Annotated in this window: 54 protein-coding genes, 1 tRNA gene and 1 pseudogene (2 of these 56 only partly in view); 37 read left to right on the forward strand and 19 right to left on the reverse strand. The window is 58.8% G+C overall.

Annotated features, from left to right (window positions below; genetic code table 11):
• A protein-coding gene (locus KO536_RS17635; protein ID WP_219262601.1) for an alpha/beta fold hydrolase crosses the window boundary here: on the forward strand, window positions 1-504 show its 3' portion. It extends 357 nt beyond the left edge of the window; 504 of the gene's 861 nt are visible here — the last part of the coding sequence; its start codon lies beyond the left edge, outside the window; its stop codon occupies window positions 502-504.
• Between the two features lie 71 nt (window positions 505-575).
• Here the strand turns inward: KO536_RS17635 and KO536_RS17640 are convergent, their stop codons facing one another.
• Window positions 576-821 (reverse strand): DUF1272 domain-containing protein, encoded by a 246-nt coding sequence (locus KO536_RS17640; RefSeq protein WP_133079111.1) that lies wholly within the window; start codon window positions 819-821, stop codon window positions 576-578.
• A 116-nt stretch (window positions 822-937) separates the two neighbouring features.
• Between KO536_RS17640 and KO536_RS17645 the strand changes: the two are divergent.
• The 3 genes and pseudogenes from KO536_RS17645 to KO536_RS17655 all read left to right on the forward strand — a co-directional run.
• Window positions 938-1,192, forward strand: a pseudogene (locus KO536_RS17645) (DUF1016 N-terminal domain-containing protein); the annotation flags it as partial.
• A gap of 93 nt (window positions 1,193-1,285) precedes the next feature.
• On the forward strand, window positions 1,286-1,891 hold the full coding sequence (locus KO536_RS17650; protein WP_219262602.1) for a biliverdin-producing heme oxygenase: 606 nt from the start codon (window positions 1,286-1,288) through the stop codon (window positions 1,889-1,891).
• Window positions 1,888-4,125 (forward strand): ATP-binding protein, encoded by a 2,238-nt coding sequence (locus tag KO536_RS17655; RefSeq protein WP_219262556.1) that lies wholly within the window; start codon window positions 1,888-1,890, stop codon window positions 4,123-4,125. The genes KO536_RS17650 and KO536_RS17655 overlap by 4 nt, the downstream gene beginning before the upstream one ends.
• 92 nt (window positions 4,126-4,217) lie before the next feature.
• On the opposite strand, the gene gabP is transcribed toward KO536_RS17655, so the two are convergent.
• Window positions 4,218-5,609 carry a GABA permease gene (gene gabP / locus KO536_RS17660; RefSeq protein WP_133079109.1) on the reverse strand — a complete coding sequence of 464 codons (1,392 nt, stop codon included), beginning with the start codon at window positions 5,607-5,609 and terminating at the stop codon, window positions 4,218-4,220.
• Between the two features lie 543 nt (window positions 5,610-6,152).
• Between gabP and KO536_RS17665 the strand changes: the two genes are divergently transcribed.
• The 5 genes from KO536_RS17665 to KO536_RS17685 are packed head-to-tail and all read left to right on the forward strand — an operon-like array spanning window position 6,153 to window position 10,338.
• Window positions 6,153-6,926 carry an ABC transporter ATP-binding protein gene (locus KO536_RS17665; protein WP_133079108.1) on the forward strand — a complete coding sequence of 258 codons (774 nt, stop codon included), beginning with the start codon at window positions 6,153-6,155 and terminating at the stop codon, window positions 6,924-6,926.
• Between the two features lie 13 nt (window positions 6,927-6,939).
• Window positions 6,940-7,695 (forward strand): ABC transporter substrate-binding protein, encoded by a 756-nt coding sequence (locus KO536_RS17670; RefSeq protein ID WP_019824783.1) that lies wholly within the window; start codon window positions 6,940-6,942, stop codon window positions 7,693-7,695.
• 57 nt (window positions 7,696-7,752) lie between these two features.
• Entirely contained in the window at window positions 7,753-8,445 is a 693-nt protein-coding gene (locus KO536_RS17675) for an ABC transporter permease (protein WP_133079107.1), read from the forward strand.
• On the forward strand, window positions 8,445-9,134 hold the full coding sequence (locus KO536_RS17680; RefSeq protein ID WP_046810328.1) for an ABC transporter permease: 690 nt from the start codon (window positions 8,445-8,447) through the stop codon (window positions 9,132-9,134). Before KO536_RS17675 ends, KO536_RS17680 begins: the two co-directional genes overlap by 1 nt.
• Window positions 9,115-10,338 carry a methyltransferase gene (locus KO536_RS17685; RefSeq protein WP_219262557.1) on the forward strand — a complete coding sequence of 408 codons (1,224 nt, stop codon included), beginning with the start codon at window positions 9,115-9,117 and terminating at the stop codon, window positions 10,336-10,338. Before KO536_RS17680 ends, KO536_RS17685 begins: the two co-directional genes overlap by 20 nt.
• Window positions 10,339-10,443: 105 nt before the next feature.
• Here KO536_RS17685 and uraH read toward each other — a convergent pair whose 3' ends face one another.
• Both uraH and KO536_RS17695 read right to left on the reverse strand, forming a co-directional pair.
• Complete coding sequence (uraH, locus tag KO536_RS17690) at window positions 10,444-10,854, reverse strand: hydroxyisourate hydrolase (RefSeq protein WP_219262558.1); 411 nt, start codon at window positions 10,852-10,854, stop codon at window positions 10,444-10,446.
• Window positions 10,855-10,890: 36 nt separating this feature from the next.
• On the reverse strand, window positions 10,891-11,370 hold the full coding sequence (locus tag KO536_RS17695; protein ID WP_219262559.1) for a heme-binding protein: 480 nt from the start codon (window positions 11,368-11,370) through the stop codon (window positions 10,891-10,893).
• A 135-nt stretch (window positions 11,371-11,505) separates the two neighbouring features.
• On the opposite strand from KO536_RS17695, the gene KO536_RS17700 reads away from it, so the two are divergent.
• Both KO536_RS17700 and KO536_RS17705 read left to right on the forward strand, forming a co-directional pair.
• Window positions 11,506-12,180: a heavy metal response regulator transcription factor gene (locus KO536_RS17700; protein ID WP_133079103.1), complete on the forward strand. Its 675-nt coding sequence runs from the start codon at window positions 11,506-11,508 to the stop codon at window positions 12,178-12,180.
• On the forward strand, window positions 12,173-13,537 hold the full coding sequence (locus KO536_RS17705) for a heavy metal sensor histidine kinase (protein WP_219262560.1): 1,365 nt from the start codon (window positions 12,173-12,175) through the stop codon (window positions 13,535-13,537). Before KO536_RS17700 ends, KO536_RS17705 begins: the two co-directional genes overlap by 8 nt.
• A 57-nt stretch (window positions 13,538-13,594) precedes the next feature.
• On the opposite strand, the gene KO536_RS17710 is transcribed toward KO536_RS17705, so the two are convergent.
• Window positions 13,595-14,680, reverse strand: coding sequence for a tartrate dehydrogenase (locus tag KO536_RS17710; protein WP_219262561.1), 1,086 nt, complete (start codon window positions 14,678-14,680; stop codon window positions 13,595-13,597).
• A gap of 75 nt (window positions 14,681-14,755) precedes the next feature.
• On the opposite strand from KO536_RS17710, the gene KO536_RS17715 reads away from it, so the two are divergent.
• Both KO536_RS17715 and KO536_RS17720 read left to right on the forward strand, forming a co-directional pair.
• Window positions 14,756-15,682, forward strand: a complete 927-nt coding sequence (locus KO536_RS17715) for a LysR substrate-binding domain-containing protein (protein ID WP_257622988.1) — start codon at window positions 14,756-14,758, stop codon at window positions 15,680-15,682.
• Window positions 15,683-15,743: 61 nt separating this feature from the next.
• A tRNA-Thr gene (locus KO536_RS17720) sits at window positions 15,744-15,819 on the forward strand.
• An 86-nt stretch (window positions 15,820-15,905) separates the two neighbouring features.
• Here KO536_RS17720 and KO536_RS17725 read toward each other — a convergent pair.
• Together KO536_RS17725 and KO536_RS17730 are read right to left on the reverse strand one after the other, a co-directional pair.
• Window positions 15,906-16,316: a type II toxin-antitoxin system HicB family antitoxin gene (locus tag KO536_RS17725; protein WP_219262562.1), complete on the reverse strand. Its 411-nt coding sequence runs from the start codon at window positions 16,314-16,316 to the stop codon at window positions 15,906-15,908.
• Entirely contained in the window at window positions 16,313-16,510 is a 198-nt protein-coding gene (locus KO536_RS17730) for a type II toxin-antitoxin system HicA family toxin (protein WP_219262563.1), read from the reverse strand. The genes KO536_RS17725 and KO536_RS17730 overlap by 4 nt, the downstream gene beginning before the upstream one ends.
• Window positions 16,511-16,787: 277 nt before the next feature.
• Between KO536_RS17730 and KO536_RS17735 the strand changes: the two genes are divergently transcribed.
• The 6 genes from KO536_RS17735 to dsdC all read left to right on the forward strand — a co-directional run bounded on the left by KO536_RS17735 (window position 16,788) and on the right by dsdC (window position 24,739).
• Window positions 16,788-17,288 carry a sigma-70 family RNA polymerase sigma factor gene (locus KO536_RS17735; RefSeq protein WP_219262564.1) on the forward strand — a complete coding sequence of 167 codons (501 nt, stop codon included), beginning with the start codon at window positions 16,788-16,790 and terminating at the stop codon, window positions 17,286-17,288.
• On the forward strand, window positions 17,288-18,235 hold the full coding sequence (locus KO536_RS17740; protein ID WP_219262565.1) for a FecR domain-containing protein: 948 nt from the start codon (window positions 17,288-17,290) through the stop codon (window positions 18,233-18,235). Before KO536_RS17735 ends, KO536_RS17740 begins: the two co-directional genes overlap by 1 nt.
• A gap of 112 nt (window positions 18,236-18,347) precedes the next feature.
• Entirely contained in the window at window positions 18,348-20,786 is a 2,439-nt protein-coding gene (locus KO536_RS17745; RefSeq protein WP_219262566.1) for a TonB-dependent siderophore receptor, read from the forward strand.
• A gap of 188 nt (window positions 20,787-20,974) precedes the next feature.
• Window positions 20,975-22,318 carry a gluconate:H+ symporter gene (locus KO536_RS17750; protein ID WP_219262567.1) on the forward strand — a complete coding sequence of 448 codons (1,344 nt, stop codon included), beginning with the start codon at window positions 20,975-20,977 and terminating at the stop codon, window positions 22,316-22,318.
• Window positions 22,319-22,361: 43 nt separating this feature from the next.
• On the forward strand, window positions 22,362-23,708 hold the full coding sequence (gene dsdA / locus KO536_RS17755) for a D-serine ammonia-lyase (protein ID WP_219262568.1): 1,347 nt from the start codon (window positions 22,362-22,364) through the stop codon (window positions 23,706-23,708).
• An 83-nt stretch (window positions 23,709-23,791) separates the two neighbouring features.
• Window positions 23,792-24,739: a DNA-binding transcriptional regulator DsdC gene (gene dsdC / locus KO536_RS17760; RefSeq protein ID WP_133079043.1), complete on the forward strand. Its 948-nt coding sequence runs from the start codon at window positions 23,792-23,794 to the stop codon at window positions 24,737-24,739.
• A gap of 190 nt (window positions 24,740-24,929) precedes the next feature.
• Here the strand turns inward: dsdC and KO536_RS17765 are convergent, their stop codons facing one another.
• Window positions 24,930-26,213: an OprD family porin gene (locus tag KO536_RS17765; protein ID WP_133079044.1), complete on the reverse strand. Its 1,284-nt coding sequence runs from the start codon at window positions 26,211-26,213 to the stop codon at window positions 24,930-24,932.
• Window positions 26,214-26,463: 250 nt separating this feature from the next.
• Complete coding sequence (locus tag KO536_RS17770) at window positions 26,464-27,159, reverse strand: DsbA family protein (protein ID WP_219262569.1); 696 nt, start codon at window positions 27,157-27,159, stop codon at window positions 26,464-26,466.
• 257 nt (window positions 27,160-27,416) lie between these two features.
• On the opposite strand from KO536_RS17770, the gene KO536_RS17775 reads away from it, so the two are divergent.
• Window positions 27,417-29,495, forward strand: coding sequence for a TonB-dependent siderophore receptor (locus KO536_RS17775; protein ID WP_219262570.1), 2,079 nt, complete (start codon window positions 27,417-27,419; stop codon window positions 29,493-29,495).
• A 149-nt stretch (window positions 29,496-29,644) separates the two neighbouring features.
• Here KO536_RS17775 and aguA read toward each other — a convergent pair whose 3' ends face one another.
• Entirely contained in the window at window positions 29,645-30,751 is a 1,107-nt protein-coding gene (gene aguA, locus KO536_RS17780) for an agmatine deiminase (protein ID WP_219262571.1), read from the reverse strand.
• 283 nt (window positions 30,752-31,034) lie between these two features.
• Here aguA and rfbB point away from each other — a divergent pair, with 283 nt between their 5' ends.
• The 5 genes from rfbB (at window position 31,035) to KO536_RS17805 (ending at window position 36,825) form a co-directional block, all read left to right on the forward strand.
• A complete protein-coding gene (gene rfbB, locus KO536_RS17785; protein WP_133079048.1) occupies window positions 31,035-32,117 on the forward strand; it encodes a dTDP-glucose 4,6-dehydratase in 1,083 nt (360 codons plus the stop codon).
• 17 nt (window positions 32,118-32,134) lie between these two features.
• Window positions 32,135-33,007: a dTDP-4-dehydrorhamnose reductase gene (gene rfbD, locus KO536_RS17790; RefSeq protein WP_219262572.1), complete on the forward strand. Its 873-nt coding sequence runs from the start codon at window positions 32,135-32,137 to the stop codon at window positions 33,005-33,007.
• 147 nt (window positions 33,008-33,154) lie between these two features.
• Window positions 33,155-34,969 (forward strand): cache domain-containing protein, encoded by a 1,815-nt coding sequence (locus KO536_RS17795; protein WP_133079050.1) that lies wholly within the window; start codon window positions 33,155-33,157, stop codon window positions 34,967-34,969.
• Entirely contained in the window at window positions 34,966-36,357 is a 1,392-nt protein-coding gene (locus tag KO536_RS17800) for a sigma-54 dependent transcriptional regulator (protein WP_133079051.1), read from the forward strand. Before KO536_RS17795 ends, KO536_RS17800 begins: the two co-directional genes overlap by 4 nt.
• Window positions 36,358-36,369: 12 nt before the next feature.
• A complete protein-coding gene (locus tag KO536_RS17805; RefSeq protein WP_133079052.1) occupies window positions 36,370-36,825 on the forward strand; it encodes a thioesterase domain-containing protein in 456 nt (151 codons plus the stop codon).
• 104 nt (window positions 36,826-36,929) lie between these two features.
• On the opposite strand, the gene cysQ is transcribed toward KO536_RS17805, so the two are convergent.
• Together cysQ and nudE are read right to left on the reverse strand one after the other, a co-directional pair.
• Entirely contained in the window at window positions 36,930-37,757 is an 828-nt protein-coding gene (gene cysQ, locus KO536_RS17810; RefSeq protein ID WP_219262573.1) for a 3'(2'),5'-bisphosphate nucleotidase CysQ, read from the reverse strand.
• Window positions 37,754-38,320, reverse strand: coding sequence for an ADP compounds hydrolase NudE (nudE, locus tag KO536_RS17815; RefSeq protein WP_133079054.1), 567 nt, complete (start codon window positions 38,318-38,320; stop codon window positions 37,754-37,756). The genes cysQ and nudE overlap by 4 nt, the downstream gene beginning before the upstream one ends.
• Window positions 38,321-38,407: 87 nt before the next feature.
• Between nudE and yrfG the strand changes: the two genes are divergently transcribed.
• On the forward strand, window positions 38,408-39,070 hold the full coding sequence (gene yrfG, locus KO536_RS17820; protein WP_219262574.1) for a GMP/IMP nucleotidase: 663 nt from the start codon (window positions 38,408-38,410) through the stop codon (window positions 39,068-39,070).
• Between the two features lie 111 nt (window positions 39,071-39,181).
• On the opposite strand, the gene lysM is transcribed toward yrfG, so the two are convergent.
• Window positions 39,182-39,622 (reverse strand): peptidoglycan-binding protein LysM, encoded by a 441-nt coding sequence (gene lysM / locus KO536_RS17825; RefSeq protein WP_133079056.1) that lies wholly within the window; start codon window positions 39,620-39,622, stop codon window positions 39,182-39,184.
• A 104-nt stretch (window positions 39,623-39,726) separates the two neighbouring features.
• On the opposite strand from lysM, the gene KO536_RS17830 reads away from it, so the two are divergent.
• The 5 genes from KO536_RS17830 (at window position 39,727) to KO536_RS17850 (ending at window position 45,776) form a co-directional block, all read left to right on the forward strand.
• Entirely contained in the window at window positions 39,727-40,614 is an 888-nt protein-coding gene (locus KO536_RS17830) for a LysR family transcriptional regulator (RefSeq protein WP_133079057.1), read from the forward strand.
• A gap of 94 nt (window positions 40,615-40,708) precedes the next feature.
• Entirely contained in the window at window positions 40,709-41,548 is an 840-nt protein-coding gene (fdhD, locus tag KO536_RS17835) for a formate dehydrogenase accessory sulfurtransferase FdhD (protein WP_133079058.1), read from the forward strand.
• Entirely contained in the window at window positions 41,545-43,893 is a 2,349-nt protein-coding gene (locus KO536_RS17840; protein WP_219262575.1) for an FdhF/YdeP family oxidoreductase, read from the forward strand. The genes fdhD and KO536_RS17840 overlap by 4 nt, the downstream gene beginning before the upstream one ends.
• A 238-nt stretch (window positions 43,894-44,131) precedes the next feature.
• Window positions 44,132-44,608, forward strand: coding sequence for a glycine zipper domain-containing protein (locus KO536_RS17845; RefSeq protein ID WP_019824518.1), 477 nt, complete (start codon window positions 44,132-44,134; stop codon window positions 44,606-44,608).
• 244 nt (window positions 44,609-44,852) lie between these two features.
• Window positions 44,853-45,776 carry a hypothetical protein gene (locus tag KO536_RS17850; RefSeq protein WP_219262576.1) on the forward strand — a complete coding sequence of 308 codons (924 nt, stop codon included), beginning with the start codon at window positions 44,853-44,855 and terminating at the stop codon, window positions 45,774-45,776.
• A gap of 153 nt (window positions 45,777-45,929) precedes the next feature.
• Here KO536_RS17850 and KO536_RS17855 read toward each other — a convergent pair whose 3' ends face one another.
• Window positions 45,930-46,394, reverse strand: a complete 465-nt coding sequence (locus tag KO536_RS17855; protein WP_019824516.1) for an Lrp/AsnC family transcriptional regulator — start codon at window positions 46,392-46,394, stop codon at window positions 45,930-45,932.
• A gap of 127 nt (window positions 46,395-46,521) precedes the next feature.
• Between KO536_RS17855 and KO536_RS17860 the strand changes: the two genes are divergently transcribed.
• From KO536_RS17860 to KO536_RS17885, 6 genes are all read left to right on the forward strand, one after another.
• On the forward strand, window positions 46,522-46,860 hold the full coding sequence (locus KO536_RS17860) for a hypothetical protein (RefSeq protein ID WP_133079061.1): 339 nt from the start codon (window positions 46,522-46,524) through the stop codon (window positions 46,858-46,860).
• A gap of 101 nt (window positions 46,861-46,961) precedes the next feature.
• The gene (locus KO536_RS17865) at window positions 46,962-48,728 is read left to right on the forward strand and encodes a GspE/PulE family protein (RefSeq protein ID WP_219262577.1); all 1,767 of its coding nucleotides are present in this window, start codon (window positions 46,962-46,964) and stop codon (window positions 48,726-48,728) included.
• Window positions 48,729-48,826: 98 nt separating this feature from the next.
• Window positions 48,827-49,747, forward strand: coding sequence for an SPFH domain-containing protein (locus KO536_RS17870; RefSeq protein WP_133079063.1), 921 nt, complete (start codon window positions 48,827-48,829; stop codon window positions 49,745-49,747).
• Window positions 49,748-49,750: 3 nt separating this feature from the next.
• Window positions 49,751-50,200, forward strand: coding sequence for an NfeD family protein (locus KO536_RS17875; protein WP_133079064.1), 450 nt, complete (start codon window positions 49,751-49,753; stop codon window positions 50,198-50,200).
• 66 nt (window positions 50,201-50,266) lie between these two features.
• On the forward strand, window positions 50,267-50,581 hold the full coding sequence (locus tag KO536_RS17880; RefSeq protein ID WP_133079065.1) for a DUF2388 domain-containing protein: 315 nt from the start codon (window positions 50,267-50,269) through the stop codon (window positions 50,579-50,581).
• 263 nt (window positions 50,582-50,844) lie between these two features.
• Window positions 50,845-51,987 carry a DegT/DnrJ/EryC1/StrS aminotransferase family protein gene (locus KO536_RS17885; RefSeq protein WP_219262578.1) on the forward strand — a complete coding sequence of 381 codons (1,143 nt, stop codon included), beginning with the start codon at window positions 50,845-50,847 and terminating at the stop codon, window positions 51,985-51,987.
• A gap of 85 nt (window positions 51,988-52,072) precedes the next feature.
• On the opposite strand, the gene gcvH is transcribed toward KO536_RS17885, so the two are convergent.
• From gcvH to KO536_RS17910, 5 genes are all read right to left on the reverse strand, one after another.
• Window positions 52,073-52,456, reverse strand: a complete 384-nt coding sequence (gene gcvH, locus KO536_RS17890; RefSeq protein ID WP_019824507.1) for a glycine cleavage system protein GcvH — start codon at window positions 52,454-52,456, stop codon at window positions 52,073-52,075.
• Between the two features lie 62 nt (window positions 52,457-52,518).
• Window positions 52,519-53,601 (reverse strand): glycine cleavage system aminomethyltransferase GcvT, encoded by a 1,083-nt coding sequence (gcvT, locus tag KO536_RS17895; RefSeq protein WP_133079067.1) that lies wholly within the window; start codon window positions 53,599-53,601, stop codon window positions 52,519-52,521.
• Window positions 53,602-53,754: 153 nt separating this feature from the next.
• A complete protein-coding gene (locus tag KO536_RS17900) occupies window positions 53,755-55,371 on the reverse strand; it encodes an iron ABC transporter permease (protein WP_133079068.1) in 1,617 nt (538 codons plus the stop codon).
• 148 nt (window positions 55,372-55,519) lie between these two features.
• Window positions 55,520-56,521: an extracellular solute-binding protein gene (locus KO536_RS17905; RefSeq protein WP_133079069.1), complete on the reverse strand. Its 1,002-nt coding sequence runs from the start codon at window positions 56,519-56,521 to the stop codon at window positions 55,520-55,522.
• 94 nt (window positions 56,522-56,615) lie between these two features.
• Window positions 56,616-57,250, reverse strand: the 3' portion of a protein-coding gene (locus KO536_RS17910; RefSeq protein ID WP_219262604.1) for a 2-octaprenyl-3-methyl-6-methoxy-1,4-benzoquinol hydroxylase. Its footprint extends 583 nt past the window's final position; the window shows 635 of its 1,218 coding nt (coding positions 584-1,218); its start codon lies beyond the right edge, outside the window — the gene reads right to left on this strand; the stop codon is at window positions 56,616-56,618.

Below are 57,250 nucleotides of genomic sequence, written 5' to 3' on the forward strand. Positions count from 1 at the left end.
GTGGGCGCGCAATTTGCTCACTGGCGCGACTACGCGCCGGCACAGCGCTGGCAGATGCTTGCCAAGTGGCACGGGGTCATGCCATTGCTGACCCGCGTGTGCGGTTATTTCCCTGGCAAGCGCCTGGGCTGGCTCGAAGACACCCCGTCGGGCGTGGTCAAGGACTGGAGCGCCTTGAGCACACGCTACGAAAACCTTCCCAGCGCGCGCAACTTCGCAGCCCTGCCTTTTGACTCCGTTACCGCCAAAACCCTCGCCATCAGCCTGAGTGACGATCCCTTCGGCACCGTAGCCGCCATCGAGCGCTTGCTGGGTTACTTCAGAGCCAGCTCGCGTACGCATCTGCGCATCCAGCCGCAAGACATCGGCGAAGCAGCCATCGGCCATTTCGCGTTTTTTCACAGCCGCTTTCAAAGCAGCTTATGGCCGATTGCCTTGCAGTGGTTGCAACGAGGGGAATTGGCGACGGATGTGCCGGGAAAGGTGATCAGTAACACCCCCTGAAAGACCGCACTGCCTGTATCGCGAGCAAGCCCACAATCTGCCTGTCCGATACAGTCGGTGATTTCAGACAATCAACGCGCAGCACAGCCTTCAGGCTTGAACACACGCTCGCTGGACGGCGGATTGTTTGCCAGCTTGTTGGCCGGCCTGCGCGGACGCACCATCAACTCCCCGCCGCAATTGGGGCAAAGCCCTCCCAAATGCTGCTCCGTGCACGTTGCACAAAAGGTGCACTCAAATGAGCAAATCCGCGCTTGTGCCGAATCAGGAGGCAGGTCGCAATCACAGCATTCGCAACTGGGGCGTAATTCGAGCATGAGCACCTCACATAGGACCGGTAGTTTTCATCGTTATATTTAAGACGCTTCACGCAAAAAACCAACTGCTAATACAAAATGGCAGTGACATTCTCATTGACCCCTCCGGTCAATGTGCGGCACGGGCCGAGTATGGCAAGCAACTCCTGCCAACGCTGGCCAAGGCCCTGACGGCTGAATTCGGGAAAGGCTTCGATGCTTCAAATTTGCGATATATGCGCTTGTTCTATCAGGCCTTTCCAAACTGTGACGCACTGCGTCACGAATTGAGCTGGACCCATTTCCGCACCCTGCTGCGGGTTGAAAACGACCCTGCACGCCAGTGGTACATGAACGAAACCTCCACGCTGAACGGGTCCTCCCGCGCCCTGTAGCGGCAAATTAATTGCACTTTTTTGATGCCATGAGCTCCTACAATCTTGAGCGTCGACTTCTCGCGCACACAGGGAGCCCTCTTACAAGGCATGCCACAAGACCAAACTTTATCAGCGGTATCGCCCGCTTTGAACGAGCTGCGTTCTGGCACTCAAACACTTCATGTCGCCCTTGAAAAACGCCTGCCGTTCTTCTGCGACACCCTCGACCTCGAACGCTATAAGCGCCTGTTGAGCGCCTACTACGGGTTCTATCACGAGCTGGAAGATCGGCTGCAACACAGCCCTTTGATGACACCCGGTTTTGACCTGCATGCACGGCTCAAGACGCCCGCATTGCATCGGGACCTGCAGGCTCTGGGGGTCAACACCCAGTCGCTCGCGCTGTGCGACACCCTCCCCGTACTCTCCAGCCCGGCCAGCGTTCTGGGTGTGCTGTATGTGCTCGAAGGCGCAACCCTGGGCGGTAATGTGCTGCGCAAACAGATGTCGGAACGCCTGGGCCTTGATGCACACAACGGCTGCGCTTTTCTTTACGTTTACGGCGAAGCAACAGGACGGCAATGGAAGGCATTCATGGATTTTCTGGGCAGCGTACCCCTCGACGCTCAAGCGCGAGGCGAAGCCGTACAGGCCGCCTGCTCTACGTTTAGCTGCTTCGAGCAATGGCTCGAACGACAGGAGGTTTTGTTATGAATCCACAGGACCCTCAAGCCTTTGAACGCTTGCTGGCCAATTGTGCTGATGAACCCATCCGCTTTCCCGGGGCCATTCAACCCCACGGCCTGTTGGTGACACTGTCGCAGCCCGACCTGCGCATTCAACAAGTCAGTCGCAATGTGCAGACCATGTTCGGCCACAGTGCCGAATCGCTGCTGGGGCTGCCACTGGCTGCTCTTACCGGCCCTGAAGCGGCTGACGCGGCACAGCAGGCTGGCGCCCATGACACGCTGACCGATGCGCCGCCTCTGGCCTTGAGCCTGCTGGGGCGCGAATACGAAGGCCTGCTGCACCGCGACCAGGGCATTCTGGTGCTGGAGCTTGAGCTCAAGCCCGATGCATCAGAAATCCACAGCACGATGAACAAAGTGCGCAACCTGAGCCGCATGCTGCAACGCCTGCAATCCGCCAAGACTCTCCCCGCGCTGTATGAAATTTGCGTTCGCGAGATTCAGGCGCTGACGGGCTACGATCGGGTGCTGATCTATCGCTTCCAGGATGAAGGCCACGGCCAGGTCATTGCCGAAGCATCCTCTCCCGCGATGGAGTTGTTCAATGGCATGTTTTTCCCGGCCTCCGACATCCCGGAGCAAGCCCGTGAGCTTTACCGCACCCACTGGCTGCGCATCATTCCCAATGCCGACTACCAGCCAGTACCGCTGATTCCCGAACTGCGCCCCGACACCGGCGAGGCGCTGGACCTGAGTGGAGCCGTATTGCGCAGCGTTTCACCGATTCACTGCCAGTACATGAAAAACATGGGCGTGCTGTCATCCATGAGCATTTCGTTGATGGACGGCGACCGCCTGTGGGGCCTGATCAGTTGCGGGCACCGCCAGACACTGCATGTGCCCCATGAACTGCGCATGGCCTGCCAAACCATCGGCCAGGTACTGTCCCTGCAAATCAGCGCCCTGCAGACGCTGGAGATCAGCCGCCAACGCGAAGCCAAAATGGATGCCCTGGTGTGCCTGAACAGGGCAATGGTGCAAAGCACCGAAGCCGTGTTTGATGGCCTGGCGCACATGCCTGAAGCATTGATGGCACTGACCGGTGCCAGCGGCGTGGCCATTCTGGAAGACAAGGTGCTGCACCGTTATGGCCAGTGCCCGTCTTCAGAAGATATTCGCGGGCTGTACCAATGGTTCAAGGACAGTGGCCAGCCAGTCTTGTCCAGCCACAACCTCAGCGCACTCCATGCCCCGGCAGCGCAGTACAAGGACATTGCCAGCGGCTTGCTGGCCATGACCCTGCCCAAGCCTGTGGACAACGCCGTGTTGTGGTTTCGAAGTGAAGTCAAAGAAAGCATCAAGTGGAGCGGCGACCCCAACAAGCCGCTTAACCTTGAAGCGTGCAGCAATGGCCTGCGCTTGAGCCCGCGCACCTCTTTCGAAATCTGGAAGGTCGAGATGGACGGCATCTCTGCACAATGGAGCCACGGCGATCTGTTTGCCGCCAATGACCTGCGCCGCTCGGCCCTGGAAAACGACCTGTCGCGCCAGGTGCTGCGAGAGCAACAGGCTGTACGGGCACGGGACGAACTGGTGGCGGTGGTGTCCCACGACCTGCGCAACCCCATGACCATCATTTCAATGCTCTGCGGCATGATGCAAAAGGCCTTCAGCAGCGAGGGCCCGCACACCTCGCGGCGTATCACGTCGGCCATCGACACCATGCAACAGGCCAGCAGCCGCATGAGCGTGCTGCTTGATGACCTGCTGGACACTTCGAAAATCGAGGCCGGGCGCTACACCATCAGCCCGCAACCGCTGGATGTAACCCAGATTTTTGAAGAGGCACTGTCGCTGCTTGCGCCGCTGGCGCTGGACAAAGCGGTGGAGCTGACCTTTCACGCCGAACCCGACCTGAAAATCAATGCCGACCCGGAGCGTCTGTTTCAGGTCTTGTCCAACCTGATCGGCAATGCGATCAAGTTCACCCCGGCGCAAGGCAAAATCGGCGTGGTGGCCATGTCCAACGGCGACGATATCGTCTTCAGCGTGCGGGACTCGGGCAAGGGTATTGCCCCCGAGCAGTTGCCGCACATCTTCGATCGATACTGGACAGCAAAAGAAGGCAACGCGCTGGGCACAGGGTTGGGGCTGTACATTTCCCAGGGCATTATCAAGGCCCATGGCGGCCAGCTAGTAGCGCAAAGCACGCCGGGAGAAGGCAGCGAATTTCGCTTTACCGTGTCAAGAATGCTCTGACAGGACTCAGCCATTTCAACGCCCATAAAAAAACCGCCATCCCGAAGGATGGCGGTTTTTTTGGTGACTCAACCGCAAGAACCGTCCTGGCCTCAGTTGAGTACCGTTGCCCCCAACTTCTCAATGCGACGACGACGTGCCACCAGCAGGCCCGCCGACACCACCAGAATGCTCAGCAAACCGGTAGCCATGATTTCAACGCGATGGGCTTCCTGGAACAACATGATCGTCAGAATAGCCACGATGAAGACGATCACCGCGTAGGTCAGCCCCGGGAACAGCCACATCTTGAAAGAGATGTTCTCGCCCAGAGCCGTACGCTTTTGGCGCATGCGCAGTTGCGACACGGCAATCACCAGGTACACCAACAGCGCAATGGCGCCAGAGCTGGCCAGCAGGAACTCGAACACCGCAGCCGGAGCCACGTAGTTGGCGAATACCGCTACAAAAGCTGCGCCGGTGGACATCATCACCGCCCAGTAAGGCGTGCCCGCAGCATTGGTGCGCTTGGCCGCAGCCGGTGCGTCACCGCGCTTGCTCAGGGAGTACAGCATCCGCGAGGAGGTGTAGAGCGCCGAGTTCAGACAGCTGGTTACCGCGATCAATACCACGATATCAACGATCAGCTTGGCATTCGGGATACCCATGCGATCAAGTACGGTCTGGTAGGAGCCCAACTGTGCCAGCGCCGGGTCGTTCCACGGCACCAGGGCCACAACGATGAAGATCGATACGAGGTAGAACAAGCCAATGCGCCAGATCACCGAGTTGGTGGCCTTGGTGATTTGCTTGCTTGGATCCTTGGACTCCGCCGCCGCGATGGTGACGATTTCAGTCCCCATGAACGAGAACATGGTGGTCAACATGGCAGCCAGTACGGCGCCCATGCCGTTGGGCATAAAGCCGATGGTATCGGACAGATGCGCGACACCGCTGACCTGACTGGTAGGCAGGAAGCCGAAAATCGCCAGTAGACCCAAGATAATGAAGCCAATGATCGCCAGCACTTTGACCAGGGCAAACCAGAACTCGAACTCACCGTAGTTCTTGACGCTGAACAAGTTGGTGACCGTCAGCAACAGGGTAATGACCAGGGTAAATACCCAGATCGCCGTGTCAGGGAACCATGCATGCAAGATGGTACCGGCGGCGACGGCTTCCAGCGGGATAACCAGTACCCAGAACCACCAGTACAGCCAGCCGATGGTGAAACCGGCCCAATGCCCGATGGCACGGTCGGCGTAAGTGGAGAACGAACCGGTGTCAGGGGATGCAACGGCCATTTCGGCCAGCATGCGCATGACCAGTACCACCAGGGTGCCTGCTGCGGCATAAGCGAGCAGCACAGCTGGACCTGCTTGGGCAATCGCGTGTCCGGAGCCGACAAACAAACCGGCACCGATGACTCCGGCAATCGACAGCATGGTCACATGCCGTGGCTTAAGCCCTTGTTCCAGACCATTAGAGGATTGCGTATTGCTCATTGGGACTACCTTTCATTGAAGCCATTCCGAGCACCCGCGTTGACTTTCGTAAAAAGTAACCAACGGGGCGTTTAGAATCTTTGACGCAATAACTGAGCCAGAATGTGACAAATGCACGGTTTCCGCGGGCTGCAACGATTTGCAACACACACTGCAACCCATTGAGCGTAATGGCTTTTCGCCCATTTGTTACCGTAACACTCAGTTCCAGGGCTATCGGCGCACCAAAAATACCCAAAATTGCCCATATGGCTCAAAAGCAGTGCACATCTTTAACCTTTAGTAGGTTCGCGCTTCCAACACCGGGCCAAAGCTGGCAACATCGCGACCTTTTTTAAGCGACACCTGTCTGGCCGAACGGCGAAATACGGGGTCGGTTGTTGTCGGCGCGACACTCTGCTGTAGCGATGCGACAAACTGCCACCCTCACGTCTTTTGTGTCTTCAGGGCGGCTGGTTGCCTCTGCAACCCTATGCTAGCTTGGCCTGCGCCAGGAAGGCCGCCCAACAGCAGGATCGCACCCGAACACAATGAGGAACGCACATGGCTTTGGCCACGCCCGCGCTTGAAATCCGCAACTTGCACAAACGCTACGGCGAGCTTGAGGTACTTAAAGGTATCTCGCTGACCGCACGCGACGGCGACGTGATCTCGATCCTGGGTTCTTCCGGTTCCGGCAAATCCACCCTGTTGCGCTGCATCAACCTGCTCGAAAACCCCCACGACGGCCAGATCCTGGTCGCCGGTGAAGAGCTCAAACTCAAGAAAGCCAAAAATGGCGAACTGATCGCGGCCGACGGCAAGCAGATCAACCGCATGCGCAGTGAACTGGGTTTTGTATTTCAAAACTTTAACCTGTGGCCGCACATGACCATCCTCGACAACATTATCGAGGCTCCGCGTCGGGTGCTGGGCCAGAGCAAGGCCGAGGCCATCGAAGTCGCCGAAGCATTGCTGGCCAAGGTCGGCATTGGCGAAAAGCGCCATGCCTATCCATCCGAATTGTCCGGCGGCCAGCAACAACGCGCGGCAATTGCCCGCACGCTGGCCATGCAGCCCAAAGTCATTCTGTTCGATGAACCAACATCGGCACTTGACCCGGAAATGGTTCAAGAAGTACTTAGTGTGATCCGCGCGCTCGCCGAAGAAGGTCGCACTATGCTGTTGGTCACCCACGAAATGGGCTTTGCCCGTCAGGTGTCCAGCGAAGTAGTGTTTTTGCATCAGGGCCTGATCGAAGAGCAAGGGTCGCCAGAACAGGTGTTCGACAACCCGGTTTCGGCGCGCTGTAAACAATTCATGTCCAGCAACCGCTAACGGAGCAACACGAATGCAGAACTATAAAAAGCTTCTCATGGCCGCTGCCGCCACACTGGTTTTCAGCGCCAACGCCCTGGCTGTTGATAAGTACAAAGTAGGGATTGAGGGTGCTTACCCACCGTTCAATAACAAAAACGCCAGTGGCGAAGTCGTGGGCTTCGACCCCGATATCGCGATGGCTCTGTGCGCCAAGATGAAAGCCGAGTGCGAAATCGTTACGTCCGACTGGGACGGCATCATCCCGGCCCTGAACGCCAAAAAATACGATTTCATCGTGTCTTCGCTGTCCATCACTGACGAACGCAAGCAAGCGGTCGATTTCACCGACCCGTACTACTCCAACAAGCAGCAGTTCATCGCACCGAAAAAAGTCGACTTCAAAACCGACATCGCGTCCCTCAAGGGCAAGGCCCTGGGCACCCAGCGTTCAACTCAGGCCGCAACCTGGCTGGATGACAACCTGGGCACCGACGCGACCATCTCCTTGTACGACACCCAGGAAAACGCCTACCTCGACCTGACTTCGGGCCGTGTAGATGCCTTGCTGGCAGATAAGTACGCCAACTACGACTGGCTCAAAAGCCCGGCTGGCCAGGCTTACGAGTTTAAGGGTGAGCCGGTCAACGAAGACGACAAAGTCGGCATTGCCCTGCGTAAAGGCGACAACGAACTGCGCGCCAAGCTGAACCTGGCCCTCAAGCAAATCGTTGAAGACGGCACGTACAAGAAGATCAACGACAAGTACTTCCCGTTCAGCATCTACTGACCTGCCTGACCGTCGCGCCTGCGGGCGCGACAGTCCCTAGCAAAGCCTGCCTACCCCATGACTATCGATCTATACGGATTCGGCCCGGCGCTTGCCGCTGGCGCGCTGATGACCGTCAAACTGGCACTTACTGCGCTGTGTCTGGGCCTGGTGCTCGGATTGCTCGGTGCCTTGGCCAAAACATCCCCCTACAAACCGCTTAGATGGTTGGGCGGCGCCTATTCGACCCTGGTTCGTGGTGTTCCCGAACTGCTCTGGGTGTTGCTGATTTACTTCGGCAGCGTGAATCTGGTGCGCGCCATCGGCGAATACATCGGCATGCCCGAACTCACCCTCAGCGCCTTCGCGGCGGGTGTACTCGCCTTGGGCCTGTGCTTTGGTGCCTATGCCACTGAAGTGTTTCGCGGCGCCATTCTGGCCATCCCCAAAGGCCACCGCGAAGCGGGCATGGCACTGGGTTTGTCCAAACCGCGGATCTTCACCAAGCTGGTTCTGCCACAAATGTGGCGTATTGCCCTGCCCGGCCTGGGCAACCTGTTCATGATCCTGATGAAAGACACCGCGCTGGTGTCGGTCATCGGTCTGGAAGAAATCATGCGTCAGGCGCAAAACGCCGTGACCTTCGCCAAACACCCGTTCACCTTCTACATGGTGGCAGCCGTGATGTACCTGGGCCTGACCGTACTGGCCATGGGCACCATGCACGTGCTTGAAAAACGCGCAGCGCGCGGCTTCGTGAGGAGGACGTAATGGAGTGGGAAGTAATCCTCAAATGGCTGCCCAAGCTGATGCAGGGCGCGACCCTGACCCTGGAGCTGACCGCAATTTCGGTGATCGCCGGTCTGATCGTGGCCATCCCCCTGGGCATCGCCCGCTCATCCAAACTCTGGTATGTGCGTTCGCTGCCTTACGCGTACATCTTTTTCTTCCGTGGCACGCCACTGCTGATCCAGCTGTTTCTGGTCTATTACGGCCTGGCACAGTTCGATCTGGTGCGTGAAAGCGCGTTGTGGCCGTATCTGCGCAGCCCGTTCTGGTGCGCGATCATCACCATGACCCTGCACACCGCCGCCTACATCGCCGAGATCCTGCGCGGCGCGATCCAGGCCATCCCGCCGGGTGAAATCGAGGCTGCACGGGCCCTGGGCATGTCGCGCTTCAAGACCCTGGTGCATATCGTCCTGCCCCGCGCCACGCGCATCGGCCTGCCGGCGTACAGCAACGAAGTGATCCTGATGCTCAAGGCCAGCTCGCTGGCGAGTACCGTGACCCTGCTGGAACTGACCGGCATGACGCGCACCATCATCGCCCGCAACTACCTGACCGTGGACATGTTCCTGACCGCAGGGGCGATCTACCTGCTGATGTCGTTTGTACTGATCCAGGGGTTCAAGCTGCTGGAGCGCTGGTTGCGCGTCGATGCCTGCCAGGGCCGCTGACCACGAGGGCGAGCCGCTGCTCGCCCGCTTTGAGGCGCTGGACAGGTTTTTGCACGACCACCAGCACCTGTGGCGCCCACGGCCATTCACTCATCTGAACATGCCGTGGGAAGCGCAACACCCCGAACTGGCGCACTGGTTGCGCCAGCGTTCGTTGCAAGACGCCGAAGCCAGTCACAACTACCCCCAACACTTGCCTGCCCCTGCGCCGTTCCCTGAACTGGCGGCGACTTCCCTCGCCCTGAGTTCGGTTGACCGCCTGCCCACCCAGCCGCTTGCGCCCGCAAGCCAGCGTTTGCAGGTGGACGTGCCGGGACGCAAGTGGCAACAGATTGAAGCCTTCGCCCGGAGCCTGACCTTCAAGCAAATCCCCGCCCACTGGCTGGACTGGTGCTCGGGCAAAGGCCATCTGGGTCGTCGACTGCTAAGCCCCGGGCAACAACTGACGTGCCTGGAATATGACCCGGCTTTGATCGAGTCCGGCCAGCAACTCAGCCAGCGCCATCACTTGGCCGTGCGCCATGTTCAACAGGATGTGCTCGCGCCCGAAGCGGCCTTGCAGCTCACCCCCGGGATGACCCCGGTGGCGCTGCATGCCTGCGGCGATTTGCATGTGCGCCTGCTGCAACTGGCGTGCGCGGCGGGCTGTGGACAACTTGCCGTGTCGCCTTGCTGCTACAACCGCATCAGCGCGCCGCATTATCAGCCGTTATCCACAGCCGCCAGGGCTTCGCACTTGCAACTGTCACTGGAGGACCTGAGCCTGCCCATGAGCGAGACCGTGACCGCTGGCGCCCGTGTTAGGCGCCAGCGCGACGAGTCGATGGCGCGGCGTTTGGGTTTTGATCTGTGGCAGCGCCAGCACCGTCAGTGCGATGAATATTTATCCACACCTTCGCTGCCGAGTACCTGGCTGAACAAGCCGTTTGCCGAGTACTGCGAAGATTTGGCAGCGCTGAAAAACTTATCCACAAGCGGCAGGGAAGATTGGTCGGCACTGGAAGCAGCAGGCTGGAAACGACTGGCACAGGTGCGCAATCTGGAGTTGGTGCGCGGGCTTTTCCGTCGCCCGCTGGAGGTGTGGCTGGTGCTCGATCGAGCGCTGTACCTGAAGGAAAACGGCTATGAAGTACAGGTCGGCGAGTTCTGCGACAGCCAGCTGACGCCGCGTAATTTGATGGTGATTGCGCAACGCTGTGGATAACCCTGTGGGAGCGGGCTTGCTCGCGATTCAGGCGCTGCGGTCTGACAGGTAAACCACAGCGATCCCATCGCGAGCAAGCCCGCTCCCACACAGGTTTTTGCAGGCCTACGAACCGCGGTACGTCGAGAAGCCGTACGGGCTGAGCAGCAGCGGAATGTGGTAATGCTGATCGGCGTTTTTCACATCAAAAATCACCGGGATTTCCGGGAAGAACGTCTCGTGGCCAGCTTTCTTGAAATACTCACCGGTTTTGAACACCACTCGATATTCACCCGCCTCGAACGCTTGCCTGGCCGGGAACAGTTCGCCAATACGACCCTGTTCATTGGTCACGCCCTGAGCCAGCGGCTGCCAGTCTTTACCCACGTGTTTTTCCAGGGTCACGTTGACTCCCGGTGACGGCAGGCCGTTTTCAAGGTTGAGCACGTGTACGCTCAACGGGTTGCCAGCGGCCAGTGTCAGGCTCGACACAGCGCTCAGGCTCAAAGCCGCCAAAGTGATTCGCAAAGATTTCATCGGTCATCCTCTAATAATGGTTAAAAAACAATCAACTCAGCGTTGAGTCGTCAGGCCAATCTGTTGCGCCGCTTTTATTGCGCAGGCTTCGTCCTGCTCCGCACCGCCAGCACCGGCCACGCCAATGGCTCCCACCAGTTCGCCTTCGGCAAACAGCGGCACACCACCTCCCAACAACAACAGTTCGGCGATGGAATTAAGGTTGCTCGCCTCAGGATTGCTGCGTGCACGCTCGGCAAACAAACGGGTCGGGGTTTTGGTCGACAGCGCCGTGTAGGCTTTGCGCTGGCTGGCCAGCAGGTTGTGCGGGCCAACACTCTCTGGACGCATCGACATCAACACGTTGCCACCACGGTCCAGCACGCTCAGCGCACCGGTGCAGTGCTTGATGGCCGCATCCGCCAACTGGCGGGCGGTGACCAGATCCAGATCGGCATGGCGCACCAGATTGGGGGCTGCCTGGGCAACGCCGGCAACGCCAACGGCAGTCCACAACAACAAGGTTTTCAGCATCATTGGCTAGCTCCTGTACGAATGCGCCCACCTTAACCAGCGACCCTCGTCAGAACTCCGTCAGTTGCATTACAAGTTTGTAATAGGCAACACACCCGAAGGCGCCTAGCCTGTGCAGACGATTGATCGAGGTGTGCGATGCGTTTGTTAGTGGTTGAAGACGAAGCCAAGACGGCAGATTTCCTGGCCAAGGGCCTCAAGGAGTCAGGCTTTGCGGTGGATGTGGCACTGAACGGGCTGGACGGCCGTTACTTTGTCGAGCAGCAGGAATACGACCTGATCATCCTCGACGTGATGCTGCCGGGACTCAATGGCTGGCAATTGCTGCAACTGATTCGCCAGCGCGGCGCCACGCCGGTGCTGTTTTTAACTGCCCGGGATGCCATCGAAGACCGCGTGCGCGGCCTCGAACTGGGCGCAGACGATTATCTGCTCAAGCCATTTGCCTTTGCCGAGCTGCTCGCCCGGGTTCGTACCTTGCTGCGCCGTGGTCCCATGCGCGAAGCCGAGTCGTATGCCATCGCCGATCTTGAAATCGACGTGCTGCGCCGCCGCGTCAGCCGGGGCGGCCAGCGCATCAGCCTGACCAACAAGGAGTTCTCGCTTCTGCAACTGCTGGCCAGCCGCCAGGGCGAAGTCTTGTCACGCACCTTGATCGCTTCCCAGGTCTGGAACCTCAACTTCGACAGCGACACCAATATGGTCGAAGTCGCCGTGCGCCGGTTGCGCGCCAAGGTCGACGACCCCTATATGCCCAAACTTATCCACACCGTGCGCGGGGTCGGGTATCAGCTGGAAGCGCCCGATGAGTAAATCCATCGCCTGGCGTCTGGCGCTGGCGATTGCCCTGACCTGCGCACTGGTGCTGAGTGTGATCGGAGTGTTTCTGTATCGCTCACTGGTCTCGGAACTGGCGTTTCGTGACGATCAGGCGTTGCTGGGGCGCCTTGAACAGGTCCGTGCCCTGTTGCATGACAGCGACAGCCTGGAAGCCCTGCAGGAACGCCCGCGCCTGTATCAAAACATGCTGGGCAACCTGGACAGCGTGTTGCTGGTCAACCGCGAGGACGGCACCCCGCTCATTGCCATCAACCCCCATCAACAAGCCTTGCCCCCTGTGCAGCCGATTGCTCAAGCACAAGCTCCCCGGCGCTCGGATATCAAAATCGCAGGCACGACCGTGTTGCTGGCCGGGATGGCGCAAGGTCCCGCAGGGGAAACCTTGAGAGTAACCGTAGGCAAGCGTCTTGATGAGCGTGAGCAAATGCTCGCCAGCTATCGCATGCGTTTATACGGCGCGGTGGGATTGGGTGCCTTGCTGGCTTTCGGTCTTGGCCTGCTCCTGCTGCGTCGCGGCCTCACACCTTTACGCGAACTGACCCACGCCATGGCTGGCATCGACCCACGCAGCCTTGATCAACGCATGACCGCTGACAACGTACCTGCCGAACTCAAAGAGCCCGTACAGGCACTCAACGCCATGCTCGCGCGCCTGGAAGACAGCTTTGCACGGTTGTCGCAGTTCTCCGCCGACCTGGCCCATGAAATTCGTACGCCTTTGCACAACTTGCTGGGTAGCAACAGCCTGGCACTGAACCAGTCACGCAGCCCGGCCGAGTACCAGGAGGTGCTGGCGTCGAATATCGAAGAATATGAACGGCTCAATCGCATGGCAGAAAACCTGATGTTTCTCGCCCGCGCCGAACACGGCCAGCGCCCGTTGCAGTTGCAAGTGCTGGACCTTGCTGAGGTGGGTGACGGGCTGTGTGATTACTTCGAGGCGCTGGCCGAGGATCGTCAATTGCACCTGGACAATCAGCTCGGCGGGTCGCTGATGGCCGATCAGCAACTGCTGCAACGGGCATTGGGCAACCTGCTGGCCAATGCCGTGCGCCATGCCCAGCCCGGTTCGACGGTACGCTTGCTGCGGCGCGACGAGACCGGGGTTTGCTGGATTGGCGTGCATAACCTTGGCCCGGCGATCGATCCGCAACATATCGACAAACTGTTCGACCGCTTTTACCGGGCAGACCCGTCACGGGCACAACCGGGTGACTCTGGCGGCCTGGGCCTGGCGATAGTGCATTCGATCATGCAGTTGCATGGCGGCCAGGTGCGGGTGGTGAGCGATGCCAGCGGCACGTTGTTTGAGCTGGGATTCAGCCTGTAACCGATTTTTTGGGGCACATCACGGCCCCACAAGTCTTGAGCCATGCAATCAGGCTGATCAGTTGCCCAGGGCTGCGGCAATGGCTTTTCCGACGTCCTGAGTCGAGGCCGTGCCGCCCAGATCCGGCGTCTTCGGACCACTGGCAATCACATCCTCAATGGCGCGCAAAATGGCGTCATGGGCAGCCTGATAACGGTCATCACCCTTCCCCAAGAACTCCAGCATCAGTGCGCCCGACCAGACCATGGCGATCGGGTTAGCGATGTTTTGACCGGAAATATCCGGCGCAGAACCGTGAACCGGCTCGAACAGTGAAGGAAAGTTACGCTCCGGGTTGAGGTTGGCCGAAGGCGCAATACCGATAGTGCCCGCGCAGGCCGGCCCCAAGTCCGACAGGATGTCGCCGAACAGGTTAGACGCCACCACCACATCAAACCGGTCGGGTTGCAGTACGAAACGGGCGCACAGAATGTCGATGTGCTGCTTGTCCCAGCTGACCTGTGGATAGTGTGCAGCCATCGCTTCAGTGCGCTCGTCCCAGTACGGCATGCTGATGGAAATACCGTTGGATTTGGTGGCCGAGGTCACGTGCTTGCGTGGACGCTCCTTGGCCACTTCGAAGGCGTATTTAAGAATCCGGTCTACGCCGCGTCGGGTAAACACGGATTCTTGCAGGACCAATTCGTTTTCAGTGCCTTCAAACATCCGCCCGCCCACCGAGGAGTATTCGCCTTCGGTGTTTTCGCGAATCACTACAAAATCGATATCACCCGGCTCACGCCCTGCCAGCGGGCATGCCACGCCGGGGAACAACCGCACCGGGCGAATGTTCACGTATTGATCAAACTCACGGCGAAATTTGAGCAGCGAGCCCCACAGCGAGATGTGATCAGGCACTTTGTCCGGCCAGCCCACGGCGCCAAAAAAGATGGCGTCGAAGCCCTTGAGCTGCTCGAACCAGTTGTCCGGCATCATCTGTCCATGACGCTCGTAATAATCGCAACTGGCCCACTCAAAGGTTTCAATCGACAGGTTCAGGTCCCACTTTTTGGCGGCGGCCTCCACAACGCGCAGGCCTTCGGGCAGTACTTCGTTACCAATGCCGTCACCGGCGATGGCCGCAATTCTGAATGTCTTGCTCATGGGGCTGACTCTTGATGAGGAGAAGTGGGCCCATGATATAAAGCGAGCCTGCAAAGATAATCAGGTGAAACGTTGATGGATAAGACACGATTCGTGAGCAATCTGCCGAATCTCGACGACCTGCGGGTATTCGTGGTCGTGGCGCGGCGCTCCAGCTTTGCCGCCGCCGCCAGCGAGTTAGGGGTTTCACCGGCCTATGTGAGCAAACGCATACAACTGCTGGAGCACAGTATTGGCGTGCGCCTGTTGCATCGCACCACCCGTCGCGTGGCCGTCACCGATGATGGGGAACGTGTCTATCACTGGGCTTTGCATATTTTTGATGCCGTTGAGCAAATGAGCGACGAAGTCTCGGCACTGCATCAGGAACCTCGGGGACAGTTACATATCGTCAGCAGTTTCGGGCTGGGTCGACGCCATGTTGGTCCCGCGCTTTCAGCACTGTCGCAACGCTACCCGGCGCTGGATATCCGCTTCGATATGTTTGACCGTCTGGTGGATTTGATTGAAGAAGGCTACGACCTGGACATCCGAATCGGCGACCACATTGCGCCCAACCTGATTGCCAAACTGCTGGCCAACAACGCCCGCGTGCTCTGCGCCAGCCCTGAATACCTGCAACGCCACGGCGAACCCCGCACGTTGGCAGAACTGTCAGGCCATGAATGCCTGGTCATCAAAGAGCGCGACCATCCGTTCGGGCTCTGGCGCTTGCAGGGACCGGAGGGCGAAGAAAGCGTGAAAGTGACCGGCGCCCTATCGGCCAACCACGGCGAAGTGGTGCATCAATGGGGGATAGACGGCCGTGGGATCTTGCTGCGCTCGCAGTGGGACGTGCGCAAAAGCCTCGAAAACGGCAAATTGGTGCACATTCTTCAGGACTACAGCCAACAGGCAAATATCTGGGCCGTTTACGCTGCACCGCTGGCCAATTCAGCGAAAGTTCGGGTCACGGTCGAGCACTTGCGCCAGTACTTCAGCGAGCCTCGGCGCGAATCGTGAAAATAGTCTGTTATCAGGGGTTTACAAGCTCAAACATCCGGGTATACTCGTCGCCCATAACGCCGGTATAGCTCAGTTGGTAGAGCAACTGACTTGTAATCAGTAGGTCCCGAGTTCGACTCTTGGTGCCGGCACCATACGCAACACCGAAAGAGGCTCACCGAAAGGTGGGCCTTTTTTGTTTCCGGGGTTTGGGGGGTTCGCAAAAAGCGTTTTCCCACGATCAAAAGCCCTGAACACTCAGCTCGCGCAATGCGGCTGTAGCCAGAAATCCCGAACGCGATGCGTAGCGGTGATCCTTGCTGACTCGTTCATCAATGCGCAGCAACAGGTTTTCAGGTAATGACGCGTTGAATCGAACCGACTTCCCAAGATAGGGAGTCAAATCGAAGTCAACCACGGCCCAAATCCCACCGACATAATCCGGATTCTCAAGGTGAGCATCCACATCCTTGCCCTGGGGCAGTTCGCCGCCATCCGCCACAACACCTTCCAGATGCAAAGCCAGCGCCTGCTGCACGTTGTCCAACGCTTCTGAAAAAGTGCCACCCGCAGAAAAGCAGCCGGGTACATCAGGTACCGTCACGCTGAAATCGGAATCGGCATCTTTATGTATTACAACTGGGAATTTCATGACCGTAACTCTCCTTTGAGACCTGCGGATTTTAGAATGTTGTGCAGCGTCCCTTTCGCAATTTCAGACTTGGGATGTGGAACGGTTACCCGCCCTGCCTTGGCTGGATGCTTGAACTGATGGTGGCTTCCTTTGACCGCTATCTCAAACCATCCATCCGCCACCAACAACTCGATAACTTCACGACTTCGCACTCAGCCACCCTTGCACTTGTGTGTACGCTACACACCATCGAACAATGGTGCAATTTATTTATACACACACTACACACTTAAAAGCGCAAGTCCCTTGGCGTGGTGTTACACGTTGTGAACCCACCTGTTCGGAGATTTATTGGGGATCCCCAGAAAAATGAGTAAAACCAAGTCGGGATCCAGCCAGCCATCGCCCTCCACAGAAAACCCCCTTGCATAAACACTCTGCCATCACAATAATGCGATCGATTACCAATTACATTTTGGTTGCCTCATTATGTCGGCGCTCGACCCTTCAGTGCTTCATCGGTTGTACAGCGATCACAACAGTTGGCTAAAGGGCTGGTTGCGCGTGCGTCTGGGCAATACGGCGGATGCCTGCGACCTGGCCCAGGACACGTTCCTGCGGGTCATGACGGCACGTCATGACATTCCCATTCGTGAGCCGCGTGGTTATCTGAGTGCGATCGCCCGCTCGCTGTTGATCGACAAGGTTCGTCGCCGCACCATTGAGCAAGCCTATCTGCAGGCGCTGGCACTCAAGCCCGAACCTGTGGATATTTCGCCCGAGGTACGCCTGTCGATTATCGAAACGCTGGTTTCTATCGATAGCCTGCTCGATGAACTGGGCCCCAGAACGCGAGAAATTTTCCTCGCCGTGCAGCTCGAAGGCTTGAGTTATGTTGCCGCCGCCGAGCGCTTCATGGTGTCGGTTACAACGGTGAAAAACCATTTGATTCGCGCCATGACCCGCTGCCTGTTGCTGGTCGACAGTTGATGCCCCCTTCCCCGGACCTCAAGGCGCTCGAGGCTGCTGCCACCTGGTACGTGCAGCTCAATGACGGTACTGCCGACGAGACCCGCACCCGTGCCTGGCAAGCCTGGCTGACCTCCAGCCCGCAACATGAAGCGGCCTGGGCGCGGCTCGAAAGGTTCCAGCGCCAATGGGCAATGATGCCCCAGGAAGCCGCCCTCTCCAGTCTCGATGCCGCGAAAGCTCAACGCCGCGATGTGCTGAAAATAGTGGGCCTGTTGTTGGCCGCATGCAGCAGTTCATGGCTGGCGGCGGAGCACGTGCCGTATCGCTCGATGCTTGCCGAGCACCGCACCCACATCCGCGAACGACGCTCACTGCGCCTGGACGATGGTTCGCAAGTGGAACTGAACGTCGACACCGCCCTGGATATCCACTTCGATTCAACACAACGGCTGATCCGCCTGCATCGCGGCGAAATTCTGGTGCAGACCGCCAAGGACCCTGACCAGCGTCCATTTATCGTCCACACCCAGGACGGCAGCGTGCGCGCCCTCGGCACCCGGTTCAGTGTTCGCCAGTTGCCCGAACAGACGCGGGTCGGCGTAGAGCAATCGGCAGTGGAGATTCGTCCGCACGGGCACAGCGATCAGCCCGTGCGCCTCGAGGCCGGGCAACAAGTCACTTTCGACCGTGATGAAGTCGATGCAATCGAGGGTTTGCCTGCTGCCTCAACGGCCTGGGTCAAGGGCATGTTGAGCGTGGACGACTGGCGCCTGGGCGACTTTATCGAGGCGCTGGGACGTTATCGCCCAGGCGTACTGCGCTGCGCTTCGTCCGTTCAGGGCCTGCGTATCTCGGGGGCGTTTCGTATCGATGACATCGAAACGATACTGGAGAACCTGGGTAAAACCCTGCCGGTGAAAGTGCGTTTCCTGACTCGCTACTGGGCCAGTGTCGAACCGGCATAAGCTCAATCCCTATTGTTTTGAACTTTAACCTTGCTGATTTCGATTCTAATCCGTCAATGACATAAGTCGCGACTACAGCGAAATTCTGCCATGACAACGCAAGGATCACCGAATGCCCCCGCTCCCCCTCCATGCCACCCCTAAAATAAGGCGCGCTGTTCGCCTGGCAGTGCTGGGTGCGTCCCTTGCCAGCCTGTCCGGTCTGGCACTGATGCCCACTCAGGCCTGCGCGCAAAGCCAGACGGTTTATCAGATTGCCCCCGGCCCCCTGGGCAATGCACTGACCCAATTTGGCGTACAGGCGGGGGTCACTATTTCGTTCGACACTGAACAGGCCCGACACCTCAACACCGACGGGCTCGAGGGTTCATACAGCGTCGAGGAAGGTCTGGACCGACTGCTCGCCAACAGCGGGCTGCAAGCGCAGCGCCAGAGCAACGGGGGCTATGTTCTGGTCGCTCACGCCACTGACTCGGCGCTGGAGTTGGGAGCCACTCAAGTCATCACCAACCAGTTGGGCACAGTGACCGAAGGCACCGGTTCCTACACGCCTGGGGCTATTGCAACGGCCACCCGCCTGGTACTGACACCCCGGGAAACGCCGCAATCGATCAGCGTGATCACCCGTCAGCACATGGATGACTTCGCACTCGACAATGTCGACGACGTGATGCGCCATACACCCGGCATCACCGTATCGGCCTATGACACTGACCGGACCAACTACTACTCCCGCGGTTTTTCGATCAACAACTTCCAGTACGACGGCATTCCCTCCGCCGTGCGCAACGTCGCCTATTCGGCAGGCAACACCCTGAGTGACATGGCGATCTATGACCGCATCGAGGTGCTGAAGGGCGCCTCCGGCCTGCTCAGCGGTGCGGGGTCGCTGGGGGGCACCATCAACCTGGTGCGCAAAAAACCCACCAGCGATTTTCACGGCCATATCACCGCAGGCGCAGGTTCCTGGGACAACTACCGCACGGAAGTGGACCTCAGCGGCCCATTGACCGAAACCGGAAATGTGCGAGGTCGCGCAGTCGCGGCCTATCAGGACCGGCAGTCGTATATCGACCGCTACTCGAACCAGAGTTCGGTGTTCTACGGCATCCTCGAAGTCGACGTGACACCCGACACATTGCTGACCGTGGGTGCCGACTATCAGGACAACAAACCCCAGGGCTCTACCTGGTCGGGGAGTTTTCCGCTCTACAACTACGCGGGCGAGATCAACAGCGCCAAACGCTCGTTCAGCAACGCCACCGACTGGAGCAGTTGGCAGCAATACACCCGCACCGTCTTCGCGACCCTGGAACAGGATCTGGGCAGTGGCTGGGTGGGCAAGCTGCAACTGGACCACAAGATCAATGGCTACGATGCCCAGCTAGGGGCCATCCAGTTCAACCAGCCTGCCGCTGATGGCACCGCCAAAATCAACGCACAGCGCTACAAGGGCGAAACCGTCAGCGACGCGGCTGACATCTATGTCAGCGGTCCCTACGATTTTCTGGGCCGAGAGCATGATCTGGTGCTGGGTGGCTCGATCAGTACTGCGAACTGGAAAGGCAAAGGCTACTGGGACGTCACGTTCTCCACACCCAACCTCGTCGATTACTTTAACTGGGACGGACACCTGGCCAAACCTGACTGGGGCAGCGCGTCCCAAATCAGCGACGACACTGTGCGCCAGACCGGCATGTACGCCACCACACGCCTGAATGTCACCGATGACTTGAAAGTCTTTCTGGGCGGTCGAGTGGTCAACTACACCCTCACCGGCACCACCAACACTTACCGCGAGTCGGGGCGCCTGATCCCCTACGCGGGTGTCACCTATGACCTGACAGACTACTTGACGGCGTACGCCAGCTACACCGATGTATTCATGCCCCAGGAGTTCTACAACCTGGATCGCAACAGCAAGATGCTTGATCCGGACGAGGGTGAAAACTATGAAATCGGCCTCAAGAGCGAGTTTTTCGATGGCCGCCTGAACGCCAGCCTGGCGTACTTTGAAGTCAAGGAAAGCAATCGCCCCATCCCCGATGATGCCTGGAATAATTTGTCGCCCACCCCGCCCAACTACGCTTTCAAGGGCACCTCGGCAAAAACCAAGGGCTACGAGCTGGAAATATCCGGTGAGCTGAGCCCTGGCTGGAGCCTGCAGGGCGGATACACCCACAAGGTGGTGCGCGATGACACGGGCAAAAAGATTTCGACCTTTGAACCCGAAGACCAGCTCAGTTTCTACACCATCTACAAACTCAAGGGCGACCTGAACAAGGTCTCCGTGGGCGGTGGCGCACGCTGGCAGAGCACCGCCTGGCAAGAGATGTACAACAGCCCCAAGGACAGGTACGAAGACTTCTCGCAAAAACCCTACTGGATTGTGGATCTGATGACCCGTTATCAATTCACTGAAAACCTGTCGACCACGCTCAACGTCAATAACGTTTTCGACAAGTACTACTACACCAACATCGGGTTCTATAACTCGGCGATTTATGGCGAGCCACGCAACTTCATGCTGACCACTCGCTGGGATTTCTGACGCCCAGATCCGGCTGTGGGAGCGAGCAGGCTCGCTCCCACCATTGCTCTCGAACAGATGACCCCACATCACCTGTCCCGTGAAAAACCATCCTTTGTCAGCCCTTCGAGCGGTGCCTTCTAATTGCTGGAAGCAAAGTGACTCCGATCACTTATTTCAACAATAAAAGCGCTTCCCGGAGATCTCCCATGCACAGCGGTCCCACTCTATTGCTGGTGTTGTTTTGCGCCATCGCCCTGATCGTTTTTCTCATCGTCAAAGTCCGCGTCCATGCTTTTCTAGCCCTGACCGCTGCGAGCTTTGTGGTGGGGATCGGTTCAGGCATGCCACTGGCAAAAATTGCTTCGTCGTATGAAGCGGGTGTTGGTGGAACCCTCGGGTTTCTGGCAACGATCATTGGCCTGGGCGGGATTCTGGGCAAGATGCTGGAGGAGTCCGGCGGCGCGGAGCGCATCGCACAGGCACTGTTGAGGGCCCTGGGTAAAGAGCGCGCCTCGTGGGCCATGATGCTGGTCGGATTCATAGCCGGCATCCCGGTGTTTTTCGAGGTGGGTTTCGTCCTGCTGATTCCGCTTATCTATGTGGTCGCCAAAGAAACCAGAATCAATCTTCTGTACCTGGGCGTACCGCTGGCCGTGTCGCTGATGGCCGTTCATTGCATGTTGCCGCCCCACCCCGCCGCAATGGCGATTACCGGGATGCTGGGCGCCGATGTGGGCAAAGTGATCATGTACGGTCTGATCGTCGCGCTGCCGACTGCGATCATTGCCGGGCCGCTGTGGGTCAAGCTGGTGTGCAAACCCGAAGCGCCAGCCACTCAAGAAGCCTTTTTGAACGAACATTGTGATGACAGCAAAACCCGTGACTTACCGGGCCTTGGCGTCACTCTGCTGACCATTGCCCTGCCGTTGCTGCTGATGGTCGGCAAAAGTTTCGCTGCCGGTCTGCTGCCACATGATTCCACGGCATTCAGCGTGATTTCGTTTCTGGGTACACCCCTGATCGCACTGTCCATTGCCGTGGTGTTTGCCTATTGGGCGCTGGGCCTGCGTCGAGGCTTGTCCATGTCCGACCTGCTCAACTACACGCAAAAAAGTTTTCCGCCGCTGGCCAGTATCCTGCTGATCATCGGCGCCGGAGGCGCATTCAATGGCATCCTGATCGACAGCGGCGTGGGTAACGCGTTGTCCGCCTCGTTGACCCAATTGAATATGAACCCCATTGTTCTGGCGTGGCTGGTGGCCGGCTTGATGCACTTCGCCGTCGGTTCGGCAACAGTGGCCATGATCAGTGCCGCAGGCATGGTGCTGCCCATGCTCGGCGCGCATCCGACCGTGAGCAAGGAGATTATTTGTATCGCCATCGGTGCCGGGGCAATGGGTTGGACCCATGTCACCGACTCGGCCTTCTGGGTGGTCAAGGAGTACCTGGGCGTCTCGCTGACCGACGCCCTGAAAACCTTCACCACCGCCACGGTACTGGCGTCGTCGGTCGCATTGGGCCTGACCCTGCTGCTGGCGCGCTTTGTTTGATTCAATCCGTATTTTCAGACTGATCGTTTAAAGGGACCCCGACATGATTTTGGGCAGAACACTTGAAAGCTGGTACGCCAGCTATCCGCTGATACGCGATCTGGTCGCGCTGCAAGAGACCACCTGGTTCAACCCCGGCGTGGCTCCTGTCGCCCAGGCCATTGCCGATCCAGGGCTGACCAGCGCCGATGTCGCCGATGCCAGCGCCCGGTTGTCGCGATTTGCTTCGTACCTGCGCCGCGCCTTCCCTGAAACCGAATGCAGCGCCGGCATTATCGAATCGGACATCGTGCCCCTGGCACAACTTCAGCCGTTGATCGCCCAGCGTTATGGGCACCCCCTGAACGGCGCGCTGTGGCTCAAGCGCGACAGCCATCTGCCGATTTCGGGCTCGATCAAGGCCCGTGGCGGGATCTATGAAGTGCTCAAGCATGCCGAAGACCTGGCCCTGGCCAGTGGGTTACTGACCCTCGACGACGACTACGCGCTGCTGCACAGCGACAAGGCACGGGCCTTTTTCGGCCAGTACAAAATCGCCGTGGGCAGCACCGGCAACCTCGGCATGTCGATCGGCATCATGGGCGCCGCACTGGGCTTCCAGGTGACCGTGCACATGTCGGCCGATGCCCGGCAATGGAAGAAAGACAAGCTGCGTTCACATGGCGTAACGGTGGTCGAGTACGAAAGCGATTACAGCGTGGCCGTGGCCCAGGGGCGCCAGCAAGCGGAGTCCGATCCTGCCTGCCATTTCGTCGACGATGAAAACTCGGTCAATCTGTTCCTCGGCTACGCGGTGGCCGGTGAGCGCTTGAAGCAGCAATTGGCGGCGGCGCACATCACCGTGGATGCGCAACATCCCCTGTTTGTGTACCTGCCCTGCGGCGTGGGTGGCGCGCCCGGCGGCGTGGCTTTCGGCCTGAAGCTGGCCTTCGGTGACGCCGTGCACTGCATCTTCGCCGAACCGACTCACTCACCCTGCATGCTGCTTGGCGTCCACACCGGGCTCCACGACGAAGTCAGCGTGCAGGATTTCGGCATAGATAACGTGACGGCCGCTGACGGCCTGGCAGTAGGCCGGGCCTCCGGTTTTGTGGGCAAGGCCATGCAGCGTTTGCTGGACGGTTTCTACACCGTCAGCGACGAAGAAATGTACAGCTTGCTGGCACTGATGGAACGCAGCGAAGGCCTGCGCCTTGAGCCTTCCGCGCTGGCGGGCGTACCCGGCATTGCCAGGGTCCAGGCCGACCAGCAAGGCTATCTGGCCCGCATCGGGCTGGACACGCAGGCCATGAGCAACGCCACCCATCTGGTCTGGGCAACGGGCGGCAATATGGTGCCTGCTGACGAAATGGAGGCGTATCTGGCCAAGGGTCGTGAGCTGCTGGGCTGATTCACACGCAAAGCGGATGTGGCAAGATGCACGTATTGCCACATCCCGTAAGAAGTCAGCCTTTGGCTTGAGGGAAACCCGCCGTGCTTAACCTGCCTCCCCGTATCAGCTCCAGGCTCAACAGCACCCAGTTCGCCAACCTCCACACCTTTCTGGTGGCTGCCCGTCATCTGAGTTTTGCCCGTGCGGCGCAGGAACTGTGTTTGACCGCGAGCGCCGTAAGCCACCGCATCAGTCGGCTGGAAACCGCGTTGAACATGAAGTTGTTCCAGCGCCTTACGCGTCAGGTCAGCCTGACTGACGAAGGCGAGCGAATTTTCGAAATTCTCCAAAGTGCGATGGGGGAATTGTCCGAGGCGCTTGAACAGTCATCACAGGCAGAAATTGCCGGTTCAATTGCGCTCTATGCCAGGCCTTCGGTCGCCCAGTGCTGGCTGGTGCCCAGACTGGCCGACTTTATTGAGCGCTACCCACTGGTCTCATTGGACCTGCGGGTAGGCAATGACAATGTCGACTTTCGCACGCGCAAGATTGACTTGGCCTTGTATTACGCCAACGGCGAATTTCCCGGTCTCACAAGCCAGCGATTGATGCGCGAACGCATGGCGCCTGTGTGCAGCCCTGAATATGCGCAACGCCATCGCCTGAATGAAAACCCGCACAATCTGAGCAACTGCACCACATTGCACGACTCCCTGGCCTGGGATCATGCGGCCTATGATGCCGAGTGGACGCTGTGGGCCGAACAACACAACCTGCTGTCGGAACTGCCAAAACGGACCCTGACCTTCGACCGTTCCGACCTGAGCGTGACAGCGGCCATGAGCCACGCAGGCATCGCCATCGGACGCCAGCAACTGGTGCAAAAACGGGTTGATCGTGGCGAGCTGGTCCTGCCCTTCGGCGGTTTCAGCCAGTGCGGCCACTATGACTATTACCTGGTTCACCCACCGCTCAGGACAGTGCCCAAACGATTGCAGGTGCTTATGAACTGGTTGCACGAGTGCGCTCAGGAATCGTCATCACCCTGACAATACGGTCTACCTGACAGACCGCGCCGCCTGCATCGCGAGCAAGCCCGCTCCCACAATGGTCCCTGCCAGGCTCGGATGAACTGGGCCCGTCGGTGGGAGGGCCTTCGCTGGCTCGGCAAAAAAAAGCCCCGAACCAGTCGGGGCTTTTTTTGTTCAGATGTCCGGCCTGCTTGACAGGCCGGTCCCATCAGAAAATGCTGATCGGGTAATCAACAAATACACGTACTTCGTTGCCGCCGACGTTGTAGTCGCTGGCGTTGCTCGACACGCGCAACCACGAGCCGCGCAGACGCACGCTCAGGTCCTTGACCGGGCCGCTTTGTACAACGTACTTGGCCTGGTTGAAGATTTCGCGCTCGGTACCACGGCCACGGTCGGAACCGTCGTCGATGTTGGTGCCGCGCACGTAGGCGATGTTGTAGGTCAGGCCCGGGATGCCAACGGCGCCGAAGTCGAAACCATAACCCAACTGCCACGAACGTTCGTCCTTGGCGTTGAAGTCGGACCAGTAGGAGTTGGCCAGCAGGATGGTGTTGCCGCCATCACCCACGCCGCCTGCGTTGCGGTAGCCGCCGTACGGGTAGCCGATTTCGCCGGTGCTGCTCTGGTAAGCCAGGGTCACGGTATGTGCGCCAAAGCCGTAGGTGGTCGCCAGGCTCCAGATCTTGTTGTCCTGGCCGTCAACTTTCAGCACGTCACGTGCGTAGTCATCGTTGACGTGAGTGCGGTAGCCGTTGAAGTCAAACGTCAGGGACTGTTTGTCTTGCAGCGGCAGCGCGTAGGTCACGCCCACGTATTGCTTGCGCAGCTCGTCTTCCATCTCGGAGCCGTACAGGGACGCCGACAGGTTGTCGGTGAACTTGTAGCTACCGCCAAACACGTTGATGCTTTTCAGGTCGCCGCTGTCACGCGCTTCAGCACTCTTGCGCGACTCTGCGGTGAAACGACCGACGTTCAGTTCCAGGCCGTTGATCTCCTTGGAGGTCAACAGGGTACCGGTGAAGCTTTCTGGCATCAGACGGGAGTTGTCGTACATCAGCACCGGCAGCGCAGGCATTTGGTCGCCGTACTTGAGCACCGTGTTGGACACACGCACTTTCACTGCAGCGCCAGCCTTGGCGATGTCGTCAGCTGCTTTGCCGCTGGCGCCTTGCTTGAAGAAGTCGATACCGCCCGCGCCGCTTTTGCCACGGCCGCCGTCCAGACGCAGTGCGTAGATGCCGAAAGCATCCACACCCACGCCTACGGTGCCTTGGGTGAAGCCCGAGCTGAAGGTGCCGAGGAAGCCTTGGCCCCACTCAGCTTTATCTTGTTTGCCATTCTTGTAGTCACGGCTGATGTAGGCGTTGCGCGCCAATACATTGAGGTGACTGTCTTCTACAAAACCTTTTGCATCAGCTTGATCGTTAGCCATGGCCTGGGTAGCACTGAGTACGCCCAAAGCGAGCAGACCTATCCGTTTGTTCAACATATTATTTTCCTTATTCCTGAATAGAGGCGCGCTGTGGATATCAAGCTGAAACATTGAGTGGTGGTTGCTTCACATAACAAAAAAGACCTGCATGACAACTCAATACAGGCCTTTCACAAAGTTGGTGTATGGCTTATCGCCACAGGCGTTGGCGAGAATCCTAGCCGTCGTGAAGGCAAGGTGTCAATTTCGTGAAAAATTTGTTAATTGCCTTCACATCCAGAAGTTTTGATCGAAGTGTCAAAAATTGTTACTGACAACCATCCACGCCACAGGCTGGCGCTAGACCGTTTGGGTGTTCAACGCTCACGCCATCATGCTGAAGCAGCCAGGCAACAAAGGCTTCTGGCTTGCCCAGATACGGCCCCAGGTCGATCACCTGGTATTGACCGGACTTTTCCAGAACCACGGTCGGAAAGCCTTGGCCACCAACACGGGACAACAACCCGCGACTGGCCTTGAAATGCGCTTGGGTCAATTCGCCACTCGCCGCGTCATAAGCTGCGCGAAACCCCTCGACCTCCAGGCCCATTTCGGCAGCCACCGCCATGAGCACGTCTTGATCGGCAATCCGCCGCCCATCTGCGTAATGCGCCGTTTGCAAGCGTCCCAACATCTCAAGACCGCGACCGGCCAACTGCTCAGCGGCCAGCACGGCCGTGGTTGGCGGCGCCGAATCGAACACGGCAGTGGTGTCACGCAACAACCCTTCAAAGTAGGCCTCGCCAAACGGTTGCCCGGTGTACTGCGCAATACGCAAATCGTGGGGCATCACGTAATCGCGCAATTGCGCGGACACCGGCTGGCGCTGGGCACCGGTCATCATCCCGCCGCCATGGGCAACGACTGGCAAAATGCCTCGTGCTGCGTCAATCAGCGGCTTGGCGCCATAGCACCAACCGCACAAGGGGTCGTAGATGTAATGCAGCACGGATGTAGCAGTCATGGTTCGCTCCGAAAAATCAATCACTCAGTGCACCAGCCTAGCCTTGCGGGGCGAGAGGAAAAACGCCGGTATGGCTTTTAGTGTGTTTCGCGAACCGGGCAAATCAGGTGCGGAGCGGGTCACAGGCGCAAGAAACAAACAGATACATATTTACAGGCGGCGTAATTGCTAATTCTTAACATCAAGTAACAAGAACCATTACCATTCGCACCCTAAAAATATAACTCTCCTCTCAACCGCCCGGACACTCCTCAACCATGCTCTCCCCCCGCCGTTTAACGCCCTTGAATCTGGGGCTGTGCGCTTTGCTGTACGCCGGATTTGGCAACGCTGCCACCGTACTTCCCGAACTGTCGATCAGCGCAACCGAAGTGCAAGACGATGACCCACGGGTCAAGAACGTCACCACTGCCACCCGAACATCGACTCCGGCGCGCTATGTCCCGCAAGCCATTGATTCAGTCAAAACCAGCAACGTCCTCGATTACGGAATCAATAGCCTGGGCGAAGCACTGAGCGGGATTCCCAACGTCAGCAGCACGGCCGATACCCGTTTCGACAGCCTTCGCATCCGTGGTTTTGACGCCAGCAACGACTTTTATCTGGACGGTATTCGCGACGACAGCCAATACGTGCGCGACCTGCACAACATCGAGCGCATTGAAGTGCTTAAAGGCCCGGCGGCCGTGCTGTATGGCCGTGGCAGCCAGGGCGGGATCATCAACCGCGTCAGCAAGATGCCGCAGTTCGGCCGCCAGTCGAGCATCCAGGCCCAAGGCGGCAGCGAGGATTTGCGCAGCCTGTACGCCGACCTCAGCACCGACCCGAGCGACACCATCAGCCTGCGCCTGAACATGGGCAATGAAGACAAAAACAGCTTTCGCGATAACGTCAGCGGCAATCGTCAGCTGTTCGCACCTTCGATGAGCTGGCAAATCACCCCGGATCTGAACTGGCTGGTGCAGTACGAATACAGCCGCTACAACCGCACTCCGGATCGCGGTATCCCGAGCATCAACGGGCGCCCTGCCGACGTCAGCCGCGACACGTCGTACGGCGGGAAAAACGATTACATCGATGACAAAACCCAGAACCTGCGCTCACGCCTGAGTTATGAGTTGAGCGAAAACTGGCAACTGCGTCATACCCTTGGCGTGTTCAAACTCGACAGTGAGTTCGAAAACACCTACCTGACCGGCTACAACCCAATCACCAACAGGGTCGATCGTCAGAGCTGGCAGCAGGACATGAGCACTCGAAACATATTCAACAACATCGAGATCGAAGGCGGCTTTGACACCTTTGGTCTTGAGCACCGCCTGCTGACCGGTCTGGAAATCGGCAGTCAGCGTCGCGACCCGAAGCTCTACAAAGCCCTGAGTGCACCCTCGGTTGATCTGTACAACCCGGACCGCAACCTGCGCACGACTGGAGCGATGCCCACATTCAGCGACAGCCATACCGAAGTCGAAAGCCAGGGCCTGTATGTTCAGGATCAGATTCGCTTCAACGATCAATGGCAGGTACTGGCTGGATTGCGCTATGACCGCTTTGATATCGAGTCCACCAACTACCTGAAAAAAACCGACCGTACTGAAGACCGCCAAAGCCACAGCACCAGCCCGCGCCTGGGCGTGGTCTGGACCCCGCTGGAGAACCACTCGTTTTACGCGTCCTGGACCAAAACGTTCTCGCCGGTGGGCGGCGGCCTGATCGGCATCACCCCGGGGGCGGCCGGCAACACCAATGACCTGAGCCCGGAGCTGACCAAGCAGAAAGAAATCGGCGTGAAAAGCGACTGGATGGGGGATCGCCTGAGTACGACGCTGGCGGTGTACGAGCTTGAGCTCTATAACCGTCGCACCAGGGACCCGTTAGATCCGACCATTACCCTGCTTTCCGGCCTGCAACGTTCACGGGGCATTGAGCTGACGGCCAGCGGCAAACTCGGCGGCAACTGGTACATGCGCGGCGGCATTGGCCTGCAGGACGCAACAGTGGTCAAGGACAATAACGGTTTCGAGGGCAAGCGCATCAACGGCGTGGCCAAGCGCAATGGCAGCCTGTTCATTACCTGGAAACCGGAAATGGGCTGGTATGCCGAAACGGGCCTGACCCTGGTAGGCCAGCGTTATGCAGACAACATGAACACCACGGTATTGCCGGGTTACGGGCGCTGGGATGCGTTGGCGGGCTATCGCGAAAAAGACTGGGATGTGAGCGGTGCGCTGACCAACCTGACTGACCGTTATTACTATGAGTCAGCCACCAGCGCAGCGCAGATCATGCCGGGCGAACCACGCAGCCTGGTGATGACGGGGACGTACAAGTTTTAAAATGTACCTCTGTAGCCGCTGACGAGGAACGAAGGCTGCGTCCGGTCGCGAAGCGATCGTGAAAATGCATCTCACCTGCCCAGACGCATGATTTCACGACTGCTTCGCAGCCTCGCTACGCTCCTCAGCGGCTACAGGGGCCGCGCCGTTTATGCTTTGGACGGCGAGGGCTGTTGCTGGGTCAGGCAGTGAATATTGCCGCCGCCCAGCAGCAATTCACGGCCAGGTACCATCACCACTTCGTGCTGCGGGAAGATGTTTTGCAGGATCGCTTTGGCCTGCGCATCCATCGGGTCGTCAAAGCTCGGCGCAATGATGCCGCCGTTGACGATCAGGAAGTTCACGTAAGAACCGGCCAGACGCTCCGACGGGTTGCGCTCCTGGCTACCCGCCACCTTGTCCACGCCATCACACTCTTGCTGGGTGGCATACATCGGTCCCGGAATCGGCATTTTGTGCACCACGAACGGACGCCCCTTGGCGTCGGTGCTGGCTGCCAATACGTCCATCGCCGCGTGGCAACGCACGTAGTTAGGGTCGCGCTCGTCGTCGGTCCAGGCCAGCAGCACTTCACCCGGTGCGACGTAGCAGCAGAAGTTATCCACATGACCGTCGGTTTCATCGTTGAACAGACCGTCCGCCAGCCAGATGATCTTGTCCACAGCCAGATGCGCACGCAGTACGTCTTCGATCTCTTCGCGCGACAGATGGGGGTTGCGGTTGCGGTTCATCAGGCACTCGGCCGTGGTGATCAGCGTGCCTTCGCCGTCGACGTGAATCGAGCCGCCTTCAAGCACAAAACCTTCGGTGTAGTAACGCGGGCAACGTTCAATTTCCAGCACCTTGCTGGCCACTTGCTGATCGCGGTTCCACGGGAAGTACAAGCCGCCGTCGAACCCGCCCCAGGCGTTGAAGTCCCAGTTCACGCCGCGCACTTCACCGCGATCGTTGATGACAAAAGTCGGGCCGCTGTCACGCACCCAGGCATCGTCGCTGGACATCTCGACCACGCGAATATTCGGCACATCGAGTTGCGCACGGGCATTTTCATACTGGGCAGCCGATACACCGACGGTCACCGGCTCAAAGCGCGCAATGGCCTTGGCCACCGCAGCGTGCGCAGCCTGCGCGGGTTTGCCGCCCAGGCGCCAGTTATCCGGACGCTCAGGCCAGATCATCCAGGTTTGGGTCTGCGGAGCCCATTCGGCTGGCATGTAAAAGCCGTCAGCGCGTGGCGAACTGTGCAAAGTGGTCATCTGGACTCCTGGAAAGCGTCGGGGTTTTGATTGCGTCATGTATGAAGACAATGGATGCAGGTCTGCATCGCGTCAACGATAAGCGCCTTTATAGCCGATAAATATCTGCAATTATATTAATTTTTATCAAATCATATCGCATACATGCCTTAAATACGGATATTAATCCGGATATATGCCTGTGTATTGATATTCCTGATCACGCCCACTTGCACCACCCGGCTCATCCCCACAAGCTATACGCCATACGTTTAAAGGTCTTCAGGGAATAGGGAACAACTCCATGCGCATTTTAGTCACCGGCGGCGCCGGTTTTATTGGTTCAGCGCTGATCCGTCACCTGATCAAAAACACCGGTCACGAAGTCCTCAATCTCGACAAGTTGACCTACGCCGGTAATCTTGAATCGCTGCAAAGCATTGCCACCGATACCCGCTACGAGTTCGTACAGGCCGATATCGTCGACCAGGCCGCTGTCAGTGCAATCATTGCGCGCTTCGAGCCACAGGCGATCATGCACCTGGCGGCCGAGTCCCACGTTGACCGCTCCATCGACGGCCCGTCCGACTTTATCCAGACCAATATCGTCGGCACCTACAGCCTGCTCGAAGCCGCCCGTGCTTACTGGCTGACCCTGCCTGAACCGGAAAAAAGCGCGTTTCGCTTCCACCATATTTCGACCGACGAAGTGTATGGCGACCTGCATGGCGTCGATGACCTGTTCACCGAGACCACGCCTTACGCGCCAAGCTCGCCGTACTCGGCCAGTAAAGCGGCATCCGACCACCTGGTCCGCGCCTGGAACCGCACTTACGGCTTGCCGGTGTTGTTGACCAACTGCTCGAACAACTACGGCCCGTTCCATTTCCCGGAAAAGCTGATCCCGCTGGTGATCCTCAACGCCCTGGCCGGTAAGCCGCTGCCGGTGTACGGCAATGGCCTGCAAGTACGTGACTGGCTGTTCGTGGAAGACCACGCCCGTGCCTTGTTGAAGGTCGTGACCGAAGGCGTGGTTGGCGAGACTTACAACATCGGCGGGCACAACGAGCAAACCAATATCGACGTGGTACGCAGCATCTGTGCCTTGCTCGAAGAACTGGCGCCAGTGCACCCGGCGGGTGTTGCACAATTTGCCGACCTGATCACCTTCGTCAAGGATCGTCCGGGCCACGACCAGCGCTACGCGATCGATGCCAGCAAAATCGAACGCGAGCTGGGCTGGGTACCCGAAGAAACCTTCGAAACCGGCCTGCGCAAAACCGTGCAGTGGTATCTGGATAACCTGGACTGGTGTCGCCGGGTTCAAGACGGCAGCTATCAAGGCGAGCGCCTGGGCTGCACTGATCCCAAGGACTTGATCGCATAACGGATGGAGCAGCTTCTTTGAAAATCCTGATCAGTGGCAAAACCGGTCAAGTGGCGGTTGAGTTGCAAAAGCACCTTGCCGGTCTGGGCGAGCTGGTTGTGCTGGGACGCGATGTGCTTGATCTGGCCGTACCCGGGCAAATCCGCAGCCAGGTACGGGCCCACAGGCCTGACTTGATCATCAATGCCGCCGCACACACTGCCGTGGACCAGGCCGAAAGCGAGCCTGAGCTGGCGTTCGCCATCAATGGCATTGCCCCCGGTGTGTTTGCTGAAGAAGCGGCAGCCCTGGGCATCCCGCTGATCCACTATTCCACCGATTACGTGTTCGATGGCCGCAAGCCTGCGCCTTACACCGAAGACGATGCCACCAACCCCTTGGGCGTCTACGGCAAAAGCAAGCTGGCGGGTGAACTGGCCATCGCTGCGAGCGGAGCTCAGCATGTGATCCTGCGCACCAGCTGGGTGTACTCGACCCACGGCAAGAATTTCCTGCTGACCATGCAGCGCCTGTTGCAAGAGCGTCCGGAACTGCGCGTGGTGGCTGACCAGATCGGCGCGCCGACCTGGGCTGGCACCATTGCCCAGAGCACGCGGGCATTGATAGAACGCTGGCAAACCGGCGAGGCCGGGGCCTGGGGCACGTACCACCTGACGGCCCAGGGCGAAACATCATGGTTTGGCTTCACCCAGGCCATTGCCGAACACCTGAGCGCCCTAGGCAAGTCGTGCGCGAGCCTGGAACCCATCCCTGCCAGCGCCTACCCGACGCCTGCCGCACGGCCACAAAACTCGCGGCTGGATTGCAGTCGCCTGGCCCGCGAGTGGAACATCACCCAGCCCGACTGGCAGAGCGCATTGCGCGAGTGTCTGGCCGGGCAGCCACACTAACGCCAACCCCCCTTGTGGGAGCGGGCTTGCTCGCGAGGGCATCACCGCGGCCTGCTTCAAAGACCGCGGCGTTTGCATCGCGAGCAAGCCCGCTCCCACGGGGTTCGTTGGGTATACTGCGTCGTACTCTTGCGGCGCGGCCTCCCGATGATCACCACCTCCTCAGTTCCTCGCAGACCCCGCTGGCGCAGCCTGGCCTTATTGGCGTTGTGCCTCGCACCGCTGTTGTGGCCGCTGCAGCACCTGGCCGAACGCTATTACCGCAGCGAACTGGCCGGACAAAATCGCCAGACCCTCGACCTGTACGTCGCCAACCTGCTGGGCACGCTGCATCGCTATGAGGTACTGCCACAGATTCTCGGCGAACTGCCAGACCTTCGCGCCGTACTGGCCAACCCTGAAGATGTGGAGGCTCAGGCCAAGGCCAACCACTTGCTGGATGACATCAGTAACCAGACCGGTGCCGTGGTCATGTACTTGCTGGACACCCACGGCGATACCCTGGCCACCTCTAACTGGGATCAGGCCGACAGTTTTATCGGGCGCAATTTCGCGTTCCGCCCGTATTTCAGCGAGGCGATGGAAGGCAAGCTGGGGCGCTTTTTCGGGCTGGGCACCACCTCCGGCAAACGGGGTTACTACTTTGCGGCCCCCATACGCGATGGCGATAAAAAACTCGGCGTACTGGTGGTCAAAGTCGACCTGGACCACACCGAACAGCTGTGGGGCAGTACACCCGAGCAACTGCTGGCAACCGACAGTAACGGCGTGGTCATCCTCACCTCACGCCCGGAATGGCGCTTCAGGGCCACCCGCGATTTGTCGCCAGAAGAGCGCCAGGCCATTTTTGCCATCCTGCCCTACCCGACCAGCGACCCTAAACCGCTGAACCTGGACCTCAACGCCTGGCTGGTGCAAACCCAAAAAATCGACGAGACAGGCTGGAGTGTCAATATCCTTGCCCCGCGCACGCTGATCGACCGCTCGGTGCGCACAGTCCTGGCCATCGGTGGCGCCACCTTGCTGGTGGTCATGCTGCTGATTGGCTTGATGATGCAGCGGCGGCGCCATTACCTGGACCGCATTGCGTTTGAAGCCAAGGCCCGTCGTGAACTTGAAATGCGTGTGGCAGAGCGTACCAGCGACCTTGAGGGGCTCAACCGCCTACTGCGTGAAGAAGTGCTGGAGCGCGAGCATGCGCAACAGGAACTGGTGCGCGCCCAGGACGATCTGGTGCAAGCCGGCAAGCTGTCTGCGCTGGGCACCATGTCGGCCAGCATCAGCCACGAACTCAACCAGCCGTTGGCGGCCATCCGCAGCTATGCCGAGAACGCGGAAGTGCTGCTCGACCACCAGCGCATCGAGGACGCGCGGGGCAACCTGAAACTGATCAATGAGCTGACCGGGCGCATGTCTTCGATCATTGCCCACCTGCGGGCCTTCGCCCGGCGTGATCGCCATGCGCCTGAAAGCGTCGCCCTGCAACCGGCTCTGGACGATGCACTGGCCTTGCTGGCCAAACGGCGGCGCGCAATGGAAGTCGAACTGATCCGCGATTTGCCCGCCGCCACGCTGTGGGTCGAAGCCGGTGAAACCCGCCTGCGCCAGGTGCTGGGCAACCTGCTGGCCAACGCCCTCGATGCCCTGACCGAAAAAGGCCCGCCCAGACGCTTGTGGCTAAGTGCCCAATCGACGCCGGAAGGCGTCACTGTGTACATTCGCGACAACGGCCCGGGCTTTTGCCTGGAGGCGTTGGGCCGCGCCGGCGAGCCCTTCTACACCACCAAGACCCGCACTCAGGGTCTGGGCCTGGGGCTGGCCATTTGTGACACGCTGATCCGGGCGTTTGGCGGCGAATTGTTGTTTGCCAACCACAAGGAAGGCGGTGCCTTAATTACCTTACGACTGCGCGCAGGGGCGCCGGGCGTGAGTTTGCAAGCCTCGGAGGACTCCAGGTCATGAGCCAGCCCATCGATCCACGCGTTCAGGTCATCCTGATCGATGATGACCCGCACCTGCGTCAGGCCTTGTTTCAAACCCTGGACCTGGCGGGTCTCAATGTAGTGCCGCTGGCCGAAGCAAACGGCCTTGCCGAACGCATAGGCCGCGACTGGCCGGGGGTCGTGGTCAGTGATATCCGCATGCCGGGCATGGACGGCCTTGAGTTGCTCACTCAACTGCATGGCCAGGACCCGGAACTGCCCGTGTTGCTGATCACTGGCCACGGCGATGTACCGCTGGCGGTTCAGGCCATGCGTGCGGGGGCTTATGACTTTCTCGAAAAACCCTTCGCCAGCGACGCCTTGCTCGACAGCGTGCGCCGTGCCCTGGCCTTGCGGGCCCTGGTCCTGGATAACCGCAGCCTGCGCCTGGCCCTGAGTGATCGCCAGCTACTGAGCACGCGACTGGTAGGTGTGTCGCCCGCCATGCTGCGTTTGCGCGAGCAAATCGGGGCACTGGCGGCGACCAAGGCCGATGTGTTGATTCTGGGCGAGACCGGCTCGGGCAAAGAAGTGGTCGCACGGGCGCTGCATGACTTGTCGAGCAGGCGCAACGGCCCGTTTGTGGCAATCAACGCCGGGGCCCTGGCCGAATCAGTGGTTGAAAGCGAGCTGTTCGGCCACGAGCCGGGTGCCTTTACCGGTGCGCAAAAGCGCCGCATCGGCAAGTTTGAGTTTGCCAATGGCGGCACGCTGTTCCTCGATGAAATCGAAAGCATGAGCCTGGATGTGCAGGTCAAATTACTGCGCATGCTGCAAGAACGGGTGGTCGAGCGTCTGGGCGGCAATCAACTGATCCCGCTGGATATCAGGGTAATCGCCGCCACCAAGGAAGACCTGCGCCAGTCCGCGGATCAGGGTCGTTTTCGCGCCGACTTGTATTACCGACTGAACGTTGCGCCCCTGCGTATTGCGCCGTTGCGTGAGCGGGGTGAAGACGTCCTGATGCTCTTTGATTACTTTGCCGGCGAGGCCAGCGTGCGCCACGACCTGACGCCCAACGTCCTGCAGCCGGCGCAACGGGCGTTGTTACTGCGACATAACTGGCCGGGCAACGTGCGAGAACTGCAAAACGTCGCCGAGCGCTTCGCCCTTGGTCTTGAGCTGGCGCTGGACGACTCGGCTGAAGGCAAAGAGTCAACCGGTCATGAGGTTTCGGGGGGGCTGAGCGAGCAAGTCGAACACTTTGAAAAAAGCCTGATTGCCGCCGAACTGGAGCGCTCCCACAGCTCCATGCGCAGCCTGGCCGAAGCCCTGGGTGTGCCCCGTAAAACCTTGCACGACAAACTGCGCAAGCACGGGCTCAACTTCGACAGCGCCAGTCATCCGCACACTGATGAACTTGATTAAAGAGGCCACTGCATGAACCGCGACAGTCGTTATCTGGAATCAGTTCTCCATCACGACATTCCGCTCACCCGTGAAATGGGCCTTAAAGTGCTGGGCTGGCAAGGCAGGCAACTGCGCCTGCAATTGCCGCTCGAGGCCAATATCAACCACAAGAGCACCATGTTTGGCGGCAGCCTGTACTGCGCCGCAGTGCTGGCGGGCTGGGGCTGGCTGCACTTGAGCCTGCGCGAAGCGGGGATTGAGGACGGGCATATCGTGATTCAGGAAGGTCATATCAGCTACCCGCTGCCCGTAACCGAGGACGCCATCGCGCTGTGTGATGCGCCGGGTGAAGCAGCCTGGACCAAATTCCTGGCCATGTACAAACGCCACGGCCGCGCACGGTTGACCCTCGACACGCGGGTGATCAATGCACAGGGCGGGGAAGATGCGGTGAGGTTTAGCGGGCAGTACGTGTTGCATCGCTGATTCAATTCATGTGGGAGCGGGCTTGCTCGCGATGCAGACGCTGCGGTCTTTCAGTTGAACCGCGTCGATGCCATCGCGAGCAAGCCCGCTCCCACAGATGAAGCTCAGCCTTGTGCCAGATCCAGCAGTTTTTCACGCCACGGTGCCTTGGCAGGCAATGCCAGAAACGAGTCATTGAGCAATGACTCACGGGGCGGGTAGCTGAACGGCTCGCCATCCAGTTGCAACACCACACCACCGGACCCTTCCAGCACGCCTTGAGCCGCCGCCGTATCCCATTGCGAAGTCGGCGCCAGGCGCGGATAGCAATCGGCAGCGCCTTCTGCCAGCAAACAGAATTTCAACGAACTGCCCACACTGGTCAGCTGCAACTCGCCCAGATGCTCACTCAGCCCGGCCAGTAAACGTTCCTGCTCAGGGCTGGAATGCCGGCGGCTGGCAACCACGGTCAACGCCTCGCCCTCAGGCGGCGTGTTGCGCACGCTGATGGGCACACTCACATCGCCATCCGCCCGCCATGCGCCCAAGCCCGCGCCACCGTAGTAGCAACGACCGCTGGTGGGCATGGATACCACGCCAAACACCACTCTGCCCTCTTCGATCAGCGCAACATTGACCGTGAATTCTTCAGTGCCAGAAATAAATTCCTTGGTGCCATCCAGCGGATCAACCAACCACCAGCGCGTCCACCCGGCACGTATGCTCCGGGGAATATTGGCGTCTTCTTCCGACAGCACAGGAATGCTCGGATCAAGAGCTGTCAGGCCATCGAGCAGCACATGGTGTGCTGCCAGATCGGCGGCGGTTACCGGGGAGTCATCGGCCTTGGCGGTGACTTCAACACCGGCCCGCCAGAACGGCAAGATCGCGTCGCCAGCGGCATGGGCCAGGGTGATGACGCCCTCAAGCAACGGATGGGGCAAACCACTCACGGCTGGAACACTCCGCGCTGGGTCAGAAGATCACGCGCCAGATACAGCGCAGCCAGGGCACGACCCTCACTGAATTGCGGGTTGAGCACCAGGCTCGACAGCTCCCGCAGATTGACCCGATCAACACGCATCGGCTCGGGCTCGTCGCCTTCCAGATGCGCTTCATAAAGGTCAGTCGCCAGCACCACCTGGATTTTTTGGCTCATGTAGCCAGGGGACAGTGACAGCTCGGTCAAATGCTCAAGCTGGCGAGCACCGAAACCGGCCTCCTCCTTCAACTCTCGCTCAGCCGCCGCCAGCACGTCTTCACCCGGCTCGATCAGGCCCTTGGGCAGCGAAATTTCGTACTCATCAGTGCCGCCGCAATATTCTTCGACCAGAATTGCGTGTTCAGCGTCGATCATGGCCACAATCATCACTGCGCCATAACCGTTGCCGCGCCCCACCAACCGTTCGTAAGTGCGTTCAACGCCATTGGAGAAGCGCAACTGCACCTCTTCGACCCGAAATAATCGGCTACTGGCAACAATTTCACGGGCAAGTACGGTGGGTTTTTGGCGCATAGCGGCTCCTCAATATGAACGGGGTACTATACCCCGGCTTTTCCGATTGTCTGTGTCGGAAATTTTTACCAGTGGGAGAAGTTTTGCATGACCGTTTTACCTTGGCGCGACATCGATACCGTGCTGCTCGACATGGACGGCACGCTGCTCGACCTGCACTACGACAATCATTTCTGGCTCGAACACCTGCCTCAGCGCTACGCCGAGCTGCATGGCATCAGCCGGGCAATGGCGGATCTTGAGCTGACGCCGCTGTTTGAAGGCAATGCTGGCCAGTTGAAATGGTATTGCCTGGACTTCTGGAGCCGCGAGCTGAAGATCCCGGTACGCGAGCTCAAGCTTGAAACCGCTCATCTGATTGCCTTGCGACCCGACGCCGATACTTTTCTGGCGGCCATCAAAAAAGCGGGCAAACGGGTGATCATGATCACCAACGCGCACCGAGATTCGTTGTCATTGAAATTGGAGCGCATTGAACTGGCGCCTTATTTCGAGCGCCTGATCAGCTCCCACGATTACGGTTTTCCAAAGGAAAGCCCGGCGTTCTGGGATGCACTGCACGCCGATATCGACTTTGACCCGGGCCGTAGCCTGTTTATCGATGACACCTTGCCGATTCTGCGCAGTGCCCGTGATTTTGGCGTGGCCCACTTGCTGGCAGTCAAACAGCCCGACAGCAAAAAAGGCCCGAAGGACACACAAGAATTTGCCGCGCTGGGCGACTATCGCGAACTGCTGGAAGGGCTGTAACGAATCAACCCTGTGGGAGCGGGCTTGCTCGCGATGCAAACAACTCGGTGGATCTGAATCATCGAGGTGATGCAATCACGAGCAAGCCCGCTCCCACAAGATGTAACGGGCTTACTCGGGAATACGCAGCGTCTGACCCGGGTAGATCTTGTTCGGGTCCTTGAGCAGCGGTTTGTTGGCTTCGAAGATTTTGTTGTACTGGTTGGCGTTGCCGTACACCTGCAATGAAATCGCGCTCAGGGTGTCGCCCTTTTTCACCACCACAAAACGCGAAGCGACAACAGTCGGGCCAGTGACCGTAATTTGATCCTCAACGCTGGCCACGCCCGCGATGTTCCCGGCAGCCAGAATGATTTTTTCTTTCTCTTCCTGCGTGGCCACTTCGCCACTGACCGTCACTTTGTCACCGTCAACGGTGGCGGTGATATTTGGATTGCCCAGGCCCACTTCCTCTACGTGTTTCTTCAGCTCCTCACCGGCATTGGCATTACCGGGGGTCAGCAGATTGATCAGTTTTTCACCGGCTTCTTTCACAAAGCTGAAAATGCTCATAAATCACGCTCCTAGGGTTGGAAGATTCAGACCCATGAGCGTAGACCATCATTGACGGCAGCAAGCGCGCTAGAATCGCCCACTCAATTGCGCCGGGAGTGACGATGGACATCAAACAGCTGAAATTCCTCATTGCCCTCGATGAAACCCGGCATTTCGGCCAGGCGGCTGCCCGCTGCCATATCACACAGCCCACCTTGTCCATGCGCTTGCGCAGCCTTGAACAGGAGCTCGACCTGCAACTGGTCAATCGCGGTCAGCGTTTCGAAAGTTTTACCGCCCCCGGTGAGCGTGTCCTGGCCTGGGCCCGGACCGTGCTGGCGGCCTACGACGGTTTGCAGGCAGAAGCAGCCGCCTGTCGCGGCAACCTGATCGGCACCTTGCGCCTGGGGGTTGTTCCGCTCTCGAGTTTTGATCCACTGCCTTTATTGCAGCGCCTGCACCAGGAGCATCCCGAGTTGCGATTCGAGTTGTCGGCGTTGAGCTCTGAGCAAATCCTCGAACAACTGGCCAGTAATCGGCTGGACGTAGGCGTGTCGTACCTCGAGCGCCTTGATCAGGAGCGCTTTGATTCCCTTGCCCTGGACGAGACCCGTATGGGCCTGCTGTACGACCAGCGGTATTTCAACTTTGGCGATCAGCCCCTGAGCTGGGAGGCGCTCATTGAATTGCCGCTGGGCCTGCTCAGTAGCGGCATGCACTTTCGCCAGTCCATCGACTACAACTTCCACAGCCGTGGCCTCACGCCACACCCCCTGCTGCAAACCGATGCCGTTCATCAACTGCTACAAGCCGTCCACGGCGGCCTGTGCTGCGCCGTCATGCCCCTAGATGGCGGGCTGCAAGCATTGACCGATGATTTGCGCCTGCATCCCATTGCAGACGCTCGCACACTGGCCCGACTGGGCTTGATCATGCGTCGTGCTGCCCCGCGCTCAGCCCTGGCTGAAGCCTGTTTTGCGCTTTATCAGAAATCACAAAACCCTTCTTGATCGACGCCATCTATCAATAGATCAGCACTAGCGATTAGACGCGACACTGTGTCACGCCTAGGCTAAGAGCTGAATTGAACGTTGGTACAGCCTTATGAACGCCAAGCGCCCCCTGTGCGCGGCGCCCGCTTCTGTTACGCCCGCGCCTGCTGCCAGCCAGAACTATGACTACGTCACCCTGGATCACAGCAGCGGTGAGCAAACGGCCCTGGCCGAAGAAGTCGCCCTGGCGATTGCCTACAACGGCATCAGCCAGGCCGTAATGCTGGTCACGCCCACCGATCTCGAAGACTTCATCGTCGGCTTCAGCCTGGGCAGCGGCATCATTCACGACGCCAGCGAAATCTATGACCTCAAGCTTACGGGTGCCGGTTCAGCCCACTACGCACAGGTCGAGATCGCCAGCCGCGCGTTCTGGAACCTCAAACAGCAACGCCGACAACTGGCCGGTACCAGCGGCTGCGGCTTGTGCGGTGTAGAAGCGGTCGAACAGGCCCTGCCTGACCTCAAGGTACTGCCCGGCGCACCGTTGCCACCGGCACAGTGGCTAGAAGGCTTGCGCCAGCGCATCAGTGATTTTCAGCCGCTGGGCCAGCACTGCGGCGCCGTACATGCTGCCGTCTATATGGACGGCCAGGGCCAGTTGCTGATGGGCCGTGAAGACATTGGCCGCCACAACGCTCTGGATAAATTGATCGGTGCGCTGGTGCGCCAGCACATCGACCTGACGGGCGGCGCAGCGATCGTCACCAGCCGTTGCAGCCTTGAGCTGATTCAAAAAGTGTTGCGCGCCGGTATCCAGACCCTGATCAGCCTGTCCTCGCCCACGGGCCTGGCGCTGCAATGGGCACGACGCCACAACCTCAACCTTATTCATCTGCCACAAAAAAGCGCACCACGGGTGTACAGCCCGGCGCAGGAGAATCAACCGTGAGCACACACCATCAAGCCGACAAAACCCCGACTCCCCGCTACAAGCCCTACAAAGGCCCGGCCGGTGGCTGGGGCGCGCTGATCAGTGTGGCGCAAGCCTGGTTGACCAGCGACAACGCGCTGAAAAACCTGCGCATGATGCTCAAGACCAACCAGAACGGCGGCTTCGACTGCCCGGGCTGCGCCTGGGGTGACTCGCCGGAGAGTGGTCTGGTCAAGTTCTGCGAAAACGGCGCCAAGGCGGTGAACTGGGAAGCGACCAAACGTCGTGTCGATGCTGCTTTTTTTGCCAGGCACAGCGTCAGCGCACTGCTGGAGCAAAGCGATTACTGGCTGGAATATCAGGGCCGCCTGACCGAGCCCATGAGCTACAACCCTGAAACCGACCGCTACACCCCCATCAGCTGGGACGCCGCGTTCGCCTTGATCGCCCGGCACCTGCTCAACCTGGCCAGCCCCAATGAGGCGGAGTTCTACACCTCGGGCCGGGCCAGTAATGAAGCCGCGTATTTGTACCAACTGTTTGTGCGCTCGTTTGGCACCAACAACTTCCCGGATTGCTCAAACATGTGCCACGAGGCCAGCGGCGTGGCGTTGGCGCAAAGCATCGGGGTGGGCAAAGGCACCGTGACGTTCGACGATTTCGAACACGCTGATGCGATTTTCGTGCTGGGGCAAAACCCCGGCACCAATCACCCGCGCATGCTTGAACCGTTGCGTGAAGCGGTTAAACGCGGTGCCCAGGTGGTGTGCGTCAACCCGCTCAAAGAGCGTGGACTGGAACGCTTCCAGCACCCGCAACACCCGCTGGAAATGCTCACTAACGGCGACCGCCCGACCAACACGGCCTATTTGCGTCCGGCGTTAGGCGGCGACATGGCACTGTTGCGCGGCATGGCCAAGTTTCTGTTGCAGTGGGAGCGCGATGCTCAGGCCGCAGGCGAGCCGGCCGTCTTCGATCACGCTTTTTTGAATGAACACACCGCAGGCATCCTCGACTACATCTCCAGCCTCGATGACACCTCGTGGGATCACCTCGTGGAACAATCGGGCCTGCCCCTGGTGGATATCGAGCGCGCTGCTCGCATGTACCTCAAGGGCAAAAACGTGATCATGTGCTGGGCGATGGGCATCACCCAGCATCGGCACTCGGTGCAGACCATTCAGGAAATCGCCAACCTGATGCTGCTGCGCGGCAACATTGGCCGCCCTGGCGCAGGGCTGTGCCCGGTGCGTGGCCACAGTAACGTGCAGGGTGATCGCACGATGGGCATCAACGAACGCCCGCCGGTGGCTTTCCTGGACGCCCTGGAGCGTCGCTTCCAGTTCAAGGTGCCCCGTGAAAACGGCCACAACGTGGTTGAAGCTATCCACGCCATGCTTGAAGGACGTGCCAAGGTGTTTATCGGCCTGGGCGGCAACTTCGCCCAAGCCACCCCGGACAGCCCGCGCACTGCCCAGGCGCTGCGCAATTGCGACCTGACCGTACAGATCAGCACCAAGCTCAACCGCAGCCATCTGATGCACGGTAAAGAAGCGCTGATCTTGCCGTGCCTGGGCCGCACCGATATCGACATCCAGGCTCAAGGCCCGCAAGCCGTCACGGTGGAAGACTCCTTCAGCATGGTTCACGACTCCAACGGCCAGTTGCAGCCACTGTCCAACCAGATGCGTTCGGAGCCCGCGATCATCGCCGGTATCGCCGCCGCCACCCTGGGCACTCATCCGATTGACTGGAGCTGGGTGGTGGGCGACTACCGGCGTATCCGCGAGCTGATCGCCGACACCATCCCGGGCTTCAAGGACTTCAACACACGAATTCAGCACCCTGGCGGTTTTTACCTGGGCAACTCGGCCGGTGCGCGGCAGTGGAACACGCCGTCGCAGCGCGCCAACTTCCGGCCCAACGTGCTGCCACAAGACCTGGTGGATGCACGCACCCGCGCTACCGGCCAGTTGCCCGACCTGATTTTGCAGTCGATGCGTTCCCACGATCAGTACAACACCACCATTTATGGCCTCGATGACCGCTATCGTGGGGTCAAGGGCCAGCGTGACGTGTTGTTCGTCAACGAAGCCGACATCATCCGCCTGGGCTTCAAGCCGGGGCAAAAGGTCGACATCGTTTCGATCTGGAATGACCAGCACGAGCGCAGGGTCAAAAACTTCACCCTGTTGGCATTTGATATTCCTGCCGGGCAAGCCGCTGCGTATTACCCGGAGGTCAATCCGTTGGTGCCGCTGGAAAGCACAGGCGATGGCAGCCACACGCCTACGTCCAAATTCGTGGCCATTTGCCTGGAAGCCGCCAGCCCGTCGAAACTGATCATGGCCAAGGCCAGCTGACGCAGCCCGCTCCCACATTTAAACCCCATCACATCCAAATTTCAGGCACAAAAAAGGCCGATTTCCTACGAAATCGGCCTCTCCGAACTAGTAAACAGACCACCAAAAATTCATTAAGTTCCCTAGAAAAAACAACAACTTATAGAATTGTGTACAACTCGTGCTACTCGTCGGATTTCGATTGTCACCCATCACCGACAGCCTCAGGATCGCGCCGTCATCTCTTTGAGGCTCATCTATGAAGCTCACCTCGATTCTCTTGTTGTCCCTTGGCCTGGTCAGTGGCGTAGCCTCGGCCGGTGGCACCACCGAAGCCGGTGTAGGCGGCGCATTAGGCGGGGTTCTTGGCGCCGTGGTTGGCCAACAGCTCGGCGGCTCGACCGGTTCTGCCATTGGTGCAGGCGTGGGTGGCGCGGCAGGCAGTGCCGTAGGTGCCGACAAACGCAGCCGGGGCGAAGCGGCCATTGGCGGCGCACTGGGCGCTGCTGGCGGCAACGTGCTGGGCCGCAGTGTCGGCGGCAGCACCGGTGCTCTGGTCGGCTCAGCCGCTGGCGGTGGTGCTGGTGGCGCGCTGGGTAACTACATGGGCAATAAAAGCGACGCCGAAGATCGTCGCTATCGCGATCGTGACAACCGTCGCTACTACCGCGACGACAACCGCGGCCGTGGCCACGCGTATGGCCATCGCAAAAAGAACAAACATCGTCATCATTGATTACCCAAAAACGGGAGCCGAAAGGCTCCCGTTTTTATTGGGGCCTGGCTCGCCTCGCCAAATTGTTTCAATGCATTACGCCCGCCTGTCACAGTGTCAATCATGCAAACTGCATGCACCTGAATCTCAAATAATTATTAACCCATTGAAAGATATGAAATTATCAACAAACACCCTGTTGGCATGTCACCTGCAATCTCTTGAATGAACGCTGCACTTCCTACCATTCAGGAGCACAACAACAATGATCGGGACAACTGAGCGCTATCCCGCAGCCCTGCAAGACTCCTCTGGCCACTCAGGTGTTTCCTGGGCCGCCATCTTTGCGGGGGCAGCCACCGCTGCCGCGCTGTCTCTGCTGCTGATCATGCTGGGCGCAGGCCTGGGCTTTTCGGCAGTTTCACCGTGGGCAAATGAAGGCGTGGGCGCCAAAGGCCTGGGTATCACCGCCATTGTCTGGCTGGCCGTCACACAAATCATTGCGTCAGGGATGGGGGGCTATCTGGCCGGCCGCTTGCGGGTCAAGTGGGCCAACATGCATGGCGATGAAGTGTACTTTCGGGATACAGCACATGGCTTTCTGGCTTGGGCAGTTGCGACGCTGGTTACCGTAACCTTGATCGCAGGCTCGGTCAGCAGCGTGATTGGCAGCGGTGTTCAAGCTGGGGCCAGCGTGGCTTCAGGTGCCGCTTCGGCCATGAGCAGCGCAGCCGCCAGCCACGCCGATAAAAGTTCGGGCAATAGCTCTGATTACTTTATCGACACCCTGTTTCGCGATGATCGCGGCACTGCTGTCAGCGAAGACGCCGCCCACGGCATCGTCACGCGCATCTTTGTTCGCAGCCTGGGCAACGACGGCCAGTTAAGTGGCGAGGACCGTACCTATCTGGCGCAAATCGTCGCTCAACGGACCAACCTCAGCCAGGCCGAGGCCGAGCAACGGGTCGATCAGGTGTATGCCAAAGCCCACCAGGCGGTTGAAGACGCCAAGGTCAAAGCCAAGGAAGCCGCAGACACCTCAGCAAAAGTCGCCGCCTGGACCACCCTGTGGATGTTCATCAGTCTGCTGCTGGGTGCATTTTTCGCCAGCCTCTGCGCCACGTTTGGCGGCCGCCAACGCGATGCCGTGAGCTACGTGGAGCACACCACCAAGCCGCCTGTTTATTAATCAATCTGGAGAATGAAAATGCGCTCATTACTGCTGTTTTTTCTCGGTATCCCGATCCCGATCATCATTCTGATTGCCCTGTTTGTGCATTGATGCAACAGGTATAAACCCTGAACGGCCCTCTTCATGAAGGCCGTTTTTTTGTGGCCCGGATCAAACCGGCAGACACGTGGTGGATTTGATTTCTGACAACGCCACGATCGAATTCACCTCTTGAATACCCGGGACCATCGACAGTTTTTCGAAGAAAAATCGCTCGTAGGCTTCGATGTCGGCAGTGACGATGCGCAGCAGAAAATCCACCGACCCCATCAGCACATAGCACTCCAGCACCTCGGGAAAACCGCGGATCGCGTCGGTGAATTCAGTGAAGTTGGAACGCCCGTGGGCATTGAGTTTGATCTCGGCAAAAATTTGCGTGTTGAGCCCGATTTTCTTGCGATCGAGCAAGGTCACCTGGCCGCGAATGATCCCCTCGTCCTTCATCCGCTGAATACGCCGCCAGCAGGGTGATTGCGAAAGCCCCACCTTTTCGGCGATCTGTGCGCTCGACAGAGAAGCATCCTCTTGCAGCAGCGCCAAAATGCGTCGGTCGTAAGCATCCAGTTCACCCTGCATAAAAATACCTTTAAGCTGTCTAATAGAGACTTGATCAAGTCTATTTATCGTTGATTTAAAACATCTTAGATAAAAAATTTCTCCCACGACGTGTAAATATTTCTCCAGCCTAAACAGGAGCGTTTGCATGTCCCATCTGGAAGTCGTCAACCACTCATCACGCCCCGACGTCTGGGCCAGCAACGCAGCGCCTTGCCCGGTGCGCTATCGCATCCAGGCGGACGCCGATGCTGATGTCTTGTGCCGTGTGCTCAATCTGTTTGCCTTGCAGCAATTGATCCCGCATCAGGTGGAAGTGGTGCGCGATCAGGACACATTGAGCATTGAAATCGAAAGCCATGAGCAGAGCTGGCACCGGGCTCAGGTCATGGGTGAGAAATTGCGCAATCTGATCAGTGTCTTCGACATGGAGCTGCACCCCGTGCAGGCGGCCAAAGCGTCTTTTCTGCAGGTCTCGGGGCAATAGTTCGCAACCATTGGGCACGTGAAGGTGAAAGCAGCGCGACTAGGCTTTGAAGCTCACAGCCAGACAAGGATCCGTCTGAGCCGGTGCCCAAAGGAGCTTTTATGCGCATCCCCCCGCCCCAAGACCAATGGCTGGACCTCAACGACCTGTTGACCGCGTTGCTGGCCAAAAACCGTATCCCCCACAGTTGTGCCGAACAGGTATTGATCACCGGGCGAGAAGCGTGCAATGCAGCCTTGCATCCGCTGGTGTTTCTGGCAGGACAACAGCTCTGTGACCCCAGCCGAGGGGGCAAGATCCTGGATCTTGAAACCCTCACCGCCTGGCTCGCCAGCCACGCCGGACACCCCTACCTGCGCATTGACCCGCTCAAGATCGATGTCACCACAGTGACCGGGCTGATGTCCTTCGCCTTCGCCCAGCGTCATGGAATCCTCGCGGTGGCTGCCGATGATTCGAGCATCACCATCGCCAGCTGCCAGCCCTGGGTCAGCAGTTGGGAGGCTGATTTGCACCCGTTGCTCAAGCGTCCTATCAAACGGGTCATTGCAAACCCCCTCGAAATCCAGCGCCTGAGCACGGAGTTTTTCCAACTGGCCAAATCGGTCAACGGTGCCGCACTCAACGATCAGAAAACCAGCCCCCAGACCAACCTCGAACAATTGCTGACCTTGGGTACAGGCGCCCGCGAGCCGGATGCCAACGACGCGCACATTGTGAATATCGTCGACTGGTTGTTTCAGTACGCCTTTGAGCAACGTGCCAGCGATATCCACATTGAACCCCGGCGGGAACAAGGCTGTGTGCGCTTTCGCATCGATGGGGTGCTGCATAACGTCTACCAGTTCCCGCCGCAGGTGACCGTGGCTGTCGTCAGTCGCCTCAAGAGCCTGGGCCGGATGAATGTCGCCGAAAAACGCAAACCTCAGGACGGTCGAATAAAAACCAGGCCCCCGGGTGCCGCTGAAGTTGAGCTGAGACTCGCCACCCTGCCCACCGCGTTTGGCGAAAAAATGGTGATGCGTATTTTTGATCCGCAGGTACTGCTCAAAGATTTCGACCAGTTGGGCCTGTGCCCCGAAGACCTGCAACGTTGGCAACCAATGACCCGCCAGCCCAACGGCATTATTTTGATCACCGGCCCTACCGGTTCGGGTAAAACCAGCACCCTGTATGCAACGCTCAAACAACTGGCCACTCCAGAAATCAACCTGTGCACTCTCGAAGACCCCATCGAGATGATTGAACCGGCCTTTAATCAAATGCAGGTTCAACCCAACATCGACCTGAACTTCGCCAACGGCGTGCGTGCATTGATGCGCCAGGATCCGGACATCATCATGCTCGGGGAAATACGTGACCTGGAGACCGCGCAGATGGCCATTCAGGCTGCGCTGACCGGACATCTGGTGCTTTCTACCCTGCATACCAATGATGCGCCCAGCGCTATCAGCCGCCTGCAGGAACTGGGAGTAGCGGCCTATTTGATAAAAGCCACGTTGCTGGGGGTCATGGCCCAGCGTCTGGTCAGAACGCTGTGCCCTGACTGCAGGGCCGAGCAGCCACTGGATCCGGGGGACTGGCAGGACTTTGCCCCGGCCTGGTCCGACTCACCGCCCACCTGCACCTGGCGGGCCACTGGCTGCACACAGTGTCGGGACACCGGATACAGCGGGCGAGTCGGCATTTACGAAATCATGGTGATGAGCGAAAAGCTCAAGTCCCTGATTGGCCCCGACACCGACCTCAACGCCATGCGTCGCCAGGCCTGCGCACAAGGCATGATCAGCCTGAGGCTGGCCGCCGCTCAAAAAGTCGCCGCTGGAACAACCTCAATGCCAGAAGCAATTCGAGTTACCCCCGCGTAGTTGAATTGTTTTGACTAAAATCTAATCAGTTACGCGAATTTTTTGATCGTTACACGCCTCGTTCGTTTGATTCTTACACCTCAAAACAAGGAATGGTTATGCAAGCGGGTACTGTGATCCTGTTATTTGTCGCCTTGGCTATCGCCATGCTCTTCATGGGCTTCAAGGTGGTACCGCAAGGATATCAATGGACGGTGGAGCGCTTTGGCCGCTACACCAACACCCTGAAGCCGGGCCTGAACATCATCATTCCGGTGATGGACCGCATCGGGCGCAAGATCAACGTGATGGAAAGCGTGCTGGACATCCCGCCACAAGAAGTGATCACCGCCGATAACGCCACCGTACAAATCGATGCCGTGTGTTTTTTCCAGGTCGTCAACACGGCTCAGGCCGCGTATGAGGTCAACAACCTCGAACACGCCATTCGCAACCTGCTGCAAACCAACATCCGTACCGTATTGGGTTCGATGGAGCTGGATGCCATGCTCAGCCAGCGTGACGGCATCAATGAAAAGCTGCTGCGCACCGTTGATGAAGCAACAGCGCCCTGGGGCATCAAGATCACCCGCATCGAGATCAAGGACATCAGCCCGCCGGCCGACCTGATGGCCGCCATGTCCGGGCAGATGAAAGCCGAACGTATCAAGCGAGCACAAATCCTTGAGGCTGAAGGGCTCAGAGCCGCAGCAATCCTGACTGCCGAAGGCAAAAAACAGGCACAGATCCTCGAAGCAGAAGGTGGTCGTCAGGCTGCGTTTCTCGAGTCAGAAGCCCGAGAGCGCCAGGCTGAAGCCGAAGCACGGGCCACCCAGGTGGTATCCGAAGCCATTGCCTCGGGCAACGTGCAGGCGATCAACTACTTTGTTGCGCAAAAATATATCGATGCCCTGGGCAAGCTGGCCTCTGCCAACAACAGCAAAGTCATCCTCATGCCGCTGGAGGCCAGCCAGGTCATCGGCGCAGTGGGCGGTATCGGCGAAATCGTCAAAGCCACCTTTGATACCAAGAAGGTCTGATTCATGTGGGAGTTTCTGCAACACCTGAACTACTGGGACTGGCTGGCGCTGGGCACCGCGCTGTTGATCCTGGAGGTTTTTGGCGCCGGTGGTTATCTGCTGTGGACAGGTATTGCCGGCATCATCGTCGGGGCTTTGACCTTTCTGGTCCCCGAGCTGCCATGGACCCTGCAACTTCCATTGTTTGGAGTGCTGGCAATCCTCACGGCGGTGTACTGGTGGCGGCGACAGCGCGGCAAGGTCGAGAGTGGCGACCAACCAAACCTGAATCGTCGCGGCCATGAGCTGATCGGCCGTACCTTCATCGTTCAACAGGCGATTGTGGAGGGACGGGGTAAAATCAAGGTCGGCGACAGCGTATGGATGGCCGTAGGGCCTGACGCTGCGGTGGGTACGCCCGTGCGTGTTACCGCCCAGAATGGAACAGTATTAAGCGTAGAAATTGTACCGTGACGTTACGGAACTCCTGAGCGCAATTTGCAATCAAACCTCGTAGCTAATCTATTCGGAGTCACCGTCATGCGCCTCAAATATGCTGTAGCCGCTATCGCCTTGCTGTCTCTTCCTGTTGGGTCTGCAATGGCCGACAGCTTCTGGCGTAATGTGCTGTCTTCCGGTGCAACCACCGGCTCCACCTACCTGACCTTCAAAAAAGACCGCAAAGTCATCGCCGCTCAGGATGACGCGGGCAGCTTTGTTGCCAGCAACGGTTCGATTCGTGGCCCGTACCTGGAATCAGCCATGCAACAAGTGCGTGCTGATAATCCGAACATGAAAGTCAGCGACATGGACCTGGCCAACGCAATTCTGGTTAAAAACGCTACAGCGGAATAACTGCCTTCCCACTTTGGAGGCAACTTCCATGTGGGACCGGGCTTGCTCGCGATGCTGGCGACTTGGTTTGCCTGCATCAACCCGATGTGATGCTATCGCGAGCAAGCCCGCTCCCACCGTTCAACTCAACACACATCTCTCCCTGTGATTCAGCCGCCATACAGAATTTTCACCGGATGTGAGCGATCCTCCGGGTATGATCTTGAGCGCTATGCTATTGCTTTTGGTCACCCAAACTCACTCACATCGGACGTCACGCTTCTATGAGCACGCTGCCTTTCCTGCCGTTTTCCAAACCCACCATTGATGAAGCCACCATTGCTGCCGTGGGCGACGTATTGCGCTCGGGCTGGATCACCAGCGGGCCCAAGGTCCAGGCGTTCGAAGCACAACTGTCCGAGTACTTTGGCGGGCGCCCGGTGCGTACGTTCAACTCCGGCACCTGCACCATGGAAATCGCGTTGCGCATCGCGGGCATCGGGGCGGGCGATGAAGTCATCACCACGCCTATTTCATGGGTAGCCACCGCGAACGTGATTATCGAAGTCGGCGCGACGCCGGTATTTGCCGATATCGACCCGGTGACACGCAACATCGACCTGGCCAAGCTCGAAGCGGCCATCACCCCGCGTACCAAGGCAATCATTCCGGTTTACCTGTCAGGCTTGCCAGTGGACATGGATGCGCTCTACGCGATCGCCAAAAAGCACAACCTGCGCGTAGTGGAAGATGCGGCACAAGCCCTGGGCTCCAGCTGGCAAGGCGAGCGCATTGGCGCACGGGGCGATTTTGTATCGTTCAGTTTTCAGGCCAACAAGAACATCACCTCATCCGAGGGCGGGTGTCTGGTGCTGAACAATGAAGAAGAAGCGCGACTGGCCGAGAAATACCGTCTACAGGGCGTGACTCGCACGGGTTTCGACGGGCTGGATGTGGATGTGCTGGGTGGCAAGTTCAATATGACCGACATCGCGGCTGCGATTGGTCTGGGCCAGTTTGCCCATATCGAAACCATCACCGCCCATCGTCGGGAGTTGGCCAAGCATTATTTCGACTGTTTCGGGCCTGAGTTCGAAGCTCAGTACGGCGCACAACTGCCGGTAGCAGACTTCAACAACACCAACTGGCATCTGTTCCAGCTTGTGCTGCCTGAGCGCAAGGACGGACAGCCTGCACGTGCGACCTTCATGAAAGAGATGCAAGCCTTGGGTGTGGGCATCGGTTACCACTACCCGCCCATTCACTTGCTGAGCCTGTACCGTGCACAGGGCTTCAAAGAGGGGATGTTCCCGATTGCCGAACGTGTCGGGCGCCTGATTGTGTCGTTACCGATGTTTACGGCAATGACCAAGGCCGATGTGGAGCGTTCGGTGGCGGCGGTGAAAGCAGTTTTAAGCGTCGCCTGACTCAACCTGTAGTCGTTGCCGCAGGCTGCGAGCTTTTGATTCCAAACAAAGCTCGCAGCCTTCGGCAGCGACTACACATTTGAGCTTATTCGCCGATTGCGGCTTTATAGCCCGCAGCATCCAGCAGTTTTTCCAGCTCGGCGGTGTTGCTTGGCTTGAGCTTGAAAATCCAGCTGGTGTACGGGTCGCTGTTCAACGACTCAGGGCTGTCCGCCAGTGCTTCGTTGACGGCAATCACTTCGCCAGAGACCGGCGAGTAGATGTCGGAAGCAGCTTTAACCGACTCAACAACGCCCGCTGTATCGCCTGCGGCGAACACTTTGCCGACTTCGGCCAGCTCAACAAACACCACGTCCCCCAAGGCTTCCTGAGCATGATCGCTGATGCCTACGGTAACCGTGCCATCCGCTTCCAGGCGGGCCCACTCGTGACTTTCAGCAAAGCGCAACTCAGCAGGGATCAGGCTCATATTCAGTGTCCTCAAGAATAAATGTAGGCGGCGCACACAAGGTGCTTTCTCGCCAGTAAACGTTAGATCAGGGCTTTGCCCTGACGAACAAAAGTCGGTTTTACTACTCGAACCGGGTACCACTTACCACGAATTTCAACCTCGGCACGGTCAGCCGTTGCCATCGGAACTCGCGCTAGGGCGATCGATTTGCTTAGCGTAGGGGAGAAGCTACCACTGGTGATCTCCCCTTCGCCAACATTGGCGATGCGAACCACTTGATGAGCGCGCAAAACGCCCCGTTCCTCAAGTACCAGCCCCACCAGTTTGAGCTGCACGCCCCCGGCCTTTTCGGCTTCGAGCGCTTCGCGTCCCACGAACTTGCGCGAGGCAGGCTCCCAGGCAATGGTCCAGGCCATATTGGCGCAAAGGGGGGAAACAGACAGATGGATATCCTGCCCGTAGAGGTTCATGCCGGCTTCAAGACGCAAGGTATCCCGAGCGCCCAGGCCAATCGGTGAAATGCCTGCACCCACCAGATCGTTGAAAAAGGCCGGGGCCTGGTCGGCCGGGAGGACGATTTCGAGGCCATCTTCACCGGTGTACCCGGTACGAGCGATAAACCAGTCGCCGCTGCTCTGCCCTTCAAAGGGCTTGAGTTGCTGGATCAACTGGCCACGCGCCTGACTCACCAGTTCGGCCACTTTCTGTCGCGCATGGGGCCCTTGAATGGCCAGCAGGGCCAGTTCCGGGCGTTCCAACAGTTGCACGTCATAGCCCTGACGCTGAGCTTCCATCCAGGCCAGATCCTGATCCCGGGTGGCGGCATTGACGATAAGCCGATAACCCGTGGGCATCAGGTAGACAATCATGTCGTCGACCACGCCGCCCTGCTCATTGAGCATGGCGCTGTACAAGGCACGGCCAGGTGTATTCAGACGCTCGACATCATTGGCCAGCAAATGCTGGAGCCACGCCTTGGCCTGAGACCCGGCGATGTCGATCACGGTCATATGCGAGACATCAAAAACCCCACAGTCGCGGCGCACCTCATGGTGTTCTTCAACTTGTGAGCCGTAATGCAAAGGCATATCCCAACCGCCAAAATCGACCATTTTCGCGCCCAGGGCGAGATGCAGGTCATACAGAGGCGTACGCTGTCCCATGGGTTTCTCCTTCCGGGCTTGGCGAGGGTGCGGACAGGCTGCGGAGCATTTCAAGCCTAAAAAATGGCTTTCTTACACTACGCAGAAACCTGATCTGACAGACAGACCGCACCGAATGCCGCGCATTGTAGCCGCATGAAGGAGGACTGGCACCTAACCGATTCGATGTGCCGAGCGTCGAATCAGTCCGATGACCGGTAACAATCCGACCAGGACCAGCGTCAGGGCGGGCAACGAAGCCCTCGCCCATTCGCCTTCGCTCGTCATCTCGAAGATCCGCACAGCCAGCGTGTCCCAGCCGAACGGGCGCATGAGCAAGGTAGCCGGCATTTCCTTGAGCACATCGACAAACACCAGCAGCGCAGCGCTCAAGGTGCCGGGCAGCAGCAACGGCAGATACACCTTGAAAAACAGTCGTGGCCCACCGACCCCCAAACTGCGAGAGGCCTCCGGCAAGGAAGGACGAATGCGCGCCAGGCTGTTTTCCAGCGGGCCATAAGCCACGGCGATAAACCGCACCAGATACGCCAGCAGCAGGGCCGACAGGCTGCCCAGCAACAGTGGCTTGCCCGCCCCGCCCAACCAGCCCGACACCGGAATCACCAGCTCTCGGTCCAGATAGCTGAACGCCAACATGATCGACACCGCCAGCACCGAGCCCGGCAGGGCATAACCCAGGTTCGCAAGGCTGACCCCGGCACGAATGGCCGCCGTGGGTGCCTGGCGCCGGGCAAACGCGAGCACCAAGGCCACGCTCACGGTGATCAGTGCCGCCATGCTGCCCAGATAGAGGGTGTGCAGGATCAATCCGGCGTACCGCTCATCCAGGTCGAATCGACCGCGCTGCCAGAACCACACGGCCAGTTGCAGCATCGGAATGACGAAAGCACAGGCAAATACCAGCAAGCACCAGCCACTGGCCAGCCACGCTTTGGGACCGCTCAGGTGATACAAGGCACTGACCCGGGGGCGTTCGTTACTGGCGCGGCTTGCCCCACGGGCGCGTCGTTCGCCGTAGAGCACCACCATGACCACCAGCAGTAGCAAACTGGCCAGTTGCGCTGCCGTAGACAGGCTGAAGAATCCGTACCAGGTTTTGTAGATCGCGGTCGTGAAGGTGTCGAAATTGAACACCGATACCGCGCCAAAATCGGCCAGGGTTTCCATCAGCGCCAGTGCTACACCCGCACCGATCGCCGGACGCGCCATGGGCAACGCAACGCGCCAGAATGCCTGCCACGGGCTTTGGCCCAGCACTCTGGCAGCTTCCATCAGGCCTTTGCCCTGGGCCAGAAAGGCCGTGCGCGCCAGCAGATAAACGTAGGGGTAGAACACCAGGATCAGCACGATGATCACCCCACCGGTGGAGCGCACCCGTGGCAACCTCAGGCCCATGCCAAACCACTCACGCAGCAGGGTTTGCACGGGGCCTGCGAAATCCAGCAAGCCGACAAAGACAAACGCCAGTACATAAGCCGGAATCGCAAAGGGCAACATCAGCGCCCAGTCCAGCCATCGTCTGCCGGGGAACTCACACAGGCTGGTCAACCAGGCCAGGCTGACACCCAGCAGCGTGACCCCGACACCCACGCCAACGATCAGGGTCAGGGTGTTGCCCAGCAGACGCGGCATCTGCGTATCCCACATGTGGCTCCAGATCTGGGTATCAATGCTTTGCCAGGACAGCAGCAAAACGCTCAGTGGCAACAGCACCAGAGCGGCAATGACAAAAACCAGCGGATACCAGCGACGTTGAGCAGGATGGGCCACGAAGAACTCTCGGAAGGTGGTCAGGACGAGGTAAAAAACAAATGTGGGAGCGGGCTTGCTCGCGATGCAAACACCGCAGTTTCCAATGAAACCCCGGCGATGCTATCGCGAGCAAGCCCGCTCCCACAGGTATTGCTTCAGATTTTGATCAGTTCCAGCCCGCGCGATCCATCATGCGGATGGCTTCAGCCTGGCGCTTGCCTGCCACTTCTACTGGCAGTGCGTCGGCCTTGAACTTGCCCCAGCTGGCCACTTCGGCAGAAGGCTCAACGCTTGGGTTGGCCGGGAATTCCTGGTTAACACCTGCAAAAATGACCTGAGCTTCAGGGGTGGTCATCCACTCCACCAATGCCTTGGCGGCCTCAGGGTGTGGCGCGTACTTGGTCAGGCCAATGCCCGACAGGTTGACGTGAACACCGCGGTCCGCCTGATTCGGCCAGAACAGTTTCACCGCCAGATCCGGCTTCTGCTTGTGCAAACGGCCGTAGTAGTAGGTATTGACGATGCCCACGTCACATTGCCCGGCGTTGATTGCCTCAAGCAGTGCAGTGTCGTCAGAGAACACGTCCGTGGACAGGTTGCTCACCCAACCCTTGAGAATTTTTTCGGTTTTTTCAGCACCATGCGCTTCGATCATGGTGGCCGTCAGCGACTGGTTGTAAACCTTCTTGGCGGTGCGCAAGCACAGGCGGCCTTCCCAGTTCTTGTCAGCCAGGGCCTCGTAGGTCGACAGTTCTTCAGGCTTAACCCGGTCGGTCGAATAGACGATGGTCCGTGCGCGCAGGCTCAGGCCGGTCCACTCATGGGAAGAGGAGCGGTATTGCGGTGGAATATTCTTGTCGATCACTTCGGACGTGAACGGCTGCAAAATGCCCATTTGCTCGGCTTGCCACAGGTTGCCGGCGTCCACGGTCAGCAACAGGTCGGCGGTGGCATTCTGGCCTTCTGCCTTGATGCGCTGCATCAACGGCGCTTCCTTGTCGGTGATGAACTTGACCTTGACCCCGGTCTTGGCGGTGTAGGCATCAAATACCGGTTTGATCAGCTCGTCGATACGCGAGGAGTAAACCACCACCTCTTCGGCAGCAGAAACGCTGCTCGCAAAAACGGTTAGGGCCAGGGCAGTCAGTAGACGCTTGCGTGCCAACATGATGGGCGGTCTCTCTTGATGCGAATCGGGCGTAAATGGTAGTGAATCACATTTCCCATCTCAACCTAACTCGCCCCGGAGGAGTTACCAGATGTTACGGCTTGGCCAGCGGCGGCAGATCGCCACTCAGGCCCAGTGCCTGACGCACAAACAAGGCCTTGGCCTCGGGCATTTTATTGACCCATTTCAAACCGGTGTTGCGCAGCAATCGTGCCGTCAGCGAGTCAGCCTGGAACAAGCGCTCAAAACCCTCCATGGCGGCCATCAACGCCAGGTTATGCGGCATGCGCCGACGCTCAAAACGGCTCAGCACGCGCACATCCGCCAGACGCTCGCCGCGATCCACCGCGTGCAGCAGCACATGTGCCAGCACCGCCGCATCCAGAAACCCCAGATTCACGCCCTGCCCGGCCAGCGGGTGGATGGTGTGTGCCGCATCACCGATCAGTGCCAGGCCTTCCGCGACATAGCGTTTGGCGTGACGCTGACGCAGCGGCACGCACACCCGCGGATCAGCGCTCAGCACGCTGCCCAGACGGCCTTCAAAAGCCAGTTCCAGCTCGCGGCAGAAGGCGCCATCGTCCAGTGCCATCAAATACTCGGCCTGTTCAGGCGTGGTCGACCAGACAATCGAACACCAGTCCTGCTGACACTCGCGCTCCAATGGCAGGAATGCCAGCGGGCCATTGTCGGTAAAACGCTGCCAGGCGGTCTGCTGATGGGGTTCTG

It is taken from the genome of Pseudomonas sp. NKUCC02_KPG (genome assembly GCF_019345465.1).
Classification (GTDB): Bacteria; Pseudomonadota; Gammaproteobacteria; order Pseudomonadales; family Pseudomonadaceae; genus Aquipseudomonas.

Coding starts and splice junctions, on each gene's coding strand:
- KO536_RS17705 (WP_219262560.1), top strand. CDS start 12,173: ATGAGTAAATCCATCGCCTGGCGTCTGGCGCTGGCGATTGCCCTGACC.
- KO536_RS17765 (WP_133079044.1), bottom strand. CDS start 26,213: ATGTTGAACAAACGGATAGGTCTGCTCGCTTTGGGCGTACTCAGTGCT.
- gabP (WP_133079109.1), bottom strand. CDS start 5,609: ATGAGCAATACGCAATCCTCTAATGGTCTGGAACAAGGGCTTAAGCCA.
- KO536_RS17885 (WP_219262578.1), top strand. CDS start 50,845: ATGAGCACGCTGCCTTTCCTGCCGTTTTCCAAACCCACCATTGATGAA.
- KO536_RS17850 (WP_219262576.1), top strand. CDS start 44,853: ATGATCGGGACAACTGAGCGCTATCCCGCAGCCCTGCAAGACTCCTCT.
- KO536_RS17650 (WP_219262602.1), top strand. CDS start 1,286: ATGCCACAAGACCAAACTTTATCAGCGGTATCGCCCGCTTTGAACGAG.
- KO536_RS17860 (WP_133079061.1), top strand. CDS start 46,522: ATGTCCCATCTGGAAGTCGTCAACCACTCATCACGCCCCGACGTCTGG.
- KO536_RS17805 (WP_133079052.1), top strand. CDS start 36,370: ATGAACCGCGACAGTCGTTATCTGGAATCAGTTCTCCATCACGACATT.
- rfbB (WP_133079048.1), top strand. CDS start 31,035: ATGCGCATTTTAGTCACCGGCGGCGCCGGTTTTATTGGTTCAGCGCTG.
- KO536_RS17830 (WP_133079057.1), top strand. CDS start 39,727: ATGGACATCAAACAGCTGAAATTCCTCATTGCCCTCGATGAAACCCGG.
- KO536_RS17865 (WP_219262577.1), top strand. CDS start 46,962: ATGCGCATCCCCCCGCCCCAAGACCAATGGCTGGACCTCAACGACCTG.
- KO536_RS17870 (WP_133079063.1), top strand. CDS start 48,827: ATGCAAGCGGGTACTGTGATCCTGTTATTTGTCGCCTTGGCTATCGCC.
- aguA (WP_219262571.1), bottom strand. CDS start 30,751: ATGACCACTTTGCACAGTTCGCCACGCGCTGACGGCTTTTACATGCCA.
- KO536_RS17685 (WP_219262557.1), top strand. CDS start 9,115: ATGCCTGCCAGGGCCGCTGACCACGAGGGCGAGCCGCTGCTCGCCCGC.
- KO536_RS17855 (WP_019824516.1), bottom strand. CDS start 46,394: ATGCAGGGTGAACTGGATGCTTACGACCGACGCATTTTGGCGCTGCTG.
- nudE (WP_133079054.1), bottom strand. CDS start 38,320: ATGCGCCAAAAACCCACCGTACTTGCCCGTGAAATTGTTGCCAGTAGC.
- KO536_RS17735 (WP_219262564.1), top strand. CDS start 16,788: ATGTCGGCGCTCGACCCTTCAGTGCTTCATCGGTTGTACAGCGATCAC.
- KO536_RS17775 (WP_219262570.1), top strand. CDS start 27,417: ATGCTCTCCCCCCGCCGTTTAACGCCCTTGAATCTGGGGCTGTGCGCT.
- KO536_RS17880 (WP_133079065.1), top strand. CDS start 50,267: ATGCGCCTCAAATATGCTGTAGCCGCTATCGCCTTGCTGTCTCTTCCT.
- KO536_RS17750 (WP_219262567.1), top strand. CDS start 20,975: ATGCACAGCGGTCCCACTCTATTGCTGGTGTTGTTTTGCGCCATCGCC.
- gcvH (WP_019824507.1), bottom strand. CDS start 52,456: ATGAGCCTGATCCCTGCTGAGTTGCGCTTTGCTGAAAGTCACGAGTGG.
- lysM (WP_133079056.1), bottom strand. CDS start 39,622: ATGAGCATTTTCAGCTTTGTGAAAGAAGCCGGTGAAAAACTGATCAAT.
- KO536_RS17675 (WP_133079107.1), top strand. CDS start 7,753: ATGACTATCGATCTATACGGATTCGGCCCGGCGCTTGCCGCTGGCGCG.
- yrfG (WP_219262574.1), top strand. CDS start 38,408: ATGACCGTTTTACCTTGGCGCGACATCGATACCGTGCTGCTCGACATG.
- KO536_RS17905 (WP_133079069.1), bottom strand. CDS start 56,521: ATGTTGGCACGCAAGCGTCTACTGACTGCCCTGGCCCTAACCGTTTTT.
- KO536_RS17655 (WP_219262556.1), top strand. CDS start 1,888: ATGAATCCACAGGACCCTCAAGCCTTTGAACGCTTGCTGGCCAATTGT.
- KO536_RS17695 (WP_219262559.1), bottom strand. CDS start 11,370: ATGATGCTGAAAACCTTGTTGTTGTGGACTGCCGTTGGCGTTGCCGGC.
- KO536_RS17700 (WP_133079103.1), top strand. CDS start 11,506: ATGCGTTTGTTAGTGGTTGAAGACGAAGCCAAGACGGCAGATTTCCTG.
- KO536_RS17640 (WP_133079111.1), bottom strand. CDS start 821: ATGCTCGAATTACGCCCCAGTTGCGAATGCTGTGATTGCGACCTGCCT.
- KO536_RS17740 (WP_219262565.1), top strand. CDS start 17,288: ATGCCCCCTTCCCCGGACCTCAAGGCGCTCGAGGCTGCTGCCACCTGG.
- gcvT (WP_133079067.1), bottom strand. CDS start 53,601: ATGGGACAGCGTACGCCTCTGTATGACCTGCATCTCGCCCTGGGCGCG.
- KO536_RS17800 (WP_133079051.1), top strand. CDS start 34,966: ATGAGCCAGCCCATCGATCCACGCGTTCAGGTCATCCTGATCGATGAT.
- KO536_RS17845 (WP_019824518.1), top strand. CDS start 44,132: ATGAAGCTCACCTCGATTCTCTTGTTGTCCCTTGGCCTGGTCAGTGGC.
- KO536_RS17710 (WP_219262561.1), bottom strand. CDS start 14,680: ATGAGCAAGACATTCAGAATTGCGGCCATCGCCGGTGACGGCATTGGT.
- KO536_RS17745 (WP_219262566.1), top strand. CDS start 18,348: ATGCCCCCGCTCCCCCTCCATGCCACCCCTAAAATAAGGCGCGCTGTT.
- dsdA (WP_219262568.1), top strand. CDS start 22,362: ATGATTTTGGGCAGAACACTTGAAAGCTGGTACGCCAGCTATCCGCTG.
- KO536_RS17670 (WP_019824783.1), top strand. CDS start 6,940: ATGCAGAACTATAAAAAGCTTCTCATGGCCGCTGCCGCCACACTGGTT.
- KO536_RS17715 (WP_257622988.1), top strand. CDS start 14,756: ATGGATAAGACACGATTCGTGAGCAATCTGCCGAATCTCGACGACCTG.
- KO536_RS17795 (WP_133079050.1), top strand. CDS start 33,155: ATGATCACCACCTCCTCAGTTCCTCGCAGACCCCGCTGGCGCAGCCTG.
- fdhD (WP_133079058.1), top strand. CDS start 40,709: ATGAACGCCAAGCGCCCCCTGTGCGCGGCGCCCGCTTCTGTTACGCCC.
- KO536_RS17665 (WP_133079108.1), top strand. CDS start 6,153: ATGGCTTTGGCCACGCCCGCGCTTGAAATCCGCAACTTGCACAAACGC.
- KO536_RS17875 (WP_133079064.1), top strand. CDS start 49,751: ATGTGGGAGTTTCTGCAACACCTGAACTACTGGGACTGGCTGGCGCTG.
- KO536_RS17725 (WP_219262562.1), bottom strand. CDS start 16,316: ATGAAATTCCCAGTTGTAATACATAAAGATGCCGATTCCGATTTCAGC.
- KO536_RS17680 (WP_046810328.1), top strand. CDS start 8,445: ATGGAGTGGGAAGTAATCCTCAAATGGCTGCCCAAGCTGATGCAGGGC.
- KO536_RS17770 (WP_219262569.1), bottom strand. CDS start 27,159: ATGACTGCTACATCCGTGCTGCATTACATCTACGACCCCTTGTGCGGT.
- uraH (WP_219262558.1), bottom strand. CDS start 10,854: ATGAAATCTTTGCGAATCACTTTGGCGGCTTTGAGCCTGAGCGCTGTG.